This is a genomic window from Pseudomonas fuscovaginae SE-1 (assembly GCF_000364705.1).
Lineage (GTDB): Bacteria > Pseudomonadota > Gammaproteobacteria > Pseudomonadales > Pseudomonadaceae > Aquipseudomonas > Aquipseudomonas fuscovaginae_A.
Window position 1 is genome coordinate 1 of the sequence record NZ_AQOH01000343.1, and the last position, 44,763, is coordinate 44,763.

Annotated in this window: 38 protein-coding genes, 5 tRNA genes and 1 pseudogene; 12 read left to right on the forward strand and 32 right to left on the reverse strand. The window is 64.2% G+C overall.

Going from position 1 to position 44,763, the window contains the following annotated elements; genetic code table 11:
• The 7 genes from K675_RS0126815 to leuC form a co-directional block, all read right to left on the reverse strand.
• Nucleotides 1–1,149: type IV pilus assembly protein FimV (locus K675_RS0126815; protein ID WP_017906549.1), on the reverse strand; the 1,149-nt coding region annotated here is incomplete at its 3' end.
• 208 nt (nt 1,150–1,357) lie between these two features.
• Nucleotides 1,358–2,359 carry an aspartate-semialdehyde dehydrogenase gene (locus K675_RS0126820; RefSeq protein ID WP_017906550.1) on the reverse strand — a complete coding sequence of 334 codons (1,002 nt, stop codon included), beginning with the start codon at nt 2,357–2,359 and terminating at the stop codon, nt 1,358–1,360.
• A gap of 351 nt (nt 2,360–2,710) precedes the next feature.
• The gene (asd, locus tag K675_RS0126825; protein ID WP_017906551.1) at nt 2,711–3,823 is read right to left on the reverse strand and encodes an aspartate-semialdehyde dehydrogenase; all 1,113 of its coding nucleotides are present in this window, start codon (nt 3,821–3,823) and stop codon (nt 2,711–2,713) included.
• Between the two features lie 67 nt (nt 3,824–3,890).
• On the reverse strand, nt 3,891–4,973 hold the full coding sequence (gene leuB / locus K675_RS0126830) for a 3-isopropylmalate dehydrogenase (RefSeq protein WP_017906552.1): 1,083 nt from the start codon (nt 4,971–4,973) through the stop codon (nt 3,891–3,893).
• Between the two features lie 56 nt (nt 4,974–5,029).
• A complete protein-coding gene (locus tag K675_RS0126835; RefSeq protein WP_017906553.1) occupies nt 5,030–5,794 on the reverse strand; it encodes a class I SAM-dependent methyltransferase in 765 nt (254 codons plus the stop codon).
• Between the two features lie 166 nt (nt 5,795–5,960).
• The gene (gene leuD / locus K675_RS0126840) at nt 5,961–6,605 is read right to left on the reverse strand and encodes a 3-isopropylmalate dehydratase small subunit (protein WP_017906554.1); all 645 of its coding nucleotides are present in this window, start codon (nt 6,603–6,605) and stop codon (nt 5,961–5,963) included.
• An 11-nt stretch (nt 6,606–6,616) separates the two neighbouring features.
• Nucleotides 6,617–8,035 carry a 3-isopropylmalate dehydratase large subunit gene (leuC, locus tag K675_RS0126845; protein ID WP_017906555.1) on the reverse strand — a complete coding sequence of 473 codons (1,419 nt, stop codon included), beginning with the start codon at nt 8,033–8,035 and terminating at the stop codon, nt 6,617–6,619.
• Nucleotides 8,036–8,189: 154 nt separating this feature from the next.
• On the opposite strand from leuC, the gene K675_RS0126850 reads away from it, so the two are divergent.
• Nucleotides 8,190–9,080, forward strand: coding sequence for a LysR family transcriptional regulator (locus tag K675_RS0126850; protein WP_017906556.1), 891 nt, complete (start codon nt 8,190–8,192; stop codon nt 9,078–9,080).
• A gap of 66 nt (nt 9,081–9,146) precedes the next feature.
• Nucleotides 9,147–12,422 carry a PAS domain S-box protein gene (locus K675_RS0126855; RefSeq protein WP_017906557.1) on the forward strand — a complete coding sequence of 1,092 codons (3,276 nt, stop codon included), beginning with the start codon at nt 9,147–9,149 and terminating at the stop codon, nt 12,420–12,422.
• Nucleotides 12,423–12,724: 302 nt separating this feature from the next.
• Here K675_RS0126855 and K675_RS0126860 read toward each other — a convergent pair whose 3' ends face one another.
• The 10 genes from K675_RS0126860 to gltX form a co-directional block, all read right to left on the reverse strand.
• Nucleotides 12,725–13,174 (reverse strand): Hsp20 family protein, encoded by a 450-nt coding sequence (locus K675_RS0126860; RefSeq protein WP_017906558.1) that lies wholly within the window; start codon nt 13,172–13,174, stop codon nt 12,725–12,727.
• A 124-nt stretch (nt 13,175–13,298) separates the two neighbouring features.
• Nucleotides 13,299–14,258, reverse strand: a complete 960-nt coding sequence (locus K675_RS0126865) for a tRNA dihydrouridine synthase (RefSeq protein ID WP_017906559.1) — start codon at nt 14,256–14,258, stop codon at nt 13,299–13,301.
• Nucleotides 14,259–14,333: 75 nt separating this feature from the next.
• Nucleotides 14,334–14,768, reverse strand: coding sequence for an acyl-CoA thioesterase (locus K675_RS0126870; RefSeq protein WP_017906560.1), 435 nt, complete (start codon nt 14,766–14,768; stop codon nt 14,334–14,336).
• A 43-nt stretch (nt 14,769–14,811) separates the two neighbouring features.
• Nucleotides 14,812–15,645, reverse strand: coding sequence for an alpha/beta fold hydrolase (locus tag K675_RS0126875; RefSeq protein WP_017906561.1), 834 nt, complete (start codon nt 15,643–15,645; stop codon nt 14,812–14,814).
• A 29-nt stretch (nt 15,646–15,674) separates the two neighbouring features.
• Complete coding sequence (locus K675_RS0126880) at nt 15,675–16,214, reverse strand: TetR/AcrR family transcriptional regulator (RefSeq protein WP_017906562.1); 540 nt, start codon at nt 16,212–16,214, stop codon at nt 15,675–15,677.
• 186 nt (nt 16,215–16,400) lie between these two features.
• Nucleotides 16,401–16,476, reverse strand: a tRNA-Glu gene (locus K675_RS0126885).
• A 125-nt stretch (nt 16,477–16,601) separates the two neighbouring features.
• Nucleotides 16,602–16,677, reverse strand: a tRNA-Ala gene (locus K675_RS0126890).
• Between the two features lie 56 nt (nt 16,678–16,733).
• Nucleotides 16,734–16,809, reverse strand: a tRNA-Glu gene (locus tag K675_RS0126895).
• 86 nt (nt 16,810–16,895) lie between these two features.
• Nucleotides 16,896–16,971, reverse strand: a tRNA-Ala gene (locus K675_RS0126900).
• Between the two features lie 238 nt (nt 16,972–17,209).
• On the reverse strand, nt 17,210–18,691 hold the full coding sequence (gene gltX / locus K675_RS0126905; RefSeq protein ID WP_026145564.1) for a glutamate--tRNA ligase: 1,482 nt from the start codon (nt 18,689–18,691) through the stop codon (nt 17,210–17,212).
• 228 nt (nt 18,692–18,919) lie between these two features.
• Here gltX and K675_RS0126910 point away from each other — a divergent pair, with 228 nt between their 5' ends.
• Nucleotides 18,920–19,966 (forward strand): HlyD family secretion protein, encoded by a 1,047-nt coding sequence (locus tag K675_RS0126910; protein WP_017906564.1) that lies wholly within the window; start codon nt 18,920–18,922, stop codon nt 19,964–19,966.
• 49 nt (nt 19,967–20,015) lie between these two features.
• Nucleotides 20,016–21,506, forward strand: a complete 1,491-nt coding sequence (locus K675_RS0126915) for an MDR family MFS transporter (RefSeq protein ID WP_198291694.1) — start codon at nt 20,016–20,018, stop codon at nt 21,504–21,506.
• A gap of 157 nt (nt 21,507–21,663) precedes the next feature.
• Here the strand turns inward: K675_RS0126915 and K675_RS0126920 are convergent, their stop codons facing one another.
• Nucleotides 21,664–22,563: a LysR family transcriptional regulator gene (locus K675_RS0126920; protein ID WP_017906566.1), complete on the reverse strand. Its 900-nt coding sequence runs from the start codon at nt 22,561–22,563 to the stop codon at nt 21,664–21,666.
• A 103-nt stretch (nt 22,564–22,666) separates the two neighbouring features.
• Between K675_RS0126920 and K675_RS0126925 the strand changes: the two genes are divergently transcribed.
• From K675_RS0126925 to K675_RS0126945, 5 genes are all read left to right on the forward strand, one after another.
• Nucleotides 22,667–24,091, forward strand: a complete 1,425-nt coding sequence (locus K675_RS0126925) for an aldehyde dehydrogenase family protein (RefSeq protein ID WP_017906567.1) — start codon at nt 22,667–22,669, stop codon at nt 24,089–24,091.
• Between the two features lie 198 nt (nt 24,092–24,289).
• Nucleotides 24,290–25,234 carry a 2-hydroxyacid dehydrogenase gene (locus K675_RS0126930; RefSeq protein WP_017906568.1) on the forward strand — a complete coding sequence of 315 codons (945 nt, stop codon included), beginning with the start codon at nt 24,290–24,292 and terminating at the stop codon, nt 25,232–25,234.
• A gap of 225 nt (nt 25,235–25,459) precedes the next feature.
• Entirely contained in the window at nt 25,460–27,286 is a 1,827-nt protein-coding gene (locus K675_RS0126935; protein WP_017906569.1) for a glycoside hydrolase family 15 protein, read from the forward strand.
• A gap of 185 nt (nt 27,287–27,471) precedes the next feature.
• The gene (locus tag K675_RS0126940) at nt 27,472–27,975 is read left to right on the forward strand and encodes a hypothetical protein (RefSeq protein ID WP_017906570.1); all 504 of its coding nucleotides are present in this window, start codon (nt 27,472–27,474) and stop codon (nt 27,973–27,975) included.
• Nucleotides 27,976–28,251: 276 nt separating this feature from the next.
• Nucleotides 28,252–29,574 (forward strand): Nramp family divalent metal transporter, encoded by a 1,323-nt coding sequence (locus K675_RS0126945; protein ID WP_017906571.1) that lies wholly within the window; start codon nt 28,252–28,254, stop codon nt 29,572–29,574.
• A gap of 46 nt (nt 29,575–29,620) precedes the next feature.
• On the opposite strand, the gene K675_RS31940 is transcribed toward K675_RS0126945, so the two are convergent.
• Entirely contained in the window at nt 29,621–32,167 is a 2,547-nt protein-coding gene (locus tag K675_RS31940) for a carbohydrate-binding protein (RefSeq protein ID WP_017906572.1), read from the reverse strand.
• A gap of 434 nt (nt 32,168–32,601) precedes the next feature.
• On the opposite strand from K675_RS31940, the gene K675_RS0126955 reads away from it, so the two are divergent.
• Nucleotides 32,602–33,465: a LysR family transcriptional regulator gene (locus K675_RS0126955; protein WP_017906573.1), complete on the forward strand. Its 864-nt coding sequence runs from the start codon at nt 32,602–32,604 to the stop codon at nt 33,463–33,465.
• Between the two features lie 3 nt (nt 33,466–33,468).
• Here the strand turns inward: K675_RS0126955 and K675_RS34290 are convergent, their stop codons facing one another.
• Both K675_RS34290 and K675_RS34295 read right to left on the reverse strand, forming a co-directional pair.
• Entirely contained in the window at nt 33,469–33,891 is a 423-nt protein-coding gene (locus tag K675_RS34290; RefSeq protein WP_420066350.1) for a CZB domain-containing protein, read from the reverse strand.
• Nucleotides 33,868–34,617, reverse strand: a pseudogene (locus K675_RS34295) (methyl-accepting chemotaxis protein); the annotation flags it as partial. The pseudogene K675_RS34295 and the gene K675_RS34290, both read right to left, overlap by 24 nt.
• 288 nt (nt 34,618–34,905) lie before the next feature.
• Here K675_RS34295 and K675_RS33460 point away from each other — a divergent pair.
• Entirely contained in the window at nt 34,906–35,223 is a 318-nt protein-coding gene (locus K675_RS33460; protein ID WP_198291693.1) for a hypothetical protein, read from the forward strand.
• Here the strand turns inward: K675_RS33460 and hcnC are convergent.
• The 5 genes from hcnC to K675_RS0126990 all read right to left on the reverse strand — a co-directional run bounded on the left by hcnC (nt 35,191) and on the right by K675_RS0126990 (nt 39,134).
• The gene (gene hcnC / locus K675_RS0126970) at nt 35,191–36,459 is read right to left on the reverse strand and encodes a cyanide-forming glycine dehydrogenase subunit HcnC (RefSeq protein WP_017906576.1); all 1,269 of its coding nucleotides are present in this window, start codon (nt 36,457–36,459) and stop codon (nt 35,191–35,193) included. The genes K675_RS33460 and hcnC overlap by 33 nt on opposite strands.
• A gap of 3 nt (nt 36,460–36,462) precedes the next feature.
• On the reverse strand, nt 36,463–37,860 hold the full coding sequence (hcnB, locus tag K675_RS0126975; RefSeq protein WP_017906577.1) for a cyanide-forming glycine dehydrogenase subunit HcnB: 1,398 nt from the start codon (nt 37,858–37,860) through the stop codon (nt 36,463–36,465).
• Nucleotides 37,857–38,171: a cyanide-forming glycine dehydrogenase subunit HcnA gene (gene hcnA / locus K675_RS0126980; protein WP_026145565.1), complete on the reverse strand. Its 315-nt coding sequence runs from the start codon at nt 38,169–38,171 to the stop codon at nt 37,857–37,859. Before hcnA ends, hcnB begins: the two co-directional genes overlap by 4 nt.
• Before the next feature lie 372 nt (nt 38,172–38,543).
• A complete protein-coding gene (locus K675_RS0126985) occupies nt 38,544–38,966 on the reverse strand; it encodes a hypothetical protein (protein ID WP_017906579.1) in 423 nt (140 codons plus the stop codon).
• A gap of 92 nt (nt 38,967–39,058) precedes the next feature.
• A tRNA-Asn gene (locus K675_RS0126990) sits at nt 39,059–39,134 on the reverse strand.
• Nucleotides 39,135–39,373: 239 nt separating this feature from the next.
• Here K675_RS0126990 and K675_RS0126995 point away from each other — a divergent pair.
• Nucleotides 39,374–39,994 carry a glutathione S-transferase family protein gene (locus K675_RS0126995; RefSeq protein ID WP_017906580.1) on the forward strand — a complete coding sequence of 207 codons (621 nt, stop codon included), beginning with the start codon at nt 39,374–39,376 and terminating at the stop codon, nt 39,992–39,994.
• Nucleotides 39,995–40,060: 66 nt separating this feature from the next.
• Here the strand turns inward: K675_RS0126995 and lepB are convergent, their stop codons facing one another.
• From lepB to K675_RS0127025, 6 genes are all read right to left on the reverse strand, one after another.
• A complete protein-coding gene (gene lepB, locus K675_RS0127000; protein ID WP_017906581.1) occupies nt 40,061–40,729 on the reverse strand; it encodes a signal peptidase I in 669 nt (222 codons plus the stop codon).
• A 110-nt stretch (nt 40,730–40,839) separates the two neighbouring features.
• On the reverse strand, nt 40,840–41,889 hold the full coding sequence (locus tag K675_RS0127005) for an alpha/beta fold hydrolase (protein ID WP_017906582.1): 1,050 nt from the start codon (nt 41,887–41,889) through the stop codon (nt 40,840–40,842).
• Between the two features lie 33 nt (nt 41,890–41,922).
• Entirely contained in the window at nt 41,923–42,669 is a 747-nt protein-coding gene (locus K675_RS0127010) for a DNA-binding domain-containing protein (RefSeq protein ID WP_017906583.1), read from the reverse strand.
• Entirely contained in the window at nt 42,666–43,514 is an 849-nt protein-coding gene (locus K675_RS0127015; RefSeq protein WP_017906584.1) for a DUF692 domain-containing protein, read from the reverse strand. The genes K675_RS0127010 and K675_RS0127015 overlap by 4 nt, the downstream gene beginning before the upstream one ends.
• A gap of 215 nt (nt 43,515–43,729) precedes the next feature.
• Nucleotides 43,730–43,996 (reverse strand): hypothetical protein, encoded by a 267-nt coding sequence (locus tag K675_RS0127020; protein ID WP_017906585.1) that lies wholly within the window; start codon nt 43,994–43,996, stop codon nt 43,730–43,732.
• A 50-nt stretch (nt 43,997–44,046) separates the two neighbouring features.
• Complete coding sequence (locus tag K675_RS0127025) at nt 44,047–44,763, reverse strand: alpha/beta fold hydrolase (protein ID WP_017906586.1); 717 nt, start codon at nt 44,761–44,763, stop codon at nt 44,047–44,049.

The window sequence follows — 44,763 nt, forward strand, 5'->3', positions numbered from 1 at the left end:
GACAACAGGCGCCGATGCCGGAGTGGTCTCGGGCTTGGCCACCAGTTCGGCCGACACCGCCGGCTGCGCCGGAGCAGGCGTTGGTGCCGCAGCGGCAGCCGCCCCTTCAGCCTGCAGCTTGGCCAACTGATCGTTCTTCAGATCGATCAGGCGCTGCAGCTTGTCCAGTTGGCTCTGCAGGTCCTCCATGCGGCTTTTCAGTTCGGCGTTGTCGCGACGGGTCGCATCGAGGCTTTCCTGGGTCATCGCCAGCTTGTCGGTCAGCGCCTTACTGTCGCCGGCCGCCCCCTTGCCCCCCTTCTTGCCGCTCTCGGCCGAAACCAGGCTCAACTTGTCCTTGCGTTCAGCAGCGGCGGGCGCACCCTCGCCACCCTTGTGCCGGGTGGCGTCGAGCTGCTGCTTGCCGCCATGGCCCTGACCCGCACGACGCCCCTGGCGCCAGGCGGCGTTCTGCGCGGCCACCTCGGCAATCGCCTTGGACTGCGGCAGCGCCGTGCTCTGCACGGTATCCGGCAGGCGCAACACCTGGCCGGTCTTGAGCCGGTTGATGTTGCCATCGACGAAGGCTCCCGGGTTCAACGCCTGGATCGCCAGCATGGTCTGCTGCACGGAAGCGCCATTACGCTCCCTGGCGGCGATTTCCCAGAGGGTGTCCTTGGCCCCGGTGGTGTACTGCTTGGCCCGGGTCGGCGCGGTGACCGGTGCGTTCGGCGCGACAGCCGGCTTGGCGGCCTCGCCGGCCGGTGCGTATCTGGACGGATCGAGCAGCACGCTGTAGTCACGCATCAGTCGACCCTGGGGCCACTGCACCTGGACCAGGAAGCGCACATAGGCCTCGGACAGCGGCTTGCTGGAGGTCACTCGAACCACGCTGCGACCATTGGGATTGACGACGGGCGTGAAGGTCAGGTCATTCAGGAAGTCCTGGCGGCTGACGCCGGCATCGCTGAACGCCTGGGGAGAAGCCAGGCTGGGCACGATATCGGAAGCGCTGAGGCCACCGACATCCTGCAATTCGATTTCCACCAGCAGCGGCTGGTTCAGGGTCGACTTGAGGGTCATTTCCCCCAGCCCGAGGGCATGCGCCATACCGGAAGACAGCGCCGAAGCGGCCGCTATTGCTAACACCAGTTTGCGAACTTGAACCATCAGCCTCTTCCTTTGTTTGTGCGTTCCTCGGCCAGCGAGAAGGTGGTGTAGCTGCCTTGCGGCATGGTGTGCAGCCGTGGAAATCACGGTCTCACACCCTGTTGTCGCCGATGCCCCTGCAAGTGCCCCCGGGGCAGCTCACCTTCAGCAACCAACCTGAGCATAGCGTCAGGCCAGAATCATTCTGCAAATTGTCGCCAAGTATCTTTTACAGCGGGTCTTTTATCAACAGCTCGGCCAGTTGCACAGCGTTCAGCGCGGCACCCTTGCGCACGTTGTCCGTGGTCAGCCACAGGTTGAGCTGTGTCGAATCATCCACACCGTGACGAACCCGCCCGACATAGACCACATCCTGACCCACGGCGTCACCGACCGCGGTCGGGTAATCGTCGCCATCGACCAGTTCGATCCCCTCGGCGGCCTCGAGCGCCGCGTTCACCGCTTGCAGGTCGACATCGGCAGCGGCCTGCAGGGACACACTATAGCTATCGCCAAAAAACACCGGGGCTTGAACGCAAGTGACTGAAATTTTTAGTAAAGGTGCTTCCAGCAGTTCGCGCAACTCGTTGACCAGGCGTTTTTCCAGGGGAACATGGCCCTGGGCATCCGGCTTGCCGACCCGGGCCAGCAGGTTGAACGCCACCTGGCGGTCGAACACCCGCGGCTCCAGCGGGCGCATGTTCAACAGCTCGGCGGTCTGCCGGGCCAGCTCGCTGACCGCTTCTCGCCCCTGGCTGGACATCGCCAGGCAGGCGGTCAGGCTCATCTGGCGGATATCCAGCAGGCCCTTGAGCGGCGCCAGGACCACGGCCAGCGCGGTGGCCGAGGCGCTCGGGCTACCGACCTGCACCGGCTTGCCCAGGCTCGACAGAACCCCGGCATTGGCTTCCGGCACCACCTGGGGTGCAGGCAAGGCTCCGGACAGATCGATCACCGCACAACCGGCCGCCGTCGCGCGCGGAGCGAAACTGAGCGTGACCGCCGGCCCCGCGGCAAAAAAAGCCAGCCGGACCTTGGCGAAGTCGAATTCGTCGACCTCACGGACACGCACGTTCTTGCCCCGGAAAGGCACCGACTGCCCCGCCGACTCGCTGCTGGCCAGCAGGTGCAGGTCGGCCACCGGAAAATCCCGCTCCTCGAGGATCTGCACCAGGGTTTCGCCGACCGTGCCGGTGGCACCGATCACGGCAATATCAAGGGACTGACTCATGGGATTCTCCTCAGGCAAAACGGGGGTGCGGCACTTTACCCGTGACCAGGCGGTCAGGCAATTTCTCGATGATGATGCCACGACCGTTGGCGAGCGGACTGTTGTGGCGAGCGGGCTTGGCCGCGCCGGGGCGCGCAGCGGCCCTGAAGCCGGCCACCCCGATCGACCTGATAGTGCGCGGCGACTGCTTGGGGGCTGCTGCGCAGCCCAGCGCGGGCAAGCCCGCTCGCCACAGAAGCCCTGCCTCCACAGAAGCCCATCCCCACTACCCGGCTCACCACAGAAACGGGTCACGCATAAAAAAGCCCGCGACTCTTGCGAGGCGCGGGCTTCGTGCAAGCCTTCGGCGAATCAACGCTCCAGCAGGATCCGCAGCATGCGCCGCAGCGGCTCGGCAGCACCCCACAGCAACTGGTCGCCGACGGTGAACGCGCCGAGGAACTGCGAGCCCATGTTCAGCTTGCGCAGACGCCCTACCGGGATGTTCAGGGTACCGGTGACCTTGGTCGGGCTCAGCTCCTGCATGCTGATCTCGCGCTGGTTCGGCACCAGCTTGACCCACGGGTTGTGCTGGCTGATCAGGCCTTCGATGTCGGCCATCGGCACATCCTTGTTCAGCTTGATGGTCAGCGCCTGACTGTGGCAGCGCATGGCGCCGATGCGCACGCAGATGCCGTCCACCGGAATCGGGTTCTTGAAGCGACCGAGGATCTTGTTGGTCTCGGCCTGGGCCTTCCACTCTTCGCGGCTCTGGCCGTTCGGCAGTTCCTTGTCGATCCACGGGATCAGGCTGCCGGCCAGCGGCACGCCGAAGTTCTCGGTCGGGTAGGCATCGCTGCGCATGGTCTCGGCGACCTTGCGATCGATATCGAGGATGGCACTGGCCGGGTTCGCCAGGTCATCGGCGACCGCCGCATGGGTGGCGCCCATCTGCCGGATCAGCTCACGCATGTTCTGCGCGCCGGCACCGGAAGCGGCCTGATAGGTCATCGCGCTCATCCACTCCACCAGGCCGGCCTCGAACAGACCGCCCAGGCCCATCAGCATCAGGCTGACAGTGCAGTTGCCGCCGATGAAATTGCGGGTGCCGGAATCCAGCTGCTGGTCGATGACCTTGCGGTTCACCGGATCGAGCACGATCACCGCGTCATCCTGCATGCGCAGGCTGGAGGCGGCATCGATCCAGTAACCCTGCCAGCCGGCTTCGCGCAGCTTGGGGAAGACCTCGCTGGTGTAGTCGCCGCCCTGGCAGGTCAGAATCACGTCAAGGGTTTTCAGCTCTTCAATGCTGTAGGCATCCTTCAGCGGAGCAATATCCTTGCCCACGGACGGACCCTGGCCACCCACATTGGAAGTGGTGAAGAACACCGGCTCAATAAGATCGAAGTCCCGCTCTTCCAGCATCCGCTGCATGAGCACGGAACCGACCATACCGCGCCAACCGATCAGACCTACACGCTTCATCGAACTACACCTTTTACAAAAGTGGGTCACCGCTTCCGGGGATGAAAGAAGCGGTGGGCCCGAGAGATTACAGATTCCGCAGCGCCTCGGCTACTGCGTTACCCATTTCCTGCGTTCCGACCTTGGTGCAACCCTCGGACCAGATATCGCCGGTACGCAAGCCGCGGTCCAGCACCACGCTCACCGCCTGTTCGATGGCCGCCGCCGCTTCGTGCAGGTTGAAGCTGTAGCGCAGCATCATCGACACCGACAGGATGGTCGCCAGCGGGTTGGCGATGCCCTGCCCGGCGATGTCCGGAGCCGAGCCATGGCATGGCTCGTACATGCCCTTGTTATTGGCATCCAGAGACGCCGACGGCAGCATGCCGATCGAACCGGTGAGCATCGACGCCTCGTCGGAGAGGATGTCGCCGAACATGTTGTCGGTGACGATCACGTCGAACTGCTTCGGCGCGCGCACCAGTTGCATCGCCGCGTTGTCGACGTACATGTGGCTCAGCTCGACGTCCGGGTAGTCCTTGGCGACCTCCTCGACCACTTCACGCCACAACTGGCTGGACGCCAGGACGTTGGCCTTGTCCACCGAACAGAGCTTCTTGCCGCGCACGCGGGCCATGTCGAAGCCGACACGGGCGATACGGCGGATTTCGCTTTCGCTGTACGGCAGGGTGTCGTAGGACTGCCGCTCGCCGTTCTCCAGCTCGCGGGTGCCGCGTGGTGCGCCGAAATAGATGCCGCCGGTCAGCTCGCGAACGATCAGAATATCCAGACCGGCGACGATTTCACGCTTGAGGCTCGAGGCATCGGCCAGTTGCGGATAGAGGATCGCCGGACGCAGGTTGCCGAACAGGCCCAGTTGCGCGCGGATTTTCAGCAGGCCGCGCTCGGGGCGGATGTCCCGCTCGATCTTGTCCCACTTCGGCCCGCCGACGGCGCCCAGCAGCACCGCATCGGCGGCACGGGCACGGTCCAGTGTCTCGTCGGCCAACGGCACGCCATGCTTGTCGATGGCCGCGCCACCGATCACGTCGTGGCTCAGTTCGAAGCCCAGGTCGTACTTCTCGTTGGCCAGTTCCAGCACCTTGACCGCTTCGGCCATGATTTCCGGACCGATACCGTCGCCTGGGAGAATCAGAATCTGCTTGCTCATGCTTTCCTCATGTCATCTGTCGGGTCGCCCGTGATACCGGGCGACCCGGAAAAAGTCTATCGCTCGGCCCACAGCACCAGTACATCTGTACTGAACGAACCGTCGGCCTCAATCTCAAAATATTTCCGCACTTCGGCCCCCATCGCCTGCTGCAGGTCGCGAATCGCCACCCGCAACTGTGCCGGGGTACGCATGCGCTCGACCCAGGAGTTGAACTCCAGGCGCAGGCGCTGGCGGCCGGTGCCGCGCACGTGCAGGCCCGCCTCGCTGACCTGGCGTGTCCACTCGGCGGCCGAGTAGTCGCGCACATGACTGGTGTCGCGCAGCACCTCGACGCTCTGCAGGTAAGTGTCGAACAACGGGCTGCCCGGCGACATTACGTCGACGAAGGCCGCCACGCCACCCGGTTTCAACACCCGCCGCACTTCCCGCAGGGCCAGGCCGAGATCGCTCCAGTGATGCGCCGAGTAGCGGCTGAAGACGAAATCGAACTCGCCATCGGCGAACGGCAGGCTCTCCGCCGCGCCCTGTACGGTGGCGATATTGTCCAGGCCACGTTCCCTGGCGGCCACGGCGACCACGTCGAGCATCTGCTGCGAGAGGTCGTAGGCGGCCACCTTGGCCACCAGCGGGGCGACGTGAAAGCTCACATGGCCGGCGCCGCAGCCCAGGTCCAGCACCCGCGCATTGGCGTGCCCGGCCAGCTCGGCCTGCAGCAGCGCGAACTCGGCGCCCTGGGCGTGTACGGCGCTGCTCAGGTAAGCAGCCGCCTGTTCACCAAACTGCTTTTGTACCACTTGGCTGTGGGCATTGCTGGTCATGGGTGGTCCTTTTGTCGGATTGCCGGGTGGAATTTGAGGGCCCCCATTCTCGGGCAAGCCCTGCTCCTACAATTCACCGATATTGCGTACGCCCCCAACCTGGCAGGAACAGCGCTTGTCGCAGCGCCGAACCGCCGCAAATGGGGCCCGTCCCGCCGATATCGAATCAGGCGTCGCGGAACAGCCACGGCTGGCTGGCGCGATGCCTGGCCTCGAACGCCGCGATCGCGTCACCGTCCTGCAGGGTCAGGCCGATATCGTCCAGGCCGTTGAGCAGGCAGTGCTTGCGGAACGCATCGACTTCGAAGTGATAGACCTTGCCATCCGGACGGGTCACGGTCTGGGCCGCGAGATCGACGGTCAGTTGGTAACCCGGAGTAGCCTCGACCTGCTGGAACAGCTCGTCGACTTCGCTGTCGCTGAGAATGATCGGCAGCAGGCCGTTCTTGAAGCTGTTGTTGAAGAAGATGTCGGCATAGCTCGGCGCGATGATGCTGCGAAAGCCATACTCGTCCAGCGCCCACGGCGCGTGCTCGCGGCTGGAACCGCAGCCGAAGTTTTCCCGCGCCAGCAGCACGCTGGCGCCCTGGTAGCGTTCGGCGTTGAGCACGAAATCCTTGTTCAGCGGACGCTTGGAGTTGTCCTGGTAGGCATAGCCCACGTCCAGATAGCGCCACTCGTCGAACAGGTTCGGACCGAAGCCGGTGCGCTTGATCGACTTGAGGAACTGCTTGGGAATGATCTGATCGGTATCGACGTTGGCACGATCCAAGGGCGCGACGAGGCCGGTGTGCTGGGTAAAGGCTTTCATGTTGGTTTTCCTCAGATCAATTCGCGAACGTCGATGAAACGGCCGTTGATGGCAGCCGCCGCGGCCATGGCCGGGCTGACCAGGTGGGTACGCCCACCGGCGCCCTGGCGCCCTTCGAAGTTCCGGTTGGAAGTCGAGGCGCAGTGCTCGCCGCTTTCCAGGCGGTCCGGGTTCATCGCCAGGCACATCGAGCAGCCCGGTTCACGCCATTCGAAGCCGGCTTCGAGGAAAATCTTGTCCAGGCCTTCGGCCTCGGCCTGGGCCTTGACCAGGCCCGAGCCCGGCACCACCAGCGCCTGCTTGATGGTCGAGGCCACCTTGCGGCCCTTGGCCACTTGCGCGGCAGCACGCAGGTCCTCGATCCGCGAGTTGGTGCAGGAACCGATGAAGACCCGGTCCAACTGGATGTCGGTGATCGCCTGGTTGGCAGTCAGGCCCATGTACTTGAGCGCGCGCTCGATGGAACCACGCTTGACCAGGTCCGGCTCCTGGGCCGGGTCCGGTACCTTCTGATCGACGGCGAGCACCATTTCCGGCGAGGTGCCCCAACTGACCTGTGGCTTGATCTGGGCGGCATCGAGCTCGACCACGGTGTCGAACACCGCGTCGGCATCGGAGACCAGGTCCTTCCAGGCTTCGACGGCCAGGTCCCATTCCGCGCCTTTCGGGGAGAACGGACGGTCCTTGACGTAGGCGACGGTCTTCTCGTCCGCCGCCACCAGGCCGACGCGGGCACCGGCTTCGATGGACATGTTGCAGATGGTCATGCGGCCTTCGATGGACAGGTCGCGGATCGCGCTGCCGGCGAACTCGATGGCATGGCCGTTACCGCCGGCGGTGCCGATCTTGCCGATGACAGCCAGCACGATGTCCTTGGCGGTCACGCCGACCGGCAACTGCCCTTCGACGCGAACGAGCATGTTCTTCATCTTCTTCGCGACCAGGCACTGGGTGGCGAACACGTGCTCGACCTCGGAGGTGCCGATACCGTGTGCCAGGGCGCCGAAGGCGCCGTGGGTCGAGGTATGCGAGTCACCGCAGACCACGGTCATGCCCGGCAGGGTCGCGCCCTGCTCCGGGCCGATCACGTGGACGATGCCCTGACGCACGTCGTTCATCTTGAATTCGGTGATGCCGAACTCGTCGCAGTAGTCGTCGAGTGTCTGCACCTGGATACGCGACACCTGGTCGGCGATCGCTTCGATTCCGCCCTTGCGCTCTGGGGTGGTCGGTACGTTGTGGTCGGGCGTGGCGACGATCGAGTCGACCCGCCATGGCTTGCGGCCGGCCAGCTTGAGGCCTTCGAACGCTTGTGGCGAGGTCACTTCGTGAATGATGTGACGGTCGATGTAGATCAGCGACGACCCATCATCGCGCCGTTTCACTTCATGGGATTCCCAAAGCTTGTCGTAAAGCGTTTTGCCAGCCATCAGACGTTTCCTCATCAGCTTGTTTCTATGCCCCGGGTCTATTGATGACAGTTCTCAATAACCCTTTGGCTTGTGAGGTCGATGCTATGAGGTTAGAGTGAATAACTCAAATTCATAATTTTTATGCTTTGGATATCCATCTGGAATACTGCTCATGGATCTGGCCAACCTCAACGCCTTTATCGCGATTGCCGAAACCGGCAGCTTCTCCGGCGCCGGCGAACGCCTGCACCTGACCCAGCCGGCGATCAGCAAACGGATCGCCGGTCTGGAACAGCAACTGAACGTCCGGCTGTTTGACCGACTGGGCCGCGAGGTCGGCCTGACCGAGGCCGGCCGCGCCCTGCTACCCCGGGCCTACCAGATTCTCAACGTGCTCGACGATACCCGCCGGGCCCTGACCAACCTGACCGGCGAGGTCAGCGGGCGCCTGACTCTGGCCACCAGCCATCATATTGGCCTGCACCGCCTGCCGCCGTTATTGCGTGCCTATACCCGGCAGTACCCACAGGTAGCGCTGGACATTCAGTTCCTCGATTCGGAAGTCGCTTATGAGGAAATTCTCCACGGCCGCGCCGAACTGGCGGTCATCACCCTGGCGCCGGAACCCCATCACCTGGTCCGTGCGGTGCCGGTATGGGACGACCCGCTGGATTTCGTCGTTGCCCCGGAACATCCGCTGGCCAGCAACGACACGGTCAGCCTGCGGGACATCGCCCACCGACCGGCGGTCTTCCCTGGCGGCAACACCTTCACCCACCACATCGTCCAGCGCCTGTTCGAGGCTCAGGGCCTGACGCCGAACATCGCCATGAGCACCAACTACCTGGAAACCATCAAGATGATGGTGTCCATCGGCCTGGCCTGGAGCGTCCTGCCACGCACCATGCTCGACGAACAGGTCGCGCGCATACCTTTACCGGGCATACAGCTCAGTCGCCAGCTAGGCTATATCCTGCATACCGAACGGACGCTGTCGAATGCCGCACGGGCCTTTATGGCTTTATTGGATGCGCAGACGGATTTGCCGACCTCCACGGCATAAGCCGGTTCTGTCTCAGCCCAGGCCTCTTGCAGCAATAACGTGCCTTTCACCCAAGGACTGCCGTTGATGCCCAAGAACGCTAGCCGTATTCCGCCCTTGCCGCGCATCCATGCCCTCGACCCTCACGAGTCGGAAAAGAGCTGGGAAAGCGCCCCGCAGTTACTGGCCGCCCTCAATGGTGCCCGCCTGGGCGCCTGGTCCTGGAATATCGAGAATGGTCAGGTCAGTTGGTCCCGTGGCACCCAGGCGCTGTTCGGCTTCGACCCGCACCAGCCGCTGCCCAAGGATGTCGACTACCTGGACCTGCTGCCGGTCGAGGACCGCGCCCGCACGCTACGCGCCTTCCGCGCCGTCCTGGCCGGCGAGCCGGTGGAACAGGCCATGCACCACCGCATCCGCTGGCCGGACGGCAGCCTGCACTGGCTGGAGATCAGCGGCAGCCTGCTGCCGGACAAGGACGGCAAGCCACGGATGATCGGGGTGATTCGCGAAGTCACCCAACAGCGCCAGCGCGAACAGGCCCTGAGCAGCTCGGAGAAGCGCTTCGCCACGCTGTTCCACCTGAGCCCCAACATGGTGCTGCTGACCCGTGAGGAAGACGGCCTGATCAGCGAGGCCAACCAGTACTTCGAGAGTCTGTTCGGCTGGCCGGCCCTGCAGGTGATCGGCATGACCACACTGGAGCTGGGCCTGTGGGTCCACCCGGAGGAGCGCGCAAGACTGGTCAGGACCTTGCGCGGCCGAACCGACCCGGTCAGCCAGGAGGTGCAGTTCCGCGCCAGCAACGGCCAGATCCACGACGGCATCCTCAGTGCCCAGCGGGTCGAACTGGAAGGCCAGGCCTACCTGCTCAGCACCTTTCTCGACACCACCGAACGCAAAAACGCCGAGCAGGCCCTCAAGGACAGCCAGGAACGCCTCGACCTGGCCCTGGATTCGGCCCAACTCGGCACCTGGGACTGGCACATTCCCAGCGGCATGCTCTACGGCTCCGCCCGTGCCGCCCAGTTGCACGGCCTGGAGCCACACCCCTTCCATGAATCCTTCGACGCTTTTTTCGACGGTGTCCCTCCCGAGGAACGGGAAAACATGCGCGATGCCTACCGCAGCCTGCGCGAAGGCCCGGCGGGCAACTACCAGGTGACCTACCGGGTGCAGTTGGACAACGGCACCTCGCGCTACCTGGAGAGCCGCGCCCGACTCTATCGTGACAGCGAGGGCAAGCCGCTGCGCATGGCCGGCACCCTGCTCGACATCACCGAACAGGTCGAACGCGAACAGCGCCTGCAGGCCTCGGAAGAAAAATTCGCCAGCCTGTTCCAGGCCAGCCCGGACCCGATCTGCGTGACACTGCAGGACACCGGCCAGTTCATCGAGATCAACCCGGCCTTCACCCAGACCTTTGGCTGGAGCCTGGACGAGATCCGCCATCGCAGCGCCGACCAGATCGGCCTCTGGGAGGACTCGGCCAAGCGCCTGCAACGTATCCAGCAGGTGATCCGCGACCAGGCGCTGAACAATGTCGCGGTGGTCGTGCACCACAAGAGCGGCCAGGCCCTGACCTGCGTGATCAACAGCCGGCAGATCGAGGTCGAGCAACGCCCGTGCATCGTCACCACCCTGCGCGACATCACTCAGCAGCAACGGGCCGAAACCGCACTCAAGGCCAGCGAGGAGAAGTTCGCCAAAGCCTTCCACTCCAGCCCCGATGCCATCACCATCATCGAACGGCAAAGCGGCCGCTACCTGGAGGTCAACGATGGCTTCTGCCGACTGACCGGCTACTCCAACGCCGAGGTCATCGGCCGCACCGTTTATGAACTCGGCATCTGGGCCGACCACAAGGAACGCACCTCGCTCCTCGAGGAACTCAAGGAACGGGGCCACGTCCCCCATCGCGACATGCTCGGGCGCAACAAGCGTGGCGACGTGCTGACAGTGGAGATATCGGTCGAACCGATCACCCTCAACGAAACCGCCTGCCTGCTGATGACCGCCCGGGACATCAGCCAGTTGAAGAACGCCCAGGCGCAGATCCGCCACCTGGCCTATCACGACCCACTGACCAACCTGCCCAACCGGGCCATGCTGACCGATCGCCTGAGCCAGCAGATCGCCCTGCTCAAACGCCACAACCTGCGCGGCGCGCTGCTGTTTCTCGACCTGGACCACTTCAAGCACATCAACGATTCCCTCGGTCACCCGGTGGGCGACACCGTGCTCAAGGTGGTCACCGCGCGCCTGGAGGCCAGCGTGCGCGTCGAAGACACCGTGGCGCGGCTCGGTGGCGACGAATTCGTGGTGCTGCTCAGCGGCCTCGAAGGCTCACGTAGCGAAGTGACGCAAAAGGTTCATGAACTGGCGGACACCATCCGCGAACTGCTGGCCGAACCGATGTTCCTCGACGGCCAGCGCCTGCAGGTGACCCCGAGCATCGGCGTAGCCCTGATCCCGGACCACGGCTCGACCCCCGCCGACCTGCTCAAGCGCGCGGACATCGCGCTGTACCGGGCCAAGGACTCCGGCCGCAACATCACCCAGATGTTCCACAGCACCATGCAGAAGGCCGCCAGCGAGCGCCTGCGCATGGAGAACGACTTGCGCCAGGCGCTTTCCCGGGGCGAGTTCAGCGTGCACTTCCAACCCCAGGTGGACGCCCGCGACAACAGTATCGTCGGTGCCGAGGCCCTGGTGCGCTGGCACCATCCGGAATTGGGCGCGCAATCACCCAACGAATTCATCAAGGTCCTGGAGGACAGCGGGCTGATCCTCGAGGTCGGCACCTGGATTCTCGACCACGCCTGCGAAGCCTTTGGCGTGCTGTTGCGTGAGGGGCTGATCGCCCATTCCTTCAGCCTGTGCGTGAACATCAGCCCGCGCCAGTTTCGCCAGGCCGATTTCGTCGAACGGGTGGAGCGCTGCCTGCTGCAGCACAATGTGCCGTCCTCGATGCTCAAGCTGGAAATCACCGAAGGCATCGTGATCCAGAATATGGAGGACACCATCAACAAGATGCGCCGCCTGAACAAGCTCGGCGTGAGTTTCGCCATGGACGACTTCGGCACCGGCTATTCATCGCTGACCTATCTCAAGCGCCTGCCGGTGGATGCACTGAAAATCGACCAGTCGTTCGTCCGCGACGCCACTCACGACCCCAACGACGCGGAGATCATCCGCGCGATCGTCGCCATGGCCCGCAGCCTGGGGCTGATGGTGATTGCAGAGGGAGTCGAGCTGCCGGAGCAACTGATGTTCCTCGAAGGCCTGGGCTGCCACCTGTACCAGGGCTACCTGCACAGCCGGCCGTTGCCGCTGGAGGACTTCAAGAAGCTCCTCGGGTGAGCATCCCCGTGCTGGGTTCTTGGGGTTAGCATCCTGGTGATGGGTGGAACGGACTTGTGTGGTGAGCGGACCTATGTGGCGAGCGGGCTTGCCCGCGCTGGGCTGCAGGGCAGCCCCAGACCGGCTTCCCCGGTACGTCAGGCGGAATGGGGTAACGGGTTTCAGGGCCGCTTCGCGCCCCAGCGCGGCGGTGCGGCGTTCCGACAAGCCCGCTCGCCACAAGAGATGCATCGAGCTCAAGGCACTCACTCCAAAAAATACAAAACCCCGCCGAGGCGGGGTTTTGTCTTGCAGGCTCGAGCTTAGTGCTGCAGAGCCGGTTGCTGCGTCCCACCGATCGGGATGCGCTTGGCTTTCGCCTCTTCCGGCACGACCCGCAGCAGGTCGATGTTCAACAGACCGTTGCTCAGGCCGGCAGCCTTGACCTCGATATGGTCGGCCAGGCGGAAGGACAACTTGAAGGCACGCTGGGCAATGCCCTGGTGCAGGTAGCTGACGTTTTCAGCCTTGGCCTCGCGCTTGCCGCCACTGACGGTCAAGACGCCCTTCTCGACTTGCAACTCCAGATCTTCTTCCTGGAAACCGGCGGCCGCAATGACAATGCGATACTGGTCTTCGCCGTGTTTTTCAACGTTGTAAGGAGGGTAGCTGCTGCTCGGTTCGTTACGCAGCGCAGTCTCGAACAGGTCGTTGAAACGGTCGAAGCCAACGGAGGAGCGGAACAGTGGAGCCAGAGAAAATGCAGTAGTCATGTCAATCTCCTGAAATTCAGCGAGTGGTTTGATTCGCGACCCGAATTCGGCATCGCGTACCCCTTAGATAGGAACGCCCAAACGCATTTCAAGAGATTGTCGAAAAATTTTTTGGCCGCCCGTTTCAGGCGGCCTCGGACAACGGCAGGCTCAACAGCCGACTGACCGTGTCGCAGTCGGTCTCGCGTCGCACGAGATTGAACAGCTCGACCGCTTCCGGGTAGTTGCGCGTCAGCATCGCCAACCACTGTTTCAGGCGACCCGGCGCCTGGCGCGGCGTGAGCTGTGCCCGGGCCTGCAGCCAGAAGTCCTGAAGCAGCGGCAACAATTCGGCCCAGCCCATCTCGACCACTTCTTCACCGGCACGCTCGGCCGCGATCTGCCGGGCCAGGTCAGGGCGCGACACCAGCCCACGACCGAGCATGAAGTCCTCGGCACCACTGACCTCGCGGCAGCGCCGCCAGTCTTCCAGCGACCAGATGTCACCGTTGGCGAACACTGGCACCTTGACCACGTCCTGCACCCGCGCCACCCATTCCCAATGGGCCGGCGGCTTGTAGCCATCAACCTTGGTCCGCGCATGCACCACGATCTGCGACGCACCGCCTTCGGCCAGGGCCGTACCGCAGACCAGCGCGCCATCCGGGCTGTCGAAACCCAGGCGCATCTTCGCCGTCACCGGAATAGACGCCGGCACCGCCCGCCGCACATGCTCGACGATGCTGTTGAGCAGTTCCGGCTCCTTGAGCAGCACCGCCCCGCCCCGGGACTTGTTCACCGTCTTGGCCGGGCAGCCGAAGTTCAGGTCGATCACCTGCGAGCCCAGCTCGCAGGCCAACGCCGCGTTCTCGGCCAGGCACACAGGATCGGAACCGAGCAACTGCACGCGCAGCGGCACGCCGGCGGCGGTACGGGCTTCGGTGAGCAGCTCGGGAGCGAACTTGTGGTAGTAGGCCGGCGTCAGCAGCGAATCGTTGATACGGATGAACTCCGTGACGCACCAGTCGATTCCCCCCACGCGCGTCAGGACATCGCGCAGGATGTTATCGACCAACCCCTCCATGGGCGCCAGGGCAATTTGCATGGGTGACTCTCATCAAAAAGGCGGATATCGAAAGGCGCGGCAGTTTACGGGGTTCCGGGTAAAACCGGTACACCTTCAGACCGACTGCACCGCCGGTCCGTAGCCCTGGAGGAATTCTTCCGGCATGCGCCTGGGCTTGCCGCTGGACAGTTCGATGCAGACGAACGTGGTTTGCGCACGCAGCAGGGTCAGGTTGTCGCTCGGGCGCACCAGTTGGAAGCGCCGGGTCATCTTCAGACGCTGGTCCCAATCGACGATCCAGGTCGCCAGTTGCAACTCGTCGCCCTCGTAGGCGGCCGCCAGGTAGTCGATCTCGTGACGCACCACCGCCATGGCCCGGTCCAGCCGGCGATACTCGCTCAGGTCCAGGCCCAGGCGCTGGGAATGCCGCCAGGCACAGCGCTCCAGCCAGGTGACGTACACCGCGTTGTTGGCGTGCCCGAGGCCGTCGATGTCCTCGGCGGCCACCTGCAGGTCGAGAATGAAGGGTGTCGCCAGATCCCAGCTCATGTACCGCTCCCGGTCGATTCAAAGACCGGGGCAGTGTAACGGATCAGGCCGACTGACGCTGCGCCACGCTACGCCCGGCCAGCAACGCCAACACCCCGTCGATCACCCGCGGATCGGCCAGCAGCCGCTGGTGACCACCGCTTTCGAGGCGCAACAGGCGACTGTCGAACCAGGCCTGGTGAATGCGTCGCGATTCATCGACCGCCACCAGTTGGTCGTCCTCGGCATGGACGATCAGGCCCGGCATGTCCATCTGGTAATGCTCAATATCCAGGTGCTCGGCACGCATCCCGACATCCCGTTCGACCTCCCGGATAAACGCCGAACGCGCCCGCGGCGGCAGCCCGACATAACGGGCAAAGCCACGCAACACGCCCAGCACCCGCGCCGGGGCAGAAATGCTGACCAGCGCTTCGGTACGCAGCCCGAGCTGGGTCGCGAGCATGGCGCTGGCGCCGCCCATGGAATGACCGATCACCGCCTTGAGCGCCGGCAGCTCGGCGGCGGCTTCGAGCAACGCCCGGGCAAACGCCACCACGTTCGCCTCACGCCCGGGCGACTGGCCATGGGCCGGCCCATCGAGGGCCACGGCGGTATAACCGGCCGCCACCAGGGCTTCGATCAGGCTGGCGAACTGGGTAGGCCGCCCTTCCCAGCCATGCATCAGCAGCACGGTCGGGCCTTGCCCCCAACGCAGCGCGGAAAGACCGAACCGCAGGGTGATCCGTTCGGCTGTCGCCAGCAGCGGCAGCTCCCAGTCCCGTGGCGAACGCTCGCGGGGCGTCATGAAGACCTGACGCATCCGACTCGCCGCGACCCGCGGCGCCACGCGCCCCAGGGTACCGTTGATGCCACGAATCCAGCGCAAAGTATTCATCAGGTTTCACCTCAGGGCAGCTCGAACCTTCAGCGCACCGCCGACTTGGCCGCGCGCAGCATTCTATCGGACAGCTCTCCCGGACCCAGCGCCCGGGCCACGGCCAGACCGCCGATCATCAGGGCGATATCGGCCAGGGCCGTTTCGGTGTCCTCGGGGCTGGCCGCCAGTTGCGCGACCATCAACTCCACATGTTCGTTGAGCGCCTCGCGAAAGCACTCGGGCAGGCTGCCGATCTCCCCCACCACCGCTGGCAGCGGGCAGGCATGATCGACCGCGTCGCGATGCTTGCGCGACAGGTAGAACGCGGCGAACAGGGCACGCCGCTCTTCCCCACTCAACTGGTTGTCGACTTCATCCATCTTCGCCCGACGCTGCGCAAGCAACTGCTTGAATGCCTCGAGCATCATCGCGTCCTTGCTCTCGAAATGCGCGTAGAAGCCACCCACGGTCAAGCCGGCGGCGGCCATCACTTCACTGACACTCGGCTCGGCGGGACCACGCTGGATCAGCGCAGCGCTGGCCGCCTGGAGGATTCGTTCGCGGGTCTGGGCCTTTTTGTCGTTCATTGCCATCTCCAGATATGACATCGGAAATATTATTCTCATAATATTTTTTCGCAAGGTCTTCGCATGACCGCTGGTCCGACTGAAAAATGCTAAAGGGGAATTCGGGGCGAAAGGGATGAATACCAGAAAAACAAAAGGGCCATTCAATGATGAATGACCCTTAAAACCCCGCAGAGCGGGAAAACGTGGCGTCCCCTAGGGGACTCGAACCCCTGTTACCGCCGTGAAAGGGCGGTGTCCTAGGCCACTAGACGAAGGGGACGCAAACCCTTCTCACATTGCAGAAGTCGGCTTATTGGCGACTTTTTACTGGCCGGCGACCTGGTCACCCGCTGTATTCTGCAACATCGACTCAGAACCGGTGTGGCCATATTCTGAATCGTAAATTGGTGGAGCTAAGCGGGATCGAACCGCTGACCTCTTGCATGCCATGCAAGCGCTCTCCCAGCTGAGCTATAGCCCCGGATTTTTCGCCTCTCGGCGCAGCGACATCGAATTGCAATGTCACTTGTGTGAAACTGGCGTCCCCTAGGGGACTCGAACCCCTGTTACCGCCGTGAAAGGGCGGTGTCCTAGGCCACTAGACGAAGGGGACGCAAACCCTTGTGTACCCTGTCGGCGCTGGTTCCGACTCGTGGTACAAACTCCAGGTGAGTGTAGCGCAACCTGAAGCTTCTAATTTGGTGGAGCTAAGCGGGATCGAACCGCTGACCTCTTGCATGCCATGCAAGCGCTCTCCCAGCTGAGCTATAGCCCCACAGTGTCAGACTTCACTTCATTCCAGCGTTGTCGCTGTGTTTCCGTGTTGTCTTGTGGACGGGGCGCATATTAAGTGCGACCCACTCCCCTGTCAAACTTTTTTTGAACATTTTTCAAAAAATTTTTCCGCGATAACAATCACTTACCGCAATCCCCCGGAAAACCGGGGGTTGTCGGCCACGTGCGCAGCGGGCAAATACCGCTGCGACATGGCCACCACTGGCTCAGGCGCTGACTCAGGCAATGGTGCCCAGCAGCTTTTCCCATTCCTTGTTTTCTTTCTTCGACACGCCACCCAGCAGTTCCAGGGCCTGGCGCAGACGGAAACGCGTCAGATCCGGACCGAGGATTTCCATCGCATCGAGCACCGATACCGAGCTGGCCTGCCCGGTGATCGAGGCGAAGATCAGCGGCATGGCATCACGCAGCTTCAGTTCCAGGGCATCGACCACCGCCTGGATGGTCGCGGTGATGCTGTCCTTCTCCCACTGGCGCAGGCTTTCCAGCTTCCACAGGATCAGTTGCATCAGCTTGCGCACATCTTCCGGCGACAGCTTCTTGTGTTCGAACAGCCTGGCATCCAGCGGCAGGCTGCCGGCGAAGAAGAAGTTCGCCAGAGGCGCGACCTGGCTGAAGGTCTCGACGCGGCTCTGCACCAGCGGCGCGATCTTCATCAGGTACTCGGGGTTGAACGCCCAGTTCTGCACGCGGCTGGCGAACTCCTCCACCGGCAGGTCGCGCAGCCACTGGCCGTTGAGCCAGGACAGCTTCTCGATATCGAAGATCGGTCCGCCCAGGGAGACGCGGGACAGGTCGAAGTTGTCGACCATTTCCTGCAACGAGAACTTCTCGCGCTCGTCCGGCATCGACCAGCCCATGCGGCCCAGGTAGTTGAGCATTGCCTCGGGCATGAAGCCCATGCGCTCGTAGAAGGTCACCGAGGTCGGGTTCTTGCGCTTGGACAGCTTGCTCTTGTCCGGGTTGCGCAGCAGCGGCATGTAGCACAGCTTCGGCTGCTCCCAGCCGAAGTATTCGTAGAGCAGGATCAGCTTGGGCGCCGACGGCAGCCACTCTTCGCCACGCAGCACGTGGGTGATGCCCATCAGGTGATCATCGACCACGTTGGCCAGGAAGTAGGTGGGCAGACCGTCGGTCTTCATCAGCACCTGCATGTCCATGCGGTCCCACGGAATCTCGACATCGCCACGCAGCATGTCCGGGACCACGCAGACGCCCTCGCTCGGCACCTTCATGCGGATCACATGGGGCTCGCCGGCGGCCAGACGACGAGCCACCTCCTCTTTGGACAGCAACAGCGCCCGGCCGTCGTAGCGCGGGGTCTCGCCACGGGCGATCTGCTCGGCACGCATCTGGTCCAGCTCTTCGGCGGTGCAGAAGCACGGGAAGGCATGGCCCATGTCGACCAGTTGCTGGGTGTACTTCTTGTAGATCTCGCTCCGCTCGCTCTGCCGATACGGGCCATGCGGACCACCGACGTCCGGGCCTTCGGCCCAGGTGATGCCCAGCCAGTTCAGCGCATCGAAAATCTGCTGTTCGGACTCGCGGGTCGAACGCAACTGGTCGGTATCTTCGATCCGCAGGATGAACTCGCCACCGTGCTGCTTGGCAAAGCAGTAGTTGAACAAGGCGATATAAGCAGTACCAACGTGGGGATCGCCAGTCGGGGATGGCGCGATGCGAGTGCGGACAGTGGTCATGGGTGGTCTCGAAATGGAGATAAAACAAAGGGCGAATGGTAACAGGCCGACCGCCCTCGTCTCCAGCATGGGCGGCAGGCAGAGGGCATATAAGCCAAGCTTCGGTGTAAAAATGGCGCCAGGCCACTAAAACCGGGCTTTATTCGTTGCTGGCATTTACCCACTAATTGCGCTGTGCCAGATTTGTCTACCGAGAAGTTCACTAATTACCCTGATCGTTGCCTGCCCATGCCCGCCCAACTCAAACGCCGCCTGTTCGTGTTCCTGCTGCTCGTCCTGCTGATCGCCCTCGGCTTCTTCGCCGAGTGGTTCTGGCGCGGGCGCTTTTATGAAAGCACCGACAACGCCTATGTCCAGGGCGAGATCACCCGGGTCTCCAGCCAGCTTGCGGCACGCATCGACCAGGTGCTGGTGGCCGACAACCAGCCTGTCGAGCAGGGCCAGTTGCTGGTCCGGCTCGAAAGTGCCGACTTCCAGCTCGCGGTCGACCGGGCCCGCGCCGCCCTCGCCACCCGCGAGGCCGAGCGTGTGCAGGCACAGAGCAAGCTGACCCAGCAGGCCAGCCTGATCGCCGCCGCCGACGCCCAGGTCGCTTCCAGCCAGGCCAGCCTCGGGCGCTCGCAGCTCGACCTGTCGCGGGCGCAGACCCTGCGCAAGCCCGGTTACGTCTCCGAGGAACGGGTCACCACCCTTTCCGCCGACAACCACATCGCCCGCTCCCAAGTGGCCAAGGCCCAGGCCGACCTGCAAAGCCAGCGCCAGCAGGTCAATGCCCTGACCGCCGATCTCAAGCGTCTCGACGGCCTGATCGCCAGCGCCCGCGCCGAACTGGCCCAGGCCGAACTGAACCTGAGCCGCAGCGAGATCCGCGCGCCGATCAGCGGCCTGGTCGGCCAGCGAGCGGCCCGCAACGGCCAGTACGTACAGACCGGCGCCTACCTGCTGTCGATCGTGCCGGACCAGGACATCTGGGTGCAGGCCAACTTCAAGGAAACCCAGATCGGCCATATGCGCCCCGGCCAGCGGGCCACGCTGCTGTTCGATGCCTATGAGGACACGCCAATCCAGGGTCGGGTCGACAGCCTGTTCGCCGCTTCCGGCGCGCAGTTCAGCCTGCTGCCGCCGGACAACGCCACCGGCAACTTCACCAAGGTGGTGCAGCGGATTCCGGTCAAGCTGGTCTTCGCCGCCGACAACCCGCTGCACGGCCTGATCCGCCCGGGCATGTCGGTCACCGTCAAGGTCGACATCCGCGACCACGCCGATGGCCGGTGATGCGCTGATCCGCCCGGTCGACGAACCGACCCGGCGCGACTGGATCGCGGTGATGAGCGTGATGCTCGGCGCCTTCATGGCGGTGCTCGACATCCAGATCACCAACTCCTCGCTCAAGGACATCCAGGGCGCCCTGTCGGCGACCCTGGAGGAAGGTTCATGGATCTCCACCTCGTACCTGGTGGCGGAAATCATCATGATCCCGCTGACCGCCTGGCTGGTGCAGTTGCTCTCGGCCCGGCGCCTGGCGACCTGGGTCTCGCTGGGGTTTCTCGCCTCGTCGCTGCTGTGCTCGATGGCCTGGAACCTGGAAAGCATGATCGTGTTCCGCGCCATGCAAGGCTTCACAGGCGGCGCGCTGATCCCGCTGGCCTTCACCCTGACCCTGATCAAACTGCCGGAACACCACCGTGCCAAGGGCATGGCGATGTTCGCCATGACCGCCACGTTCGCCCCGTCGATAGGCCCGACCCTGGGCGGCTGGCTGACGGAGAACTGGGGCTGGGAATACATCTTCTACATCAACATTCCACCCGGCCTGATCATGATCGCCGGCCTGCTCTACGGCCTGGAGAAGAAAGAGGCGCATTGGGAGCTGCTCAAGAGCACCGACTACGCCGGAATCGTCACCCTCGGTGTCGGCCTGGGCTGCCTGCAGGTGTTCCTCGAGGAAGGCCACCGCAAGGACTGGCTGGAATCGCAACTGATCCTGACCCTGGGCAGCATCGCCCTGCTGAGCCTGATCACCTTCGTCATCCTGCAACTGTCCAGGCCCAATCCGCTGATCAACCTGCGCATCCTGCGCAATCGCAATTTCGGCCTGTCGAGTATCGCCAGCCTGGGCATGGGGGTCGGCCTGTACGGGTCGATCTACCTGTTGCCGCTGTACCTGGCGCAGATCCAGAACTACAACGCCCTGCAGATCGGCGAAGTGATCATGTGGATGGGCGTACCGCAGCTGTTCCTGATCCCGCTGGTGCCCAAGCTGATGAAATTCGTCTCGCCGAAACTGCTCTGCGCCCTGGGTTTCGGCCTGTTCGGGCTGGCGAGTTTTTCCTCGGGGGTGCTCAACCCGGACTTCGCCGGCCCGCAGTTCAACCAGATCCAGATCATCCGCGCCCTCGGCCAGCCGCTGATCATGGTGACCATCTCGCTGATCGCCACCGCCTACATCCTGCCCCAGGACGCCGGCTCGGCCTCCAGCCTGTTCAACATCCTGCGCAACCTCGGCGGCGCCATCGGCATCGCCCTGCTCGCCACCCTGCTGGATGCGCGGACGCGGGAATACTTCGACTACCTGCGCGAAGCCATCGTCCCGGTCAACCCGCAAGTGGCCGAACGCCTGGCGCTGTTGGCGGAAAAGTTGGGCAACGACACCGCGGCGCTGGGCAAGCTCAGCGAAATCACCCACCAGCAGGCGCTGATCATGGCCTATAACGACGCCTTCCATTTCGTCGGCCTGACCCTGGGCATCAGCATGCTCGCGGTGCTGCTGACCCGGGCGCTGCCGGCGGGCGTCAAAGCTGGGGAGACGCATTGAGTTCAAGAGCCCCTTCGCGGGCAAGTCGGATCGCCGCACCGCCGGCGCCTACGGTGATGAGGTGTCCGCCAATGGTGTGCACGACGCTCCCCCTGTAGGAGCCGGCGGTGCGGCGATCCGACTTGCCCGCGAAGAAGCCAACACAATCGCGCAATAACTACAGAAGCGCCCCGCCGCGCTCGCGGATCAGTTCGATCAGCGCGCGCAAACCCGCCGGCACGTGTCGGCGGCCAGGGTAGTACAGCGACAGGCCATCCAGTGGCGGGGTCCAGTCCTGCAGGACGGGGACCAGGGTTCCCGCCGCCATATCGGCCGCCGCATTCCACTGCGAGATGAAGGCCAACCCCAACCCGGCCCGTGCGGCCTCCAGGACCAGGCTCGGCTCGTCCAGGGTCAGCACGCCCGGCACATCCACCTCCAGGCTCTCGCCATGGCGCGAGAACTCCCAGCGGTAGATCCGCCCGGTCGGCATGCGCAGGCGAATGCAACGGTGCTGATGCAGATCGCTCGGCGTCTGTGGCAACGGGTGTCGCGCCAAGTACTCCGGACTGCCCAGCACCAGCAGGCGCAACGGCAGGCCCAGGGGGATGGCGATCATGTCCTGGGGCACGCTCTCGTGCAGGCGGATCCCGGCATCGAAACCCTCCACCACGATATCGATCAGCCTGCTCTCGGTGACGATGTCCACGTTCATCCGCGGATAACGCCGCATGTACTCGATGAACAGCGACATCGCCTGATTCGCCGCCCCTGTCGAGGTGTTGATGCGCAAGGTCCCGGCAGGAATGCCGGCATGACTGCCGGCCTGCTCCATGGCCTGGCGGATGGTCGACAGCGCCGGCGAGATGCTCTCGACGAACTGCGCCCCGGCTTCGGACAGGGCCACGCTGCGGGTCGTACGGTTGAACAGCCGGGTACCGATCCGATTTTCCAGCGCCGAGACCGCATGACTCAGCGCCGAGGTCGACACATCCAGCTCCGCCGCCGCCGCCCGAAAACTCCGGTGACGGGCAACGGCCAGCACCGCTTCCAGCTCACTCAAACCCGACGTGCGCATTATCCCAAATCACTCATCAAGACATGCCGATTTATCCTGCTTATCAGACCAATACTAGTCCCTTACCGTGTTCGACACCATCCGCACACGCTTTGGAGCAGTCATGCACCGCATCGATCAGATCTACGTCAACGGCGCGTTCGTCCCCCCACATGGCCAGGAATGGTTCGACCTGTTCAATCCGAGTACCGCTCAGGCCATCGGCCAAGTGCGCCTCGCCGACGAGCAGGACGCTGACGCCGCCATCGCTGCCGCCAAAGCGGCCTTCCCGGCCTTGTCGCGCAGCACCAAGACCGAGCGCATGGACATGCTGTTGCGCATGCACGCCGCCATCGCCGCCCGTGAGGAACCACTCAACGAGGCGATCATCGAAGAATACGGTGCCCCTGTGTCGCGCTCACGATGGATGGCCCGGCACGCGGCGAACGTGCTGCGGGAGGCGGCTCGGGTGCTGCAGGACTATGACTTTCTCCGTCGGGCCGGCAGCGCCCAGGTCAGCATGCAGCCGCTCGGCGTCGCCGGCCTGATCACCCCCTGGAACAGCAACGCCGGTTTCATCTGCGGCAAGCTCGCCGCGGCCATCGCCGCCGGCTGCACGGCAGTGATCAAGCCCAGCGAGATGAGCGCATTGCAGACCCGTATCGTCACCGAGGCACTGCATGAAGCCGGGCTGCCGCCGGGGGTGTTCAACATCGTCACCGGTCGCGGCGAAACCGTCGGCGCGCGGATCAGCAGTCACCCGGACGTGGCGAAGATCTCCTTTACCGGCTCGACCGCCGTCGGCAAGCACATCCTGCGCTCGGCCGCCGACAGCCTGAAACGGGTCACCCTGGAACTGGGTGGCAAGTCACCGGTGCTGATCCTCGACGACGCCGACTTCGACCAGACCATCCCCCTGGCGTTGCAGGCCGGCTTCATGAACAGCGGCCAGGCCTGCGTTGCCGGGACCCGGATCCTGGTGCCGGAACAGCGCCTGGCCGAGGCCGAAGCGGCCGTGCTGAAGGCTATCGCCGATATCCGCAGCGGCGATCCACGGGCGGCGCAGACCAGCATCGGGCCGATGGTCAGCGAAAAGCAGTGGCAACGGGTGCAACGTTACATCCGCATCGGCATCGACAGCGGCGCGCGCCTGTTGAGCGGCGGCGAAGGCCTGCCCGACGGCCTGGACACCGGCTGGTTCGTCCGGCCGACGGTGTTCAGCGGGGTGTCCAACGACATGACCATCGCCCGCGAGGAAATCTTCGGGCCGGTGCTGTCGATCATCACCTATCGTGACGAGGTCGATGCCCTGCGTATCGCCAACGACACGCCATACGGCCTGCAAGCCTATGTGCTGGGCACCGATATCGAACGGGCCCGCCGGGTCGCCGGCCAGATCGAGGCCGGGCGCGTGCTGGTCAATACCCTGGCCCATGAGCCTCAGGCACCATTCGGTGGGTTCAAGCAATCGGGGATCGGCCGCGAATACGGCACGTACGGGATGGAAGCCTTTCTCGAACCCAAGGCGCTGCTCGGACTGCCGGCCTGAAATACGATCCCCTGTAGGAGCGGCTTGCTGGCGATGGCGGTGTGTCAGTCGGCGGGACATCAACTGGCAGACTGCAATCGCCAGCAAGCCGGCTCCTACAGGGGCCCGGTGCAATCGGGATGCACTGAGAGTGCTTGCCCAGGCGGGCCCTCGGCGGTAGGTTGGCCGACATTCACAGGCCAACTGGCGGAGCGTCGCATGTCCAACGTAGTACTGGTGTTGACCGAGACCGTCAACGAATACCTGCCGATCATCGAACGCCACGGTTTCGAACTGATCCTCGCCCCCACCCGCGTCCTGCGCGCCGAGGCCATCGCCGCCCACGGCGGGCGTATCAAGGCCGTGCTGACCCGTGGCCCGCTCGGCCTGTTCGCCGATGAAATCGCCGCCCTGCCACTGCTGGAAATCATCTGCGTGATCGGCGCAGGCTATGAAAAGGTCGACCTGCACGCGGCGAAACAGCGTGGCATCGTCGTGACCAACGGTGCCGGCGCCAACGCCTCGTCGGTGGCCGATCACGCCCTGGCGCTGTTGCTGTCGCTGGTCCGTGATATCCCCCGGGCCGACGCCTCGGTACGTCGCGGCGAATGGCGCAAGCTGATGCGCCCCTCGCTGGCCGGCAAGCGTCTGGGCATTCTCGGCATGGGCGCCGTGGGCCTGGAGATTGCCCAGCGGGCCGCGCTCGGCTTCGGCATGTCGGTGAGCTATCACAATCGTCGTCAACGCGAAGATCTCGAATACGCCTACCGCACCACGCCCGCCGAACTGGCGGCGACCTCGGACTTTCTGATCATCGCCACACCCGGCGGCGCAACCACCCATGGCCTGATCGGCAAGCACGAACTGGACGCCCTGGGCACGGAAGGTTTCCTCGTCAATATCGCCCGCGCCAGCGTGGTGCTGACCGACGAATTGGTGGCAGCCCTGGAACAGGGACGGATCGCCGGTGCGGCGCTGGATGTCTTCGATGACGAGCCGAACGTTCCGGACGTGCTCAAGGGCCTGCCCAATGTGGTGCTGACACCCCACGTCGCCGGCCTGTCGCCGGAGGCCTCGGAGGCGACAGTCAGTCTCGTGGCGCAGAATCTGCTGGCGTATTTCTCCGGCCAACCGGTGCTCACCCCGGTCGCCCTGCCCGAGTGATTGCTCCCGGGGCGACAGGCCATGATCGCGCCCTTTCCGGCTGGATCGAGGAACGCCGCCTCAAACTCGGCGATCACCTGGGCGGCAGCCTGGAACCGGACGACACGCCAAAGCCGTAAACCGCCCTCGGCCTGAACTTCCGTCGAGCAACACCGGTCAGCTCAGTGAATACCGCCCGCCAGCGCACTCGCTGCACCCCGTTCCTAGACCCGGAGTCACGCGGCCATGACCGATCATCCCAACGAACCCCAGAGCCCCATCGAAGCCCATGGGATCATCGGCGACATGGGCAGCGCCGCGCTGATCAACGACCGTGGTAGCGTCGACTTTTTCTGCTGGCCGGCCTTCGACAGCCCGGCGATCTTCTGTGCCCTGCTCGACAGCCCCGACGCCGGGATTTTCCAGTTGGCCCCGGACCTGCCCGACGCGCGCCGCGAGCAGATCTACCTGCCCGACACCAACATCCTGCGCACCCGCTGGCTGAGTGCCCAGGCGGTGGTGGAAATCACCGACCTGCTGCCGGTCAGCGACGACGTGGACGACCTGCCGCTGCTGGTCCGTTGCGTGCGGGTGGTCAGCGGCCAGGCCACCTTCCACCTGCGTTGCGCGGTACGCCACGACTATGCCCGCGCCACGACCACGGCCCGCCTGGATGACGACGATGTCTGCTTCGACGCACCTGGCCAACCGAGCCTGCGCCTGCACGCCGACCAACCACTGCGGGTTGAACGGAACGCCGCCGTCGCCAGCTTCCACCTGGGCCAGGGACAGGAGGCCGAGTTCCTCCTCGGCGCCCTCGACGACCCACGGGTCAGGCTCGGCGACGGCCACCTGGCCCTGCAACACACCATCACCTTCTGGCAGCACTGGGTCGGCCAGTCCACCTACCGTGGCCGCTGGCGCGAAGCGGTCAACCGCTCGGCGCTGGCCCTCAAGCTGCTGACCTCGCGCAAGCACGGCGCGATCCTCGCCGCCGCGACCTTCGGCCTGCCGGAAAGCCCCGGCGGGCAACGCAACTGGGACTATCGCTACACCTGGATCCGCGACGCCTCGTTCACCATCTACGCCTTCATGCGCCTGGGTTATGTCGAGGTCGCCAACAATTTCATGCGCTGGCTGCGCCGGCGTATCGACGACGGTTGCGACCAGTCCATCAAGCTCAATGTCCTGTATGCCATCGACGGTACCCAGGAGTTGCCCGAGATCGAGCTGACGCACCTGTCCGGCCACGGCAATGCCCGCCCGGTACGCATCGGCAACCAGGCGTGGGAACAAGTGCAGCTGGATATCTTCGGCGAGCTGATGGATGCGGTATACCTGACCAACAAGTATGGCGAAGCGATTTCCCACCAGGGTTGGCTGCGCGTCGGCCAGGTCATCGATCATGTCTGTGCCAACTGGAACCAGCCGGATGTGGGCATCTGGGAGATGCGCGGTGGCAAGCACCATTTCCTGCACTCGCGGCTGATGTGCTGGGTGGCCCTCGATCGCGCCATCCGCCTGGCCTCCAAACGCTCGCTGCCGGCGCCATTCGCCCGCTGGGACGAAGCTCGCCAGGCGATCCACAACGATATCTGGAACAACTTCTGGAACGCTGAACGCGGGCACTTCGTCCAGCACACCGGCGGCACCGGCCTGGACGGCTCGATGCTGCTGATGCCGCTGGTACGCTTCGTCGGCGCCACCGACCCGCACTGGCTGGCGACCCTGGACGCCATCGAAAAAAGCCTGGTACGCGACGGCCTGGTCTACCGCTACCGCAACGATGATCACCCCATCGATGGCCTGCCGGGCAACGAAGGCGCCTTCGCCGCCTGCTCGTTCTGGTACGTCGAGTGCCTGGCTCGCGCCGGCCGCGTGGAGCAGGCGCACCTGGAGTTCGAACAGTTGCTGCGCTACGCCAACCCGCTGGGCCTGTATGCCGAAGAGTTCGACCCGCAAGCCCGTCACCTGGGCAACACGCCGCAGGCCCTGACCCACCTGGCGCTGATCAGCGCGGCGTGCTTTCTCGACCGCAAACTCAGCGGCGACGTCACACCCTGGCAGCCTTGAATGAAGAGGCCTGTAGCCTTTGTATGAAGTTTGTAACTAAATTGAATATATTTGATATCTCGTCGATACACTGGTGAAAATTCTTTCAACAACCCTACATTCGACAGGATATTTCCCATGGTTTTCTCACCAGAAACCGGGCAGGACGCCAAGGCCGCCAGCCACCTCGTTGCGGGAGGTCGGGTATGAGCGTAGGTTCGATCAGCGCGTGGGCCACCGAGATGCGCTCGCGGGTTCTCAAGCAGGGCACTGCCGCGGCGGAAAAGGCCGCCAAGCAGAAGGTCAAGACCGACGAAGTCCTCAAGGACATCAAGCCGGACCCGAAGGCCCTCGACACGGCCAAGATGGCCAAGGACAAGCTGCAGTCGAAGTTCCAGGGTTTCGATCCGAAGGCGGTCACCCCCGAGCAATTGTCCAGGTACAGTGACATCCTCAAGGAACAGGGCCTGATCAGCGCCTCCACGGCGAACCTGCTGTCCAGCGCCGGTACGCAGAAGAAACCGAACGAGAAGTTCAACGCCCTGGATTACTTCGCCAACCAGATCAGCACGCTGCAGAGCGGCCCGAACAAGAACGAGCCGTTCGCCAACACCATGATTCCCGAGTACAAGCGGGCGATCAGCGTGATGCTCAACCTGCAGCAGTTCGCCAATTCCGGCGCCAGCATCTCCATCGACACCAAGGCCTGAGTGCCCTCCCTCACCCGTGGCGTAGACGCGCCACGGGCGTCCTGCCGCTTCCTCTCTTGGCACACGGTACTCCACCGGCCGGCCCATCCCGTGCGCGCCGCCCAATCGCAAATGATTTTTATCTATTAATACAAATGATTATTATATAGATTGAAATCCGAATCATTCGCGCAAACTGGAGCACCCGCAAGATGCCAAGCACCACCCGACGGGCTTGGGCCGAAGCCTGCAAGCGTCTAAGCTGGGGACCCCATTCCTCTCGCCTTGGATCGCCGTGTGAAATTCAGCCTGCCGAAAGTTGCCACCGCCCCCTTCTGCCCTTCTGAAGTGAACGGCTCGATCGCAGTCGACAGCGGCGCGCCGTTCTTCAAGCGCGTGTTGCGCTTCGCTGGTCCCGGCCTGCTGGTTTCCATCGGCTACATGGACCCGGGCAACTGGGCCACGGCCATCGAGGCCGGCTCGCGCTACGGCTACAGCCTGCTGTTCGTGGTGCTGCTGGCGAGCCTGGCGGGCATGGCGGTGCAGTGTCTGTGCTCACGCCTGGGCATCGCCACCGGCCGCGACCTGGCGCAACTCTGTCGTGACCGCTACAGCCCCCGTTCGGCTAAGGCCCAGTGGCTGCTCGCGGAAATTTCCATCATCGCCACGGACCTGGCCGAAGTGCTCGGTTGTGCCCTGGCCTTCCACCTGCTGCTGGGTTGCTCGCTGACCTTCGGTATCGTCCTGACAGCCTTCGACACACTGCTGATCCTGGCCCTGCAGAACCGCGGCTTCCGTCGCCTGGAAGCGATCATGCTGGTGCTGGTGGCGACCATCGGCGTGTGTTTCTTCATCGAGCTGGTGCTGATCAAGCCCTACTGGCCGGACGTGTTCAGCGGTTTCAAGCCATCGACCTCGACCCTGAACGAAGCCGCGCCGCTGTACCTGGCCATCGGCATTCTCGGGGCGACCGTGATGCCGCACAACCTCTACCTGCATACCTCCATCGTGCAGACCCGCCTGGTCGGCAAGGATCTCGCCAGTCGTCGCGACGCGGTCCGCCTGGCGCGCTTCGACACCATCGGTTCGCTGGCCCTGGCACTGCTGGTGAACGCGGCGATCCTGATACTGGCGGCGGCGGCCTTCCACCAGTCCGGTCATACCGAGGTGGTGGAGATCCAGGACGCCTACCACCTGCTCGACCCGCTGGTGGGCGGCGCCTTCGCCAGTATCCTGTTCGGCATCGCGCTGCTCGCTTCGGGGCAGAGTTCGACCTTCACCGGCACCATCGCCGGCCAGGTGATCATGGAAGGCTACCTGAACCTGAAGATTCCCTGCTGGCAGCGCCGCCTGATCACCCGTGGTCTGGCACTGATCCCGGCGTTCATCGGCGTCTGGCTGATGGGCGAAGGCGCCGTCGGCAAGCTGCTGGTGCTGAGCCAGGTGGTGCTGAGCCTGCAACTGCCGTTCGCCCTGTACCCGCTGATCCGCATGACCAGCGACGAGCGCCTGATGGGCGAGTTCGTCAACCGCTGGTACACCCAGGGCCTGGCCTGGCTGCTGTTCGTGGCGATCAGCGCGGCGAACGTCTGGCTGATCGCCCAGGTCTTCAGCGACTGACGCGACGACGCCCCGGCCAGGACCGGGGCGTTCTTTCAAGCCAGACTCATGGACAGCCGTGATCGCCCAACAGCGTCCATTCGACACCCGGTGGTGCCCGGTTCACCCAGTATTTGGCCTGGTACAGCTTGCCCTGGTGGATCACCTGGTTGCCCGCCACATAGGGCCGTGACTGCCAGGGGACCGGCAGGTTGCTGACCAGGGCGAAGGCATCGACCCGATCCGGCGCCACGCCGCGGGTCGACCAGCCGGCCCGCCAGACCACGCCGTTGTGCTGCACCATGTCGCCGCCGACATAGGTCTTGCCCGACTCCCATGGCCGGTACTGGCCGGCAGCCGGATCGCCGGGGGCACAATCCTCGCCACCACCGCCGCCAGCGGTGACAGTCACCGCGTGGTAGGCACTGCTGGTACGGTTCTGCGAGTCGGTCACGGTCAGCACCACGGTACGCGGGCCGGCACTTGCCGGCGCGGCGAGGCTGACACTGGGGTTGGCCGACGTGGACGGCGTGAAGCCATTGGCCGACCAGGCGTACTTCAGGTCCGCCCCCGTCGAGCCGGTACCGGACAGGTTGAGAAGCTTGCCGGCCTCGACCCTATTCCCGCCGGACACCACCGCCACCGGCGGCGCGATCACCGGAGGCAGGATTCTCAGGTTGTGCGCCTTGCCGGCGTGGGCCAGGCCGTCGTCGACGGTCACCTCGAACCGGTACTCAGGGGTACTGCTGAACGGCGGCGCGGTAAAGCGCAACAGCGCGCCATCCGGCACGGCACCGACGATACCGCTGGGAATGCGCCAGTCGAAACGCAGCGGCGCGGCCCCGGGGTTGCTGGAGCTGGATCCCGACGCATCAAGCTCCACCGGGGCACCGGCCGACACCGCGGACGGACCGGCGATGACCACGGTCGGTGGCAGCGGCTGATGGGCGACCTTTCTGACCAGCAGCGTGTCTTCCAGTTTCAGGGACTGACCGGCGCGGCGGACCTCCACCGCGATCGGAAGCGGCGTATCGACGTCCACGCGCGGCGCGGTCAGGCTGATTTCCTCCTGGTTGCCGGGCGTGCCGATCAGGCCCTCGGTGTGCCATTGATAATCGACGGGCCGGGCATCCGGGTTGGACAGCACCACCTTGAGGGTGAAGGACGACTGTGACTCGACCTCGCCCGGGCTGGCCAACTGGCCAAGGGGCGGGCTGCCACTGTAGTCGCGCAGCATTTTCTCCACCGCCAGCTTCAGGTCCGGCTGCACTCCGATAGGCTTGTTCTTGTCGGGAAAGGGCAAGGGGTGGCCGGTCTCCTGGAGAATCCGGCGCATGATCTTCGGAGGTACCGGGCCGATACCATTGGCATTGGCGATGCTCTGCATCAGGGCCACCGCCCCGGCCAGGATCGGGTTGGCCGACGACGTGCCACTGTAGGTATGGGTGTAGAGCGTCGTCGGGTTGGCTGGCGAATAGCTGGTGGTGGTCACGTTGGAACCCCAGCTGAACATCCCGACACGCTTGCCGTACTCGCTGTACCACGCACGCGCCCCCGTCGTCGGGTACGCTCCGCCGGCATAAATCGATCCGGAATCCAGCAGTTGCGGGTCATAGCGCCCGCCAAAGTACGGATCGTCCAGGTTGATATTGCCGTTGGCGGCGGCGATCACCACATGCACGCCCTTTTCCTGGGTCAACCAGGAGATCTCGTCCAGAATGGCGTCGCTGTATTCAACCGGCATGTAGCAGGGAGTCGCCGGACAGACCGACTCCGGCAGTCGACCAACGCTGTAGTGAACCCCGACCTGCACCACGTCTCCCGGTTTCAACTGCGGCCCCAGGTCCAGCAAACCGCCAGTACCGAACTTCGTGTAGCCGGCCATGGCCCTGGGCACGAACCCGACGGTGCCATAGTCGTTGTCCAGGGAGAACATCACCCCGGCACTCGCCGTATCGTGGTGGCCGACCTCATGCTCACGCAGTTTCCAGTGGGTGACGAAAGGCTTGGGCAGGTCGACATGATCATAGGCCCAATGGTCGATCTCATCGGAAATGACCCGCACATTCTCCCCGTATCCGCCCGGATAGCGCCTGAGCGCGAGTGCATCCAGCCCGCCAAGCTTGTAGGGCTCGACCGGTTCCGGCGACAGCAGGTAATTCTGCCGACCGGTGTAGTCGGGCGGCGTGCCGCGCTGGCCGGCCTGCCGGGCCATCTCCGGCTCCGGTACACGCGGCGGCTCGCCCTGCTCCAGGCTGACGGGCTCGGGCTCGACATAGGCCCGTTGCACCAGCGGGTTGAGCTTGAGCTGGTCGAGCAATGCCTGGACCTCCGCCTCCGACCGGCCGGTGATGGTGATCCGGTAGTAGCGGTCCAGGCGATGGCGTTCAAAGGCGTGGGTATCGGCCACGGAGCGCGCCGCCGGCAATTGGAACACCGGGGCAAAACCGGGCTCGGCCTGCAACTGGCGCAACGCGCCGAAGTCTTGTGCACGGGTGGCGGCCACCTGGGGATTGGCCCGCAACAACACGATCACGGCATCGGAGCCGGCAGCGCCAACGCCCGTGGCCAGGGCCTGGAGGGACAAAAACAGAGACGTCAGGAACAGTTTCATCGGACGGCCTCGCGAGTCGGTCTGATCGCCACACGCTCCACGGCAGTCCGCGATGGACGGCGCTGGAACGTACCTTTCGGCACGACCACCTGCTCACGACACCCGGTAATGCATTCAATACGACAGAGCCGATCCGGCACCCGCGTGCCGCTGACCGACTCCAGCTGAAACCGACACCTGGCCTGCACCGCGGTCCTGGAACCCAGGGACCGCCACACGCCAGGAGCAGTTGGAAGACTACTGCGTTTGACTATATACGACGGCTGCCGGCCCCAGCGAACCGTCGCTATACGAAATCGGTATCTGCGCCGATACCGTTCTTCCAGGCGGTTCTATGTACCCGCTCGCTTACCACTGACGCCGACGCCATGGCGGCATGGACCCGTTCGGGCCGTTAGCGATTACACTGTCCCTCCATTGCCCCGGGACACCCCATGGATATCGACCTCGCCCGCACCTTTCTCGAAATCGCCCGCTGCGGCAGCCTGGTGGCGGCCGCCGAGAAGCTGCACGTGACCCAGACCGCGATCACCGCCCGGGTACAGAAACTCGAAAGCCAGCTCGATGCACGGTTGTTCGTGCGCAACCGCGCCGGCGCCCGATTGACCGCCGATGGCGAGGCCTTCGTCGTCTACGCCAACCAGCTGGTGCAGACCTGGGATGCCGCCCGCCGCGATCTGCCGCTGCCGCAGGGGTTCAACAACGTGCTGCACATCGGCGGTGAAGTCAGCCTCTGCAACCCGCTGATTCTCAGTTGGGCCAATGCCCTGCGCAAGCATATTCCGACCCACGCCCTGCGCACGGAAATCCGCGACGGCGAGCAACTGCTGCGCCAGCTCGAACTGGGCGTACTCGATGCCGCACTGGTCTACCAGCCGACCTACTGGCCGGGACTGCAGGTCGAGCAGTTGTTGGAGGAAAAGCTGATCCTGGTACGCCTGACGGAAAACCCCGAGCCCTACGTGTACATCGACTGGGGCGAGGGCTTCCGTCGCCAGCACGATGCCGCCCTGCCGGACAAGGCCCGGGCCGCCGCCAGCTTCAACCTCGGGCCGGTGGCCCTGCAGTTCATCCTGGGCAACGGCGGCTCCGGCTACTTCCGCACCCGCGTGGTCCAGAGCTACCTGGACAGTGGCGTGATGGAACGGGTGCCCAAGGCGCCGGAGTTCAGCTACCCGACCTACCTGGTGTATGCCCGCGAACGGGACTCGGCGACCCTGCAGAAGGCCTTCGAACTGCTGCGCGACATCGTCAGGGCCGACACCGACTGGTCCCAGCGCTGGGACCCGATGATCTGAGTCTCAGGCCGGGCTGACACTGGCACGCCGCTCGTGCTCGGCGAGCACGCTCTGGATGATGTCCATCACCTCCACGTTCGAACGCTCCATGACATCCAGGTGGCCGAGGGTCTCCTCGAGCCGGCCCTCGCGGTGGGCACGCAATGCCTCGGCACCGGCCGAATGCACCAGACCGTGAGGTCGCTCGATGCGGCTGAAGGCCTGGTAGCTCTTGAGTTGCTGGTTGCCTTCACCGTAGTACCAGCGCCCGAACGGACACTCGTGGTCGCTGACCAGCGGCGCGTCCGCTCCTTCGCCCAGCACACCTTCATAGACCGAGACCTTCAGCGCCAGCTCGGCCAGGTTGGCCTGTTCGATAGAGGCCCGGAAGCAGGACTGGTTCATCTCTCGCTGCATGCGCTGGGCCAGCGAGTAGACCTCGTACATCGCCCCGCTCGCCTCGGTGGTCAGCGTGTGAAAGGCACCGGCGGTGCCGGCCTGCTGCTGGATGCCTGCCTGGGCGACACCGATCATGGCCTTGATGTCGGCGGTTTCACGGATGATGTCCTGGGTGGCGCTGGCGGTCTTTTCCGCCAGGTCGCGAATCTCGCTGGCGACCACCGCGAAACCGCGTCCCGACTCACCGGCCCGCGCCGCCTCGATGGCCGCGTTGAGGGCCAGCAGGTTGGTCATGTTGGCGATGGAACTGATCAGGCCGACGATCCGGTCGATCTCGCTGGCGCGGATCACCAGTTGCGCGATCTGTTCGTTGAGGTCCGCCAGGCCATCCTCCATGACATGGGCCTGTTCCTGCAGCACGCCGAACTTCTGCCGGTTCTGGATCGCCGCGGTCGCCACGCTGGTGGCCCGCTGGTTGTTGTCCACCAGCCGCAGGTGGAGGTAGTCGAAGGACTCGCCGACAAGGGCAATGGAACGGCCGAACGACAGCAGGTTACCGGCCAGCCCCTGGTAGAACGCCAGTTCATCCCTGGCGACCACCTGCCGCTCCAGGGCCAGTTGGGCCTCCTCCAGCTCGGCGATGCGTTGACGAGCCTGCTCCAGCTCGCCGCGAAGTCGGGCGTTGTCCTGAAGCAGGGAACGATGATGGCTGGCACGTACGAACATCATGGGCGAGATTCCGGCAGAAGTTAATGGCGTATTGCCAGTCATCATTCGTGCCAAGTACCCTCCCTTGTAAACAGGGCATCTCGAGCTGAGCGTGGTCTTTATGACTCTGACAATAACGAGTCATATCGACTACAAAGGTCAATATGACCCGCTTTTGAAACCTTCGTCGAGCAGGCAGGAAACCCTTCTGAACGCCCCCTTTCTCATGCAGGCACCATCGCCCAAAACCACTGAATCGTAGGCAACAACCGACAAAAGCGTGCTCAAGGCTCGACCAGGGTGAAGAACGGATACAACCGCCTCTTTTTTCTATACGCAGATAGCGTACAAATAGTGAATGCCCTGCTTGTCGAACTGCCGCCCTTCGCACGCCATCACCGTGTCTGTCTGGGCGAGGAGGCCTTTCGCTGCTTTCAACTGGCCCTGCTGCACGACCCTGAAGCCGGCGAGGTGATCCAGGGCACTGGAGGGCCGCGCAAGGTGCGCTGCGTGGACCTGCGCACCAACCCCTGCCCCTGGAAAACCGGGAACAGGGTGCTGGAGAAGTACCCGGAGACCATCGAGCATCTGGCCTCACTGGGCAGAGGAAGCTGGGAGCGGCTGGCCGCCCCCAGGATTTCAGGCGTGCTCGAGATCCTTGCGCGGTGTTGAAGCCACGGTCGTGGCGGTGTCGAAACGATCCGCCAGGAACGGCGTGATATCCAGCGGCAGCGGCTGCTCGTTGACCAGGCGTTCGAGCATCAGCCCGGTGATCGCCGACGTGAGGATACCGGTACGGAAATGCCCGCAGGCATTGAGGTAACCCTCGACCCCCGCCATCGGCCCGAGAATCGGCAGTTCATCGGGCGACCCCGGACGCAAGCCGGCCCAGCAGCGCTTGAGGTTGATGCCTTGCAATTGCGGCACGCAGCGCACGGCCCCCTGCACCAGCCCCGCCACTTCCGGGAAGGTGGTGCTCACGTCGAAACCCTTGTCCTCGGTGGTGCTGCCGATCAGGATCTCGCCATTGTCCTTCTGCGCCATGTAGCAGTCGCTGGTGGTCAGGCAACCACGCAGCAGAGCGGGCATGCGCTCGGTCAACAGGATCTGTCCCTTGACCGGCTTGACCGGAATCGCGATCCCGGTGGCCTGCTGGCTGATTTCGGCAGCCCAGGCTCCCGCGGCGTTGATCAGCGTCGAGCAGTGGAAATCGCCCGCCTCCGCCGTCCGTACCCCACTCACGCGACCGCCCTGGTGCAGCACATTGGTGACGTTGGTGTTGAAGAACAGGTCGACACCATTCTGCCGTGCGCCCTCGGTATAGGCATCGGCCAGGCGGAACGGGCTGACCTGATGGTCGCAGAGAAACTCCAGGGCACCCTGCGCCTCGCCGCTCACCGACGGCTCGGCCTCGCGCAGGGCCTCGCGGTCCAGCCAGCGCAACTGGTCGGCCAGGTGCGGAATATGCGAGACGATATGCTCGGCGTAGAGGCGATCCTCCTCGTCATAGATCACGTATTTCAGGCCGGTGCGTTCGAACTTGCAGTCCATGCCATGGCGTTCGAGCAACTCGCGATGCAGTTGCGGGTACAACGCATTGGACTGCAGGGCGAAGTCGAAAAACGACTGCGGCAGGATATGCGGGGTGCTGGAGTCCACCATCACCGCCGCACCGTTGGCTTCGCGGCGGCGCTTGGCCGACATCATGCGGAAGAAAATCACCCCGCAGCCCAATCCCACCGATTCACCGATGGCCCACAGACCACCCGCCGAGGCGCGGGTCGCGTTGCCCGGACGCTTGGCGTCGATCAGAGCGATCCGCAGGTTTTTCTCGCGGGACAGGTGATAGGCACAGGAAGCGCCGATCACACCACCACCGGCAATCACGACATCATAGGTTCTGCTCATGGTTCAGGCGTCCTTGCCCAGTTGCTCGAAAGCGGAAAAAGGAATCGGCTCGATGGGAAAACGTGGCCGCAACCAGCCGACGTCGGCACGGCCAGTGGCATCGCGCAGGCGGTCGCTGCAGTAGCCGACACACATCCGCCCCTGGCAATCGCCCATGCTCACGCGAGTACGCATTTTCAGCGCGGCCATGTCCTGCACGCCCTGGGACAGCGCCAGGTCGATGTCGGCACGGGTCGCGTGTTCGCAACGACAGATCACCGTGTCGGGCCTGGCCAGGTCGATCTGCCGGGTACCTCGCCGGGTATAGCGATCGATGCCGGAGCGGAACTTGCGGATCTTCGCCAAGCGGTCGAGATAGCCCTGGCGCAGTGCCAGGGCCGCATCGGCGCCGAGCACGTCACGCTGCATCAGGATGGACACCGCGGCGATTCGCCCGGCCAGCATCGCCGCTTCGCCACCGCGAATCCCGCCCATGTCGCCGGCCAGATGGATATGCGGCTCACTGCTCTGCTGCCAGATATTGGTCTCGGCGCACAGATAGCCGTCGGCATTGAAGGCATGGGCCAGGCCCATCTGCTGGCTGAGCTGGGTGCGTGGAATGAAGCCGTAGCCGACGGCGAGGGTCTGGGCTTCCACCTGATGCGCACGGGTCAGGTCCGGCTGCCAATCCTCGGAGTACGGCGCCAGGGTCACCTGCGCCAGCTCATCCTGTCCCTGCGCCTCGACCACGCCCCAGCCGTAATGCATGGGGATGCCATGCAGCTTGAGGTAGGCCAGCATGCTCAGGCCATCGAGGAACATCTGCGGCTTGTTCAACAGGGCCAGGCTTTCCCGGGCGATACGACCGAAGGCGCTGGCCTCGTAGATGCCCGCAACCGGCACGCCCGCCGCGTGCAACTGGCAGGCCACCAGCGGCAACAGCGGCCCGGTCCCGGCGATCACCGTAGCGCCCAGCGGCTTGACCACGCCACTCTTGATCTGCAACTGCAGACCGCCAAGCAGCATCACCCCGGGCAGGGTCCAGCCGGGAAACGGCACGTTGCGCTCATGGCAGCCGGAGGCCAGCAACAGTTGCGGATACTCGATCGGATACAGGATCTCATCGGCATCCAGCGCCATCAGCGTCCGCGAGCCCTCACCGCCGACGATGCGGGTGTTGAGGCGCACATCGACCCGCTCGGCACAGGTGGCGAATTCACCGTGCAGTTTCTCCAGGGTCGAGCTGTAGCGGGCGCCCAGATACTCAAGATCGACTCCGCTGCGCAACGGGCCGCGATAGACCACCCCACCCAGGCGCGAGGCTTCTTCGAACAGCACGCTGGACACGCCATGGCGTGCCAGTTCGATGGCCGCGGACATGCCCGCCGGGCCGCCGCCAACGATGACCGGAAGCTGGCTCATAGCACCTCCAGCACGGCAAAGCGGCTGACACCGGTCTCGATCCGCATGCCGGGTTTGACCAGGGTCTGGCAGGCCCGACGCTTGAACCGGCCATCGATCGACACCAGGCAGCTCTGACACACGCCCATGCCACAGAAGGCACCGGCCAGTTGCCCATGGTCATTGCGCGAGACTTGCCGCAGGCCGACCGACTGCAGCACCGAAAGCACGGTCTCGCCTTCTGCCGCGGGCACAGCCTGGCCATTGAGGTGGAGGGTCATATCCGCCTGGAGGAGAGGCTGGATATCGTATTTTCGATCCAGGTTCTGCATGTTCTGCATCATCCATGATTGACGTGAATGGACTGCCACCCTGTGCCGGGCACTTCCTGGCCTGGCCGCAACACACATATGGCGCATGACGGCCACAGAGTGGTGGTTCGCCGCCGCGCGGTGAACCGGTGTCCATTCACGTTAAGGGGTTGTGCAGTGCAAAACCTTGACCCAGGCCAGTAAAGGTGGGGAAAACCCTACCGGCGGTCAGCGCCAACAGAGTGAAGAAAGCTGTAAAGACCTGACGCCGTACCCTGGAGCCGGCTTGCTGGCGATAGCAGGGTGTCAGTCAATAACAATGTCGACTGACACTCCGCTATCGCCAGCAAGCCGGCTCCCACAGGATTGGCGGCGTGCGCAAGGGCTCGGGTATTACTCGGCAACCGCCTGCAACAGCCACTCGCCATCCCGCTCCACGATCAGGCCCGAGGCCAGCAGCAGCGGGCGCAGGCGCAGGTGCAATTCGGGTTTGACGAACTCCTGCACCCGGGACAGCTCCAGCAGGCCGGGCACTTCCAGCTCGGTCTTGAAGAACGACAGCCAGGCCTTTTTCAACGCCAGCAGCACATCGCTCGGGGTGGTCCGGGCGAACTGGCGGTTGACCACCTTGCCCAGGTCGAAGGTGTGCTGGAAGGCATAGCCGGTCTCGTCACCCGAGTTGTCAACGCAGCGCAGGCATCGGCACCGACCGTCGGCGAACGCCTGCTGCAGGAAGGCGTTGAAGTCCATGACCGGCTTGAGGGAAAGCCGCTTGTCCACCTGAAACAGATCGTCCTGCTGGGCCATTTCCGCCATGCTGATTTCCTCGACTGTGGGCGACCGCCAGCCGCAGCCGCCTGAATTTCGGGCAAAAAAAAACCTGCATCGCTGCAGGTTTTTTTCATATCTGGCTCCACAACCTGGACTCGAACCAGGGACCCAATGATTAACAGTCATTTGCTCTACCAACTGAGCTATTGCGGAATGGCGTCTATGTTACTGATATAAAAAGAGAAGTCAACCCCCGCTCGGCAAATGCCGGCCCCTGTCCCGCCGCCGTGTATCACAGTGTGTCCCAACGCCGTGGCGACACACTGCCTCAAGCTTCACCGCGGGCCGAACACATCCCGGATACATCGGCGCGATGAACTATACCGGTCCCAGGTCGCCCGGCACGGGTGGCCTGATTACCCCACCATGGATTCATCCCGGAGGTCATCACCATGAGCATCACCCTTTACGGCTTCAGCGGCAGCACCTACGTCCGTACCGTCAGAATGCTTCTCGCCGAAAAAGGCGCGGACTATCGGCAGGTCCCGGTGGATGTCATCCAGGGCGAACCGCATCATCCCGAACACCTGCTGCGTCATCCGTTCGGCAAGGTACCGGTGCTCGAGCATGATGGCTTCAAGGTGATCGAAACCGGTGCCATAACCCATTACCTGAACGAAGTCCTGCCGGGCCCCTCGCTGCTGCCGGATACCGCCCGGGGCCGTGCCCGCGCCAACATGGCGATCGGCATCTACGATTCCTACGGTTACAACGCGCTGGTGTCGGTGGCCGGTTATCACCTGTTCCCCGACTTCATCGGCGGCAAGAACGAGGCTGCCCGCGAGGCCGGTATCGAAAAGTCGCGCCAGGTGCTGCGCGAGTTGATGAAGATCAAGGGCCAGGACCGCTTCATCGCCGGGCCCACCCCGTCTCTCGCGGACTTCTACCTGGTGCCGTTCTGCAGCTACCTCTCGCAGACCCCGGATGCCGAGCGGCTGTTCGATGTCGAGGGCTTTGCCCAGTGGTGGGAACAGGTGCAGGCGCTGCCGAGCTTCAAGTCGACCCAGCCCTGAGTCCCAAGCTCTGCAACCAGCCCGCTCCAGGCCGTTCTGGAGCGGGCCTTCTCATGTCTGTGCTCTTTACAGAATCGGCTTGGCGGTACGGTCCAGACGTGGCATCCAATGGCCGAGGATGTCGGCCGACACCACGATGTGGTGGGCCCGGCCGATCAGCAGGCGGCGTGGCACGAAGCCGATGTAGCGCGAGTCGGCGCTGTCGTCGCGATTGTCGCCGAGCATGAAATAGCTGTCCGCCGGTACCGTGACCGGTCCGAAATCACGGGCAGCCGCCACGCCGTGCAGAAACTGCACCCGGCGCACGCTGTCATCCAGCGCCTCGGTCACCGACACCCCGGGAATGCTTGCCCCCCTGGGCCCCGTCTCGGTGACGTCCCTGGCATCACTGTAATGCGCCGCCACGCCATTGACGAACAACACCTCGTTACGCATCTCCAGCACATCTCCCGGCACGCCGACCAGTCGCTTGATCAGGCGCACACCATCCTTCGGCGAGGTGAACGTCACCACGTCGCCACGCCGCGGGTTGCCCAGGGCCGCCAGGGAAATATCGCTCAGGGGCAGCTTGACGTCGTAGGCCAGCCGATTGACCAGCACCACATCGCCCTCGAGCAGGGTCGGACGCATGGAACCCGAGGGGATCGGGTTCCAGTCCGCCATGGACGTGCGGAAGATGCCGAAACACAGGAGAAAGATCAGCAGCCCGCGGTTATTGACGATCCAGCGTTTCATAGCGACCTCTGAAGGGGATGACGTTGTTCATCGATGCTTGTAGCACCACGTCTCGGGTCGAGCCAAGTTCCTTGTACGCCGGATCGTAAGTTTTCATGAGCGGCGCCCGCTCAGGTACGCCATTTGCCGCCATGCACCAGGTCGGCCACCGCATCGGCGAAGACCCCGGGCGCCTCCTGGGGCAGGTTGTGGCCGACACCGGGAACCTGCCGGTGGCTGCGCGCCCCGCTGAAGCGGGCCGCGGACGCCTGGCCATCGGTGGCCGGAACGACCCCGTCGGCCATGCCGTCGAGGGTGATGGTCGGCACGCCGAGCGCCGGCAACAGGGCAAGCTTCTGCTCGGCTTCGGCATAGTTCGGGTCGCCCTCGGCCAACCCCATGCGGTGCCGATAGGAATGAATGACCACATCGACGTAATCGGGGTTGTCGAACGCCTCGGCCGCCCGCTCGAAGGTCGGTTCGTCGAAGTGCCAGGTCGGCGAATTGTTGCGCCAGAGAATTCGCGCGATGTCGCGACGATTGGCCGCCAGCCCCGCACGCCCACGCTCGGTCTGGAAATAATGCTGGTACCACAACCCCCATTCGACCTCGGCCGGCAACGGGCTGGCGGCCTTGGCGATGTCCTGGATCAGGTAGCCGTTGACCGACACCAGCCCCACGCAGCGGCTTGGCCGCAACGCCGCCGCGACGCAGGCCGCACGACCGCCCCAGTCATAGCCGGCAAGCACCGCCTCGGGGATATGCAGCTCGTTCATCAGGTCCAGCACATCCTGGCCGAGCGCCGCCTGCTGGCCTGAGCGCGGTGTGGCGCTGTCGAGGAAACGGGTGCTGCCGTGTCCACGCAGGTGCGGCACGATCACCCGAAACCCCTGGGCCGCGAGCAACGGCGCGACCTCTGCGTAACTGTGGATATCGTAGGGAAAGCCGTGCAGCAGGATCACCGGGCGACCGTTCTCCGGGCCGGTCTCGTGATAACCGATGTCCAGCACGTCGGTACGCACCTGGCGAATGGGCAGGCGCGCCAGCGGCTTGCCGGTGCGGGGCGTCGTGCCCTGCCCCGTCGAGGCCAGCGCCGACGGCACGTCGGCCAGGCCGATGGCGGCTGCACCGGCGGCGGCGGACAACAGGAAACGACGACGATTGAACAGGTACTCGGACATGATGCAGTTCCTTGGCAAAGAGAAAATGGGGGGTCAGTCGATCGCGACGATCAGTTCGCTGGCGAGCCAGCCGGCCAGCAGCGCACCGGCCCGCGCGACGCCCTCGGACTCGCCGAGACGCTCGACCAGCCACTGGCACAGGGCGGCGAAACTGCCATTTGCCTGCAGGTGCAGCAGCGCCTGGTATTCCAGGGCTTCCAGCGGACGCAGGCGTGAAGTGAACTGCCGACGCCAGACGATCACTCCACCCGGCTCGGTGAGCATTTCGCTTTCCGGCGGCGGTGTTTCTTCGCACAGCGCCGCCCAGATCGGTTCGGCATTGGTCGTCAATGCATGGCTGCGCAACGACGGTGTCAGGCGCAACCGCGCGGTGTCCCAATCGATGGTCGCCAAGACGTCCAGCGAAAGGGCCTGGGCGTCCTCGGCAACGAAAGCGTCATTGACCGCCGCCTCGATCCAGGCCAGTTCATGCAGGTCGGGATTGTTCGGGAACAATTCGACCAGGCTGGCGTGGAAGCCCTCGGGGTAGGCATCCAGCGTCCAGGCATGGGGTGGCTGCCGGTCGATATGGGCGATCGCCGCCGCGAGAAAGGCCTCGTCGCCGATCCACCGGCGCACCTGCGCAAATGCCTGCTCCAGGCAACCTACCAGCTGTGCCCGGTAGTTGTTCTGGTACACCGCCAGGCCCGCATCCAGGCCGTCCCCGAGGGAGCGGACAAACTCGTCGGAACCGGTCACCAGCCACTGCTGGAACTGCTGCTGCAACTGGGCCAGGTTCATACCGCCCTCCGTAGTCCGCCACGGGCATTCGCCGCACCGATGGATCGAGCGATGTCCAGTTCCGCGAGCAGTTCGGCCAGCGGCGGGATATGGTCATCGCGCTCGATCAGGGTGGCGGCCGTGCCGAACCGCGCCACCGCCTCGGTGTAGAGTGCCCAGACATCGCCACAGACCGGGCTGTCGTGGGTATCGATCAGCAGGTGTTCGCCCTGGCTGTGCCCGGCCAGGTGCATCTGCCGTACGCGGTCGGCGGGCAACCCGTCGAGAAAGGCCAGCGCATCGAAACCGTGGTTGCTGGCACTGACGAAGACATTGTTGACGTCCAGCAGCAGGCCGCAGCCGGTGCGTTCGGCCATGGCGCCGATGAACTCCCATTCGGTCATCGCGGCACCGTCGAAGGCCAGGTAGCTCGACGGGTTTTCGAACAGCATGGAACGGCCGAGGGCATCCTGGGCCATGGAAATATTGCGGCAGACGATCTCCAGCGCCTCTTCGGTGTAGGGCACCGGCAGCAGGTCGTGGGAGTTGAAGTTGCCGATGCGCGACCAGCTCAGGTGGTCGGAGACGAACAGCGGATCGATCTCGTCGACCAGTTGCCGCAGTCGACGCAGGTAGTCCGGGTTCAGGCCGTCGGCCGAGCCGATGGACATGGAAACGCCATGCAGCACCACCGGATGCCGCTCGCGAACCTGGCGCAGGATGTGTCGGGGCTGACCACCGTCGACCATGAAGTTCTCGGAGATGACTTCGACGAAATCGACCGGAACCTCGGTCTCCAGGAAGTCCCGATAGTGTTCCTTGCGCAGGCCCAGGCCGAAGCCCGAGAAAGAAGTGGATACTGACATCGCAGGTGCTCGCTTGAGAGAAGTGTGGGCGGGTGCGTGAGTCGATGCCCCCCGCAACCCGTGATGATCGTTCCCACGCTCGGCGTGGAAACGCAGCCCGTGACGCTCTGCGTCGCAAGAGCGGACGCTGAGCGTCCTGGGAGGCATTCCCACGCCGAGCGTGGGAACGATCGAACAATGGGGGCTCACCCATCGGCCCCCTCACCCTGTGGCGCTTACTTCGGCTCGGTCAGGGTGCCGCCGGCCTTCAGGCACTCGCTCGGGGTTTTCACCACGACGCCCTGGCCCTTGCAGCCATTGAGGCCCTTGCAGTCGTTCTTGGCGGTGGCACACAGGCTTTCACCCTTGCAGCTGTTGACGCCGTAGCAGCGACCCGGTTGCTCCTTGTCGGCGGCACTGGCCGAGACGGTGAAGGACGCGGACGCCAGGGCGATCAGGGCGGCGGCAGTGGCGAGGCTCAGGCGGGAAACGGTAGTGGTCATGGTGTATCTCCAGATAAATGAATTGGGTGAAGCGATGTGGGTCGGTGGATTTACTTGGCGTTCAGCGCGGCCTGCTCGATGACTTTCGCCACCGCCTCAGGCTGCGAGATGTACACGGTGTGGCTGGCCTTGATCTCGGTCACCTTGGAACCGGCACGCTTGTACATCCAGCGTTGCAGGTCCGGGTTCAGGGCCTTGTCGTCGGTGGCGACGATTCCGTAGCTGGGTTTCTTGTGCCAGGCGGCCGCCCAGTTCTGCGTGCCGAAGGTCGCGGCGGCGGCCGGCACCTGCGAGGCCGCCAGGAAGTCGGTGCGGTTGGTGGTCTGGTCGGCGGCGAAGTCCTCGCCGAACTTGGCCCGATCGACGAACAGCAGGCCGTCACGGGTGGCATGGATATCGTTGCTCGGCGATGGCATGGAGCCGATCAACTGGCCCAGGGTCTCGCCGACTTCCGGTTGCAACCCGGCGACATAGACCAGTGCCTTGACCTTGTCCCGGTCGCCGGCGATGCCGATCACCGCACCGCCGGAACTGTGGCCGACCAGCACCACCGGACCGACCTGCTGGTCGAGGATTTCCCGGGTGGCGGCGACGTCGGCATCCAGGCTGGTGGCCGGCTGGTGCACCACGGTGACGTGGTAGCCCTTGTGGATCAGGATGTCGTGCACCACCCGCCAGCCCGAACCGTCGACGAACGAGCCGTGGACGATAACGATGTTCTTGGCACCCGCCGGTGCGGCCGGCTCGGCGGCGGCACTGGCGAACAT

Coding starts and splice junctions, on each gene's coding strand:
- K675_RS0126935 (WP_017906569.1), top strand. CDS start 25,460: ATGACCGATCATCCCAACGAACCCCAGAGCCCCATCGAAGCCCATGGG.
- K675_RS0126850 (WP_017906556.1), top strand. CDS start 8,190: ATGGATCTGGCCAACCTCAACGCCTTTATCGCGATTGCCGAAACCGGC.
- K675_RS0126920 (WP_017906566.1), bottom strand. CDS start 22,563: ATGCGCACGTCGGGTTTGAGTGAGCTGGAAGCGGTGCTGGCCGTTGCC.
- K675_RS34290 (WP_420066350.1), bottom strand. CDS start 33,891: ATGTACGAGGTCTACTCGCTGGCCCAGCGCATGCAGCGAGAGATGAAC.
- K675_RS0127005 (WP_017906582.1), bottom strand. CDS start 41,889: ATGTCCGAGTACCTGTTCAATCGTCGTCGTTTCCTGTTGTCCGCCGCC.
- leuD (WP_017906554.1), bottom strand. CDS start 6,605: ATGAAAGCCTTTACCCAGCACACCGGCCTCGTCGCGCCCTTGGATCGT.
- K675_RS0126940 (WP_017906570.1), top strand. CDS start 27,472: ATGAGCGTAGGTTCGATCAGCGCGTGGGCCACCGAGATGCGCTCGCGG.
- hcnA (WP_026145565.1), bottom strand. CDS start 38,171: ATGCAGAACCTGGATCGAAAATACGATATCCAGCCTCTCCTCCAGGCG.
- K675_RS0126835 (WP_017906553.1), bottom strand. CDS start 5,794: ATGACCAGCAATGCCCACAGCCAAGTGGTACAAAAGCAGTTTGGTGAA.
- K675_RS0127010 (WP_017906583.1), bottom strand. CDS start 42,669: ATGAACCTGGCCCAGTTGCAGCAGCAGTTCCAGCAGTGGCTGGTGACC.
- K675_RS0127025 (WP_017906586.1), bottom strand. CDS start 44,763: ATGTTCGCCAGTGCCGCCGCCGAGCCGGCCGCACCGGCGGGTGCCAAG.
- K675_RS0126955 (WP_017906573.1), top strand. CDS start 32,602: ATGGATATCGACCTCGCCCGCACCTTTCTCGAAATCGCCCGCTGCGGC.
- K675_RS0126865 (WP_017906559.1), bottom strand. CDS start 14,258: ATGCAAATTGCCCTGGCGCCCATGGAGGGGTTGGTCGATAACATCCTG.
- lepB (WP_017906581.1), bottom strand. CDS start 40,729: ATGAAACGCTGGATCGTCAATAACCGCGGGCTGCTGATCTTTCTCCTG.
- K675_RS0126820 (WP_017906550.1), bottom strand. CDS start 2,359: ATGAGTCAGTCCCTTGATATTGCCGTGATCGGTGCCACCGGCACGGTC.
- K675_RS0126880 (WP_017906562.1), bottom strand. CDS start 16,214: ATGAACGACAAAAAGGCCCAGACCCGCGAACGAATCCTCCAGGCGGCC.
- K675_RS0127020 (WP_017906585.1), bottom strand. CDS start 43,996: ATGACCACTACCGTTTCCCGCCTGAGCCTCGCCACTGCCGCCGCCCTG.
- K675_RS0126875 (WP_017906561.1), bottom strand. CDS start 15,645: ATGAATACTTTGCGCTGGATTCGTGGCATCAACGGTACCCTGGGGCGC.
- K675_RS0126930 (WP_017906568.1), top strand. CDS start 24,290: ATGTCCAACGTAGTACTGGTGTTGACCGAGACCGTCAACGAATACCTG.
- K675_RS0126860 (WP_017906558.1), bottom strand. CDS start 13,174: ATGACTACTGCATTTTCTCTGGCTCCACTGTTCCGCTCCTCCGTTGGC.
- hcnC (WP_017906576.1), bottom strand. CDS start 36,459: ATGAGCAGAACCTATGATGTCGTGATTGCCGGTGGTGGTGTGATCGGC.
- K675_RS0126995 (WP_017906580.1), top strand. CDS start 39,374: ATGAGCATCACCCTTTACGGCTTCAGCGGCAGCACCTACGTCCGTACC.
- K675_RS31940 (WP_017906572.1), bottom strand. CDS start 32,167: ATGAAACTGTTCCTGACGTCTCTGTTTTTGTCCCTCCAGGCCCTGGCC.
- K675_RS0127015 (WP_017906584.1), bottom strand. CDS start 43,514: ATGTCAGTATCCACTTCTTTCTCGGGCTTCGGCCTGGGCCTGCGCAAG.
- hcnB (WP_017906577.1), bottom strand. CDS start 37,860: ATGAGCCAGCTTCCGGTCATCGTTGGCGGCGGCCCGGCGGGCATGTCC.
- K675_RS0126855 (WP_017906557.1), top strand. CDS start 9,147: ATGCCCAAGAACGCTAGCCGTATTCCGCCCTTGCCGCGCATCCATGCC.
- gltX (WP_026145564.1), bottom strand. CDS start 18,691: ATGACCACTGTCCGCACTCGCATCGCGCCATCCCCGACTGGCGATCCC.
- K675_RS0126985 (WP_017906579.1), bottom strand. CDS start 38,966: ATGGCGGAAATGGCCCAGCAGGACGATCTGTTTCAGGTGGACAAGCGG.
- K675_RS0126910 (WP_017906564.1), top strand. CDS start 18,920: ATGCCCGCCCAACTCAAACGCCGCCTGTTCGTGTTCCTGCTGCTCGTC.
- leuC (WP_017906555.1), bottom strand. CDS start 8,035: ATGGCTGGCAAAACGCTTTACGACAAGCTTTGGGAATCCCATGAAGTG.
- leuB (WP_017906552.1), bottom strand. CDS start 4,973: ATGAGCAAGCAGATTCTGATTCTCCCAGGCGACGGTATCGGTCCGGAA.
- K675_RS0126925 (WP_017906567.1), top strand. CDS start 22,667: ATGCACCGCATCGATCAGATCTACGTCAACGGCGCGTTCGTCCCCCCA.
- K675_RS0126870 (WP_017906560.1), bottom strand. CDS start 14,768: ATGAGCTGGGATCTGGCGACACCCTTCATTCTCGACCTGCAGGTGGCC.
- asd (WP_017906551.1), bottom strand. CDS start 3,823: ATGAAGCGTGTAGGTCTGATCGGTTGGCGCGGTATGGTCGGTTCCGTG.